50 protein-coding genes (1 of these 50 cut by a window edge) are annotated in these 57,439 nt (G+C 74.3%); 36 read left to right on the top strand and 14 right to left on the bottom strand.

What is annotated here, in order from left to right; genetic code table 11:
* Nucleotides 1–248 carry the start of a tyrosine-protein phosphatase gene (locus AB0L40_RS02835; RefSeq protein WP_364348844.1) on the bottom strand. The gene continues 502 nt to the left of window position 1, outside the view, so the window shows 248 of its 750 coding nt (coding positions 1–248); its start codon is at nucleotides 246–248; the stop codon falls past the left edge of the window.
* A 146-nt stretch (nucleotides 249–394) separates the two neighbouring features.
* Entirely contained in the window at nucleotides 395–664 is a 270-nt protein-coding gene (rpsT, locus tag AB0L40_RS02830; protein ID WP_364348841.1) for a 30S ribosomal protein S20, read from the bottom strand.
* A 190-nt stretch (nucleotides 665–854) separates the two neighbouring features.
* Here rpsT and murJ point away from each other — a divergent pair, with 190 nt between their 5' ends.
* Nucleotides 855–3,350: a murein biosynthesis integral membrane protein MurJ gene (gene murJ / locus AB0L40_RS02825; RefSeq protein WP_364348838.1), complete on the top strand. Its 2,496-nt coding sequence runs from the start codon at nucleotides 855–857 to the stop codon at nucleotides 3,348–3,350.
* Nucleotides 3,351–3,630: 280 nt separating this feature from the next.
* Nucleotides 3,631–3,891, top strand: a complete 261-nt coding sequence (locus tag AB0L40_RS02820) for a hypothetical protein (protein WP_364348835.1) — start codon at nucleotides 3,631–3,633, stop codon at nucleotides 3,889–3,891.
* 20 nt (nucleotides 3,892–3,911) lie between these two features.
* On the opposite strand, the gene AB0L40_RS02815 is transcribed toward AB0L40_RS02820, so the two are convergent.
* Together AB0L40_RS02815 and AB0L40_RS02810 are read right to left on the bottom strand one after the other, a co-directional pair.
* Entirely contained in the window at nucleotides 3,912–5,660 is a 1,749-nt protein-coding gene (locus AB0L40_RS02815; protein WP_364348832.1) for an AAA family ATPase, read from the bottom strand.
* Between the two features lie 125 nt (nucleotides 5,661–5,785).
* Nucleotides 5,786–7,249 carry a glutamate decarboxylase gene (locus tag AB0L40_RS02810; RefSeq protein ID WP_364348829.1) on the bottom strand — a complete coding sequence of 488 codons (1,464 nt, stop codon included), beginning with the start codon at nucleotides 7,247–7,249 and terminating at the stop codon, nucleotides 5,786–5,788.
* A gap of 379 nt (nucleotides 7,250–7,628) precedes the next feature.
* On the opposite strand from AB0L40_RS02810, the gene AB0L40_RS02805 reads away from it, so the two are divergent.
* The 5 genes from AB0L40_RS02805 (at nucleotide 7,629) to AB0L40_RS02785 (ending at nucleotide 12,218) form a co-directional block, all read left to right on the top strand.
* Nucleotides 7,629–8,084: an SRPBCC family protein gene (locus tag AB0L40_RS02805; protein WP_364348826.1), complete on the top strand. Its 456-nt coding sequence runs from the start codon at nucleotides 7,629–7,631 to the stop codon at nucleotides 8,082–8,084.
* Nucleotides 8,081–8,419, top strand: a complete 339-nt coding sequence (locus tag AB0L40_RS02800; protein WP_364348823.1) for a metalloregulator ArsR/SmtB family transcription factor — start codon at nucleotides 8,081–8,083, stop codon at nucleotides 8,417–8,419. The genes AB0L40_RS02805 and AB0L40_RS02800 overlap by 4 nt, the downstream gene beginning before the upstream one ends.
* A gap of 123 nt (nucleotides 8,420–8,542) precedes the next feature.
* Entirely contained in the window at nucleotides 8,543–10,375 is a 1,833-nt protein-coding gene (gene lepA / locus AB0L40_RS02795; RefSeq protein ID WP_364348820.1) for a translation elongation factor 4, read from the top strand.
* Between the two features lie 39 nt (nucleotides 10,376–10,414).
* Nucleotides 10,415–11,386, top strand: coding sequence for a type I pantothenate kinase (locus AB0L40_RS02790; protein ID WP_364348817.1), 972 nt, complete (start codon nucleotides 10,415–10,417; stop codon nucleotides 11,384–11,386).
* A 37-nt stretch (nucleotides 11,387–11,423) separates the two neighbouring features.
* Nucleotides 11,424–12,218, top strand: coding sequence for an SDR family oxidoreductase (locus AB0L40_RS02785; RefSeq protein WP_364348814.1), 795 nt, complete (start codon nucleotides 11,424–11,426; stop codon nucleotides 12,216–12,218).
* A 268-nt stretch (nucleotides 12,219–12,486) separates the two neighbouring features.
* On the opposite strand, the gene AB0L40_RS02780 is transcribed toward AB0L40_RS02785, so the two are convergent.
* Nucleotides 12,487–14,676 carry a hypothetical protein gene (locus tag AB0L40_RS02780; RefSeq protein ID WP_364348811.1) on the bottom strand — a complete coding sequence of 730 codons (2,190 nt, stop codon included), beginning with the start codon at nucleotides 14,674–14,676 and terminating at the stop codon, nucleotides 12,487–12,489.
* Between the two features lie 261 nt (nucleotides 14,677–14,937).
* On the opposite strand from AB0L40_RS02780, the gene AB0L40_RS02775 reads away from it, so the two are divergent.
* Together AB0L40_RS02775 and AB0L40_RS02770 are read left to right on the top strand one after the other, a co-directional pair.
* Nucleotides 14,938–15,390, top strand: a complete 453-nt coding sequence (locus AB0L40_RS02775) for a MaoC family dehydratase N-terminal domain-containing protein (protein WP_364348808.1) — start codon at nucleotides 14,938–14,940, stop codon at nucleotides 15,388–15,390.
* Nucleotides 15,387–15,833, top strand: coding sequence for a MaoC/PaaZ C-terminal domain-containing protein (locus AB0L40_RS02770; protein WP_364348805.1), 447 nt, complete (start codon nucleotides 15,387–15,389; stop codon nucleotides 15,831–15,833). The genes AB0L40_RS02775 and AB0L40_RS02770 overlap by 4 nt, the downstream gene beginning before the upstream one ends.
* A 1-nt stretch (nucleotide 15,834) precedes the next feature.
* Here the strand turns inward: AB0L40_RS02770 and AB0L40_RS02765 are convergent, their stop codons facing one another.
* On the bottom strand, nucleotides 15,835–17,106 hold the full coding sequence (locus AB0L40_RS02765) for a YihY/virulence factor BrkB family protein (protein ID WP_364348802.1): 1,272 nt from the start codon (nucleotides 17,104–17,106) through the stop codon (nucleotides 15,835–15,837).
* A 221-nt stretch (nucleotides 17,107–17,327) separates the two neighbouring features.
* Nucleotides 17,328–18,035, bottom strand: a complete 708-nt coding sequence (locus AB0L40_RS02760; protein ID WP_364348800.1) for a hypothetical protein — start codon at nucleotides 18,033–18,035, stop codon at nucleotides 17,328–17,330.
* 56 nt (nucleotides 18,036–18,091) lie between these two features.
* Here AB0L40_RS02760 and hrcA point away from each other — a divergent pair, with 56 nt between their 5' ends.
* From hrcA to AB0L40_RS02715, 9 genes are all read left to right on the top strand, one after another.
* Complete coding sequence (hrcA, locus tag AB0L40_RS02755) at nucleotides 18,092–19,114, top strand: heat-inducible transcriptional repressor HrcA (protein WP_364348797.1); 1,023 nt, start codon at nucleotides 18,092–18,094, stop codon at nucleotides 19,112–19,114.
* Between the two features lie 8 nt (nucleotides 19,115–19,122).
* A complete protein-coding gene (dnaJ, locus tag AB0L40_RS02750; protein ID WP_364348794.1) occupies nucleotides 19,123–20,262 on the top strand; it encodes a molecular chaperone DnaJ in 1,140 nt (379 codons plus the stop codon).
* Between the two features lie 103 nt (nucleotides 20,263–20,365).
* On the top strand, nucleotides 20,366–21,343 hold the full coding sequence (locus AB0L40_RS02745; RefSeq protein ID WP_364348791.1) for a 50S ribosomal protein L11 methyltransferase: 978 nt from the start codon (nucleotides 20,366–20,368) through the stop codon (nucleotides 21,341–21,343).
* Between the two features lie 628 nt (nucleotides 21,344–21,971).
* Nucleotides 21,972–22,952: a PhoH family protein gene (locus AB0L40_RS02740; RefSeq protein WP_364348788.1), complete on the top strand. Its 981-nt coding sequence runs from the start codon at nucleotides 21,972–21,974 to the stop codon at nucleotides 22,950–22,952.
* Nucleotides 22,949–23,542, top strand: coding sequence for an rRNA maturation RNase YbeY (gene ybeY / locus AB0L40_RS02735; RefSeq protein WP_364348785.1), 594 nt, complete (start codon nucleotides 22,949–22,951; stop codon nucleotides 23,540–23,542). The genes AB0L40_RS02740 and ybeY overlap by 4 nt, the downstream gene beginning before the upstream one ends.
* Nucleotides 23,543–23,637: 95 nt before the next feature.
* Nucleotides 23,638–24,531, top strand: a complete 894-nt coding sequence (era, locus tag AB0L40_RS02730; RefSeq protein WP_364348859.1) for a GTPase Era — start codon at nucleotides 23,638–23,640, stop codon at nucleotides 24,529–24,531.
* A 34-nt stretch (nucleotides 24,532–24,565) separates the two neighbouring features.
* Nucleotides 24,566–24,787, top strand: a complete 222-nt coding sequence (locus AB0L40_RS02725) for a ribbon-helix-helix protein, CopG family (RefSeq protein WP_364348783.1) — start codon at nucleotides 24,566–24,568, stop codon at nucleotides 24,785–24,787.
* On the top strand, nucleotides 24,784–25,206 hold the full coding sequence (locus AB0L40_RS02720; protein WP_364348856.1) for a PIN domain nuclease: 423 nt from the start codon (nucleotides 24,784–24,786) through the stop codon (nucleotides 25,204–25,206). The genes AB0L40_RS02725 and AB0L40_RS02720 overlap by 4 nt, the downstream gene beginning before the upstream one ends.
* 467 nt (nucleotides 25,207–25,673) lie before the next feature.
* A complete protein-coding gene (locus AB0L40_RS02715; protein ID WP_364348780.1) occupies nucleotides 25,674–26,588 on the top strand; it encodes a hypothetical protein in 915 nt (304 codons plus the stop codon).
* 281 nt (nucleotides 26,589–26,869) lie between these two features.
* Here the strand turns inward: AB0L40_RS02715 and AB0L40_RS02710 are convergent, their stop codons facing one another.
* On the bottom strand, nucleotides 26,870–28,999 hold the full coding sequence (locus AB0L40_RS02710) for a hypothetical protein (protein ID WP_364348777.1): 2,130 nt from the start codon (nucleotides 28,997–28,999) through the stop codon (nucleotides 26,870–26,872).
* 86 nt (nucleotides 29,000–29,085) lie between these two features.
* Between AB0L40_RS02710 and hisIE the strand changes: the two genes are divergently transcribed.
* From hisIE to AB0L40_RS02655, 11 genes are all read left to right on the top strand, one after another.
* Nucleotides 29,086–29,757 (top strand): bifunctional phosphoribosyl-AMP cyclohydrolase/phosphoribosyl-ATP diphosphatase HisIE, encoded by a 672-nt coding sequence (gene hisIE / locus AB0L40_RS02705; protein WP_364348774.1) that lies wholly within the window; start codon nucleotides 29,086–29,088, stop codon nucleotides 29,755–29,757.
* A 52-nt stretch (nucleotides 29,758–29,809) separates the two neighbouring features.
* Nucleotides 29,810–31,312, top strand: coding sequence for a chorismate-binding protein (locus AB0L40_RS02700; protein ID WP_364348853.1), 1,503 nt, complete (start codon nucleotides 29,810–29,812; stop codon nucleotides 31,310–31,312).
* Nucleotide 31,313: 1 nt separating this feature from the next.
* Nucleotides 31,314–31,892, top strand: a complete 579-nt coding sequence (locus tag AB0L40_RS02695) for an aminodeoxychorismate/anthranilate synthase component II (RefSeq protein WP_364348771.1) — start codon at nucleotides 31,314–31,316, stop codon at nucleotides 31,890–31,892.
* A 45-nt stretch (nucleotides 31,893–31,937) separates the two neighbouring features.
* Complete coding sequence (locus AB0L40_RS02690; RefSeq protein WP_364348768.1) at nucleotides 31,938–33,125, top strand: M20 family metallopeptidase; 1,188 nt, start codon at nucleotides 31,938–31,940, stop codon at nucleotides 33,123–33,125.
* Nucleotides 33,126–33,170: 45 nt separating this feature from the next.
* The gene (gene trpD, locus AB0L40_RS02685; protein WP_364348765.1) at nucleotides 33,171–34,223 is read left to right on the top strand and encodes an anthranilate phosphoribosyltransferase; all 1,053 of its coding nucleotides are present in this window, start codon (nucleotides 33,171–33,173) and stop codon (nucleotides 34,221–34,223) included.
* On the top strand, nucleotides 34,220–35,008 hold the full coding sequence (gene trpC, locus AB0L40_RS02680; RefSeq protein WP_364348762.1) for an indole-3-glycerol phosphate synthase TrpC: 789 nt from the start codon (nucleotides 34,220–34,222) through the stop codon (nucleotides 35,006–35,008). Before trpD ends, trpC begins: the two co-directional genes overlap by 4 nt.
* 332 nt (nucleotides 35,009–35,340) lie before the next feature.
* A complete protein-coding gene (locus AB0L40_RS02675; RefSeq protein ID WP_364348759.1) occupies nucleotides 35,341–36,282 on the top strand; it encodes a phosphoribosylanthranilate isomerase in 942 nt (313 codons plus the stop codon).
* The gene (trpB, locus tag AB0L40_RS02670) at nucleotides 36,282–37,637 is read left to right on the top strand and encodes a tryptophan synthase subunit beta (protein ID WP_364348756.1); all 1,356 of its coding nucleotides are present in this window, start codon (nucleotides 36,282–36,284) and stop codon (nucleotides 37,635–37,637) included. The genes AB0L40_RS02675 and trpB overlap by 1 nt, the downstream gene beginning before the upstream one ends.
* Nucleotides 37,634–38,482, top strand: coding sequence for a tryptophan synthase subunit alpha (gene trpA / locus AB0L40_RS02665; RefSeq protein WP_364348753.1), 849 nt, complete (start codon nucleotides 37,634–37,636; stop codon nucleotides 38,480–38,482). The genes trpB and trpA overlap by 4 nt, the downstream gene beginning before the upstream one ends.
* Before the next feature lie 177 nt (nucleotides 38,483–38,659).
* Nucleotides 38,660–38,848, top strand: coding sequence for a hypothetical protein (locus AB0L40_RS02660; protein ID WP_364348750.1), 189 nt, complete (start codon nucleotides 38,660–38,662; stop codon nucleotides 38,846–38,848).
* 12 nt (nucleotides 38,849–38,860) lie between these two features.
* Complete coding sequence (locus AB0L40_RS02655) at nucleotides 38,861–40,042, top strand: hypothetical protein (RefSeq protein WP_364348748.1); 1,182 nt, start codon at nucleotides 38,861–38,863, stop codon at nucleotides 40,040–40,042.
* Nucleotides 40,043–40,132: 90 nt separating this feature from the next.
* On the opposite strand, the gene AB0L40_RS02650 is transcribed toward AB0L40_RS02655, so the two are convergent.
* Both AB0L40_RS02650 and AB0L40_RS02645 read right to left on the bottom strand, forming a co-directional pair.
* Nucleotides 40,133–41,059, bottom strand: a complete 927-nt coding sequence (locus AB0L40_RS02650; protein ID WP_364348746.1) for a TIGR01777 family oxidoreductase — start codon at nucleotides 41,057–41,059, stop codon at nucleotides 40,133–40,135.
* 283 nt (nucleotides 41,060–41,342) lie between these two features.
* Nucleotides 41,343–42,755 (bottom strand): NAD-dependent malic enzyme, encoded by a 1,413-nt coding sequence (locus AB0L40_RS02645; RefSeq protein WP_364348744.1) that lies wholly within the window; start codon nucleotides 42,753–42,755, stop codon nucleotides 41,343–41,345.
* Nucleotides 42,756–42,951: 196 nt separating this feature from the next.
* On the opposite strand from AB0L40_RS02645, the gene polA reads away from it, so the two are divergent.
* A complete protein-coding gene (gene polA, locus AB0L40_RS02640) occupies nucleotides 42,952–45,738 on the top strand; it encodes a DNA polymerase I (protein WP_364348741.1) in 2,787 nt (928 codons plus the stop codon).
* Nucleotides 45,739–45,958: 220 nt separating this feature from the next.
* Here the strand turns inward: polA and AB0L40_RS02635 are convergent, their stop codons facing one another.
* Nucleotides 45,959–47,038 (bottom strand): AbrB family transcriptional regulator, encoded by a 1,080-nt coding sequence (locus AB0L40_RS02635; RefSeq protein ID WP_364348738.1) that lies wholly within the window; start codon nucleotides 47,036–47,038, stop codon nucleotides 45,959–45,961.
* Between the two features lie 64 nt (nucleotides 47,039–47,102).
* Between AB0L40_RS02635 and AB0L40_RS02630 the strand changes: the two genes are divergently transcribed.
* The 5 genes from AB0L40_RS02630 to AB0L40_RS02610 all read left to right on the top strand — a co-directional run bounded on the left by AB0L40_RS02630 (nucleotide 47,103) and on the right by AB0L40_RS02610 (nucleotide 52,107).
* On the top strand, nucleotides 47,103–47,930 hold the full coding sequence (locus AB0L40_RS02630; RefSeq protein ID WP_364348735.1) for a siderophore-interacting protein: 828 nt from the start codon (nucleotides 47,103–47,105) through the stop codon (nucleotides 47,928–47,930).
* 5 nt (nucleotides 47,931–47,935) lie between these two features.
* On the top strand, nucleotides 47,936–48,991 hold the full coding sequence (locus tag AB0L40_RS02625; protein ID WP_364348732.1) for an iron-siderophore ABC transporter substrate-binding protein: 1,056 nt from the start codon (nucleotides 47,936–47,938) through the stop codon (nucleotides 48,989–48,991).
* Nucleotides 48,992–49,109: 118 nt separating this feature from the next.
* Nucleotides 49,110–50,171, top strand: a complete 1,062-nt coding sequence (locus tag AB0L40_RS02620; RefSeq protein ID WP_364348729.1) for an iron chelate uptake ABC transporter family permease subunit — start codon at nucleotides 49,110–49,112, stop codon at nucleotides 50,169–50,171.
* Entirely contained in the window at nucleotides 50,168–51,265 is a 1,098-nt protein-coding gene (locus tag AB0L40_RS02615; protein WP_364348726.1) for an iron chelate uptake ABC transporter family permease subunit, read from the top strand. The genes AB0L40_RS02620 and AB0L40_RS02615 overlap by 4 nt, the downstream gene beginning before the upstream one ends.
* Nucleotides 51,262–52,107 carry an ABC transporter ATP-binding protein gene (locus AB0L40_RS02610; protein ID WP_364348723.1) on the top strand — a complete coding sequence of 282 codons (846 nt, stop codon included), beginning with the start codon at nucleotides 51,262–51,264 and terminating at the stop codon, nucleotides 52,105–52,107. The genes AB0L40_RS02615 and AB0L40_RS02610 overlap by 4 nt, the downstream gene beginning before the upstream one ends.
* A gap of 273 nt (nucleotides 52,108–52,380) precedes the next feature.
* Here the strand turns inward: AB0L40_RS02610 and AB0L40_RS02605 are convergent, their stop codons facing one another.
* From AB0L40_RS02605 to AB0L40_RS02595, 3 genes are all read right to left on the bottom strand, one after another.
* Complete coding sequence (locus tag AB0L40_RS02605) at nucleotides 52,381–52,689, bottom strand: glutathione S-transferase C-terminal domain-containing protein (RefSeq protein ID WP_364348721.1); 309 nt, start codon at nucleotides 52,687–52,689, stop codon at nucleotides 52,381–52,383.
* 67 nt (nucleotides 52,690–52,756) lie between these two features.
* On the bottom strand, nucleotides 52,757–54,415 hold the full coding sequence (locus AB0L40_RS02600; protein WP_364348718.1) for an alpha-amylase family glycosyl hydrolase: 1,659 nt from the start codon (nucleotides 54,413–54,415) through the stop codon (nucleotides 52,757–52,759).
* A 114-nt stretch (nucleotides 54,416–54,529) separates the two neighbouring features.
* A complete protein-coding gene (locus AB0L40_RS02595; RefSeq protein WP_364348715.1) occupies nucleotides 54,530–56,083 on the bottom strand; it encodes a DHA2 family efflux MFS transporter permease subunit in 1,554 nt (517 codons plus the stop codon).
* Nucleotides 56,084–56,320: 237 nt separating this feature from the next.
* Here AB0L40_RS02595 and AB0L40_RS02590 point away from each other — a divergent pair, with 237 nt between their 5' ends.
* Entirely contained in the window at nucleotides 56,321–57,370 is a 1,050-nt protein-coding gene (locus AB0L40_RS02590) for a patatin-like phospholipase family protein (protein WP_364348712.1), read from the top strand.
* The last annotated feature ends 69 nt before the right edge of the window (nucleotides 57,371–57,439 follow it).

Raw genomic sequence — 57,439 nt, 5'->3', positions numbered from 1 at the left:
CCGACGTCGTCGGGGTGCTGCTCGCGCTCGATGCGCTGGCGCAGGTCGACGATCGTCCGGATGCCCAGGACGCTCAGCGCGTCGCGACCCTCGGGGCCCAGGTCGGACAGCCCGTCGGAGCGCCAGATGACGCCCGCGCGCACCTGGTCGACCGGGCCGATCGAGCGGAAGTTGACCGTGCCGGGGACGGCGGCGAGGCCGGTGCCGTCGACGAGGTCGGGGAGGACGGACGCGCAGTCGGGGAACACCGGTCGGACGATGACCGATCCCTGCGGCGATCGCGAGACCGTTCGGTGACGACGTGGGGGACCCCGACAACGACGAAACGGCCCGTCGTCGACGAGCCGTCAGGCGTCCTTCGGTACCGCGCGCGGGCCGTGCGGCCCGCGGGGGATCAGGCGGCGGTGCCGGCCTTGACCAGGCGGGAGGCGCGCGCGATCTTGCGCGAGCCCGTGTTGCGGTGCAGGGCACCGGACTTGACAGCCTTGCCGACCAGGCTGGTGTACTTGCGCTTGGCGGTCTCGACCTCCGCCGCGTCGCCGGCCTTCACGGCGGCCTCCAGGGTGCGGAGCTGCGTCTTGAGGGCCGACGTGTAACGCCGGTTCTCGAGGCGCTCGCGCTCGGTACGGAGGATGCGCTTCTTCTGCGATGCGATGTTTGCCATAAGCCGACCCGGGATAGTAGCGCCGCCCCCCTGGTTCGTGCGTGCCGGGGGTCGGGCGGCCGCGGCCCGGCGGCGACGTCCCGTGCCCGCGCGCGGCGGACCGTCGGCCGGCACGACGCGGCGGGGCCGCGGCGCACGCCGGGCGACAGGGGTGCCGAGCGGCCGGTCCGGGGCATAGGATGCCGCACCGGTGTCCCCGTCCCGTCAACGACCCCACGCCGCGGTCCCGGGCGATCCGGACCCCGAGGGGGGCGGCGCGGAGGGCGTGATCCCGGAGGGCACCGGGAGCGCCGAGGGTCGCGCGCGCAACACGATCATCTTCTCGGTCGCGACCGGGCTCTCGCGCGTCGCGGGCCTGATCCGCGAGATCTTCTCCAACGCGCTGTACGGCGCGGGCGGCGCGGCGTCGGCGTTCACGATCGCCTTCGCGGTCCCGAACCTGCTGCGCGCGCTGTTCGCGGACATGGCCCTGTCGGCCGCGTTCGTGCCGGTCTTCACCGAGCTCTTGGAGAAGAAGAGGAAACGCGAGGCGCTGCTGCTCCTCTCGACGCTCTTCTGGGTGCTGCTGGCGGGCCTGACGCTGCTGGTGGGCGTCGCGATGCTGACGGCGCCGCTCTACATGCCGCTGTTCGTCGGCGACGAGGTCACGCGGGACCTGGGGTCGGGCGGCAACGGCCTGACCGTCGGCCTGTCGCAGGTGATGCTGCCGACGGTGCTCCTGCTGGGCCTCAACGGCCTGTTCGTCGGCGCGCTGAACGCGTACGACCACTTCACGATCCCGGCGCTCTCGCCGCTGGTCTGGAACTTCGTGATCATCGTCGTGAACCTGGCGCTGCTGCCGGCGTTCGGCGGGACGGGGTCCCCGCACGGGATCTACGCGCAGGCGGTCGGCATCCTCGTCGGCACCGTCGCGCAGCTGCTGATGGCGGTCCCCGTGCTGCGTCGATACGGCATCCGATTGGTGCCGAAGGTCGACATCCACGATCCCCGGCTGCGCCAGGTCCTGGTCCTGATGATCCCGGTCGCGATCAGCCTCGGCCTCATCAACTTCAGCGCCCTGATCGACTCGATCCTGGCGTCGCACGTCTCCGACGACGGGCCGCGCGCGATCGAGGCCGCGTTCCGCCTCTACATGCTGCCGCAGGGCATCTTCAGCGTCGCGATCGTGACCGTGCTGTTCCCGGTCCTCAGCCGCGCGGTGGCGCGCGGCGACGACGCCCAGCTCCGCGGGCTCCTGGGCAGCGGGATGGCGCAGATCCTCGTGCTGCTCGTCCCGGTCGGCCTGCTGTTCGCGAGCCCGGTCGTCTCCCACGACATCATCGAGACGCTCTTCCAGCGCGGCAAGTGGACGGACGAGAACACCGACACCGCGACCACCGCGCTGGTCTGGCTCGGCATCAGCCTGGCGCTCAACGGCGTCAGCCTGTTGCTGTCGCGCACGTTCTTCGCCCTGCAGCGCCCGTGGGCGAACACCGGCCTGGCGATGGGCAGCCTCGTCGCCAACGTCGCGGTCTCCGTCGCGCTCTACCGGCCGCTGGGGATCGCCGGCATCGTCATCGGCACGTTCGTCGGCAACGTCGTGCTCGTCGGCCTGCAGATCCGTCTGCTGCGCAAGGAGACGGGCGGCCCGCTCGGCCTGCTCCCCGTCCTGCGCTCGCTGCTGCAGGTGCTGGTCGCCTCCTTGCTGGCCGTGCTCGCGGCCACCGGCGTCGTCCTGATCGGCCAGATCGCCACGGACGCGCTCTCCGACGGCGCGGCCTCGTCGATCGTGACGATGGGCTACCTCGGGATCGCGATCCTCGCCGGCGGCGTCGTCTACGTCGGGCTCGCCCGCGACCTCGGGCTGCGCGAGCTCGAGACGGCCGGCGCCCGCTTCGTCCGCCTCGGGGCCCGCCTGCGCGGCCCGCTGCTGCGGCTCCCGGGCGTGCGGTCGCTCGTGTCGGCCGGCTCCGGCCGCGGCGCTCGGCGGCTGGGCGGCGTCCTGGAGGGCATCCTGACCGTGCTGGCGTGGCCCCTGCGCCTGCCGACGGCCCTGGCGATCGGCCTGTCGCGGCTGCTCGTCGGGATGGTGCCGGCGGGTCCCGCGGTCGCGGTGGCGGTACCCGGCGTCGCGGGTCCGGCGGGTCCGGTGCGCCGAGGTGCCGGGGCCAGCACGCGGCGCGGCGGCGGCCCGGGCGCGGGGGCCGCGCCGCGTGGCTCCGGCGTGGGGTCGGCTCCGCGCGGGTCCGGCGCGGCGTCGCGGGGCGCGACGACCGACGGCCTGACGACGCGCGACGGGACGACCCGGACCGGGGCCACCCGCGACGGGACCACCCGTGGACCGGCGCCGGACCCGACCGGCCCGGGTCTCTACGACGCGGCCGAGGACTGGCCGACGATCGGCCAGCGCGGCGGCGAGACCCTCGACGTGCCGTGGCCGGGCGTCGAGCACGCCGACGAGGCCGACCCGTACTCCGCCCAGTCGTGGGACGAGCAGGTCGGCCGCTCGCGCCTGGAGGCCTACGGGGTCGACCGCGCCGAGGGCGGCCTGACGCCGGCGCAGCAGGCCCGCGCGGCGCAGCGCGCCGAGGCGCGCCAGATGATCGAGGCTCGCGAGGCCGCGCTGGAACGGATCGCCGAGCGCGAGCGCCGTCGCCGCGAGGGCGGCCCGGCGCCGAAGCGCGGGCGGCGCAAGCGGCGCGACTGAGGACCGGGCGGGCGGTCGCGGGGTGCGGAGGCGCGTTGGTCGGCCGGACGGCGGGGACTGCCGCAGGAACGTGCCGCCCGTCGGGACGAATCCGCGTCGGTCGCCCCGGCTGCCGGGAGTGCCGCAGGAACGTCCGGCCCCACGGCACCGATCCACATCGGTCGGCCGGACCGCTGGGACTGCCGCAGGAACATCCCGCCCCACGGCACCGATCCGCATCGTTCGACGGACGGGCCCGCGACGCGGGTTCGGTCGCTCGCCCGCCGGGTAGCCGCCGGCGATGACCGCCGACAGCATCCCCGCGGACCCCGTCGAACCCGACGCGCGCCCCGAGGTCCCCACGCCCGACACCGGACGCGAGGTGCCGCTGCCCAACCGCCACACGGGGGAGACCTCCGAGCGGCCCGGGCACCACGACGACGCCGGCACCCGCACGACGCCGGACCCGCCGAAGGGCGACGCCGACGAGGACCCCGACACGACCACGCCCCCGACGCCCGTGGCCGACCCCGGGCCGGACGACCCGTCCGTCTCGGCCTGAACGCGCCGCGGGCCCGGCGCCTACCCGTGGGCCCCGCCGGCCCTGCCGGCGCCCCGCAGCAGCGCCCGCGTCCGCACCACCGGCCCGGCCTCGTCGTAGGACACCGGCGCCACGCCCGAGCGGTCGCAGCGCAGGATCGTGGCGTGCGGGTAGGCGAGCAGCAGCGGCGAGTGGGTCGCGATCACCAGCTGGCCGCCCTCCAGGACGAGGTCGTGGATCCGCCGCAGGAGCGCGAGCTCGCTCTGCGGCGAGAGCGCGGCCTCCGGCTCGTCGAGCACGAAGAAGCCGTTCGGGCCCAGGCGGTGCATCACGAGGGCGAGGAACGACTCGCCGTGCGACTGCTCGTGGAGCGAGACGTCGCCGTAGGGCTCGAGGCCGCCCTCGGGGACGTTCAGGCCCTGCTCGATCGCCGTGGCGAGGGTGAAGACGCTCTCGGCGCGCAGGAAGAACCGGTTCAGCGGCGGGTCGCGACGGCCGCGGACGACGAGCATCTTGGCGCCGAGGGAGCTGTGCGAGGACCGCGTCCGGAACCACCAGTCCGAGCCGCCGCCCTCCGGGTTGATCTTCATCGCGAGAGCGATCCCCTCGGCCAGCGTGGACTTGCCCGAGCCGTTCTCGCCGACGAGGAACGTCACCGCCCGGTGCAGCGCGACCCCCGCCTTCACCGCCTCCTCGATCCATGGCGCGTGGACCTCGTCGCGGATCCGCGCCCCCGTGCCGCCCGGGGCCATGCAGAGCTCCCGCACGAAGCCCCCGCCGGGGCCCGAGGGGGCGGCGGACGGGCCGGTCGCGTCGTCCCCGACCGCACCGGTCGTCGCCCCCTCCCCGGCCGTCGTCCCGCCGCCGGATGGCGCCTCCGCCGGGGGCGACGTGCCGTCGTCCGTTCGACCGCCCGCCTCTGCGACTGTGCCGTCGCCCGCCTCTGCCGCCCCGCCATCGTCCACCGCCTCCTCCGCCAGCAGCGGCCGCAGGTACGCCTTCGGGTCCGCCAGGAACCGCCGCGTCAGCACGACCGCCGGGGCCTCGTCCGCCGTGATCGTGTGCAGGCCGTCGGCGTCGCAGCGCACGACCCGTGCGTCCGGGACGGCCGGCAGCAGCAGCGGCGAGTGGGTGGCGATCACGAACTGGGCCCCGTCGGCGGCCAGCGCGACGATCCGCTCGGCGAGGACCAGGACGTTCGCCGGCGACAGCGCCGACTCCGGCTCGTCCAGCAGGTACAGCCCGTCGGGCCCGAAGCGGTGCTCCAGGAGCGCGACGAACGACTCGCCGTGGGAGCGCTCGTGGAGCGACCGGCCGCCGTAGGGCGCCAGGATCCGGTCGGCCTGGTCGGGCTGCTCCTCCGCCATCTCGTCCAGCGCCGTGGCGACGGTGAAGAGGCTCTCGGCGCGCAGGAAGAAGTCGTCGCGCGGGATCCGTGCGCCGCGGCTGACCCGCAGGTGGCCGCCCAGCGGCGAGTGCGACTCCCGCGTGGCGTGGCGCAGGTGGCGGCCGCCGCCCTCGGCGTTCATCCCGCAGGCGACGGCGATCGCCTCCAGCACCGTCGACTTGCCGGCGCCGTTCTCCCCGACGAGGAACGTCACCTTCGGGTGCAGCGCCAGCCCGTCGCGCAGCGCCCGCGCCGCCGGCACGTCCGCGGCGTGGCCGAGGTCCTCGTCGGGCACGTCGTCGGGGAGCCGGACCTCGCGCAGGAACGCCTGGGACGCGCCGTCGCGGCGCAGGCGGATCTCGCGCATGATCGCCTCCCGCTCGCGGCGGCTGTGCAGCCCCATCGGCGGAGGATCGCAGGGCGGGATCCGGGACGGAACGGATGGTCGGCCGCCGGCTTCGACCGTCGGGTGCGGCGCGCCACGGATGCCGAGGGCGTGGCCGTCCTCCCGGCGGACCGACCACGCCCTCAGTCCGTTCGCACCCCGCGCTTCGGCGTACCGTGCGAGAAGTCCGCGTGCTCGACCCCGCGCAGCGGCGCCGACTGCTTGCCCAGGCGGTGCAGCGCTCGGTCGACGTCCGCCAGCAGCAGGTCGCCGAGGTCGTCGCTGAAGCCGTTGCGGACGACGACGCGCAGGACGTGGAGGTCGTCGCGAGCCTCGACGAACGGGTAGGCCGGGACGAGCCAGCCGCGCTCGCGCAGGGTCGCGGACACGTCGTAGACGGAGAACTGGTCGACGTCGTCGGCGAGCGTGACCGCGAAGACCGGCAGCTCGTCGCCGCGGGTCAGCGCCCGGAAGGCGCCCGTGGCCTCGAGCCCGTCCGCCAGCCGCATCGCGGTGTCGCGCGAGCCCTGCTGGACGCGCCGGTAGCCGTCCATCCCCAGGCGCAGGAACTGGAAGTACTGCGCGACGACCTGCGCGCCCGGCCGCGAGAAGTTCAGCGCGAACGTCGGCATGTCGCCGCCGAGGTAGCTGACGTGGAAGACGAGCTCCTCGGGCAGCGCCTCCTCGTCGCGCCAGAGCGCCCAGCCGACGCCGGGGTAGACGAGCCCGAACTTGTGGCCCGACGCGTTGATCGACGCGACGCGGGGGAGCCGGAAGTCCCAGACCAGGTCCTCGTCGAGGAACGGCGCGATGAACCCGCCCGACGCGGCGTCGACGTGGAGCGGGACGTCGAGGCCGGTCCGCTCCTGGAGGTCGTCGAGCGCGGCGGCGATGTCGGCGATCGGCTCGTAGGAGCCGTCGAACGTCGAGCCGAGGATCCCGACGACGCCGATCGTCCGCTCGTCGCACTGCGCGACCGCCGTCGGCGCGTCCAGGTGGAAGCGCTCGCCCTCCATCGGCACCAGGCGCGGCTCGACGTCCCAGTAGCGCGCGAACTTGTCCCAGCAGACCTGGACGTTGGCGCCCATGACGATGTTCGGCCGGTCGGTCGGCTCGCCGGCGGCGCGGCGCTTCGCCTCCCAGCGGCGCTTCAGGGCCAGGCCGGCGAGCATCGCCGCCTCGCTGGAGCCCGTCGTCGAGCAGCCGACCGCCGTGGTCGCGCCGGCCGTCCTCTCGGCGTCGCCGGTCGAGCCGCCGTCCTTGCGCGGCGCGTGCCACAAACCGCCGAGCATCGCGACGCAGCGGGCCTCGAGCTCCGCGGTCTGCGGGTACTCGTCCTTGTCGATCATGTTCTTGTCGAAGACCGACGCCATCAGCGCCTCGGCCTCCGGCTCCATCCACGTCGTCACGAACGTCGCGAGGTTCAGCCGGGCGTTGCCGTCGAGCAGCAGCTCGTCCAGGACGATCCGCTGGGCGGCCCGCGGATCCATCGACCCCGACGGCAGCGCGTCGCGGGGGACGGGTGCCGCGCCCGGCCGGTGCAGCGGGTTCGGGGCGAGCGTCGGCCGGCGGGAGGAGCCGCTGCGGCTGGGCTGGTGGAGGGCCATGTGCCGACCCTATGCCCGCGGTGGCCCGGTTCCGACCAAGTTGGCGCGTGGGCGGCGACGGGGTGGTCGTCGTTCGGGCGGTGGGGACGAACGAATGGCGACCGGGCGGCGGGCGGTGGCGGGGTGGTCGTCGTTCGGGCGGTGGAGAGGAGCGAATGGCGACCAGGCGGCGGGCGGCGACGGGGTGGTCGCCATTGGGGTGGTGGGAACGAACGAATGGCGACCAGGGGCCCCTGCGCCCTCCGCGGCCCGCCTCACTCCCGGCCCGCCGTGCGAAACGCGTAACTCCAAGGTTGCGCATTCCTCCAGAACGTGCAACCCTACGGTGACACATGGGGGCGGCATCACCCGCCTCGTCACCCGAAGAGAGGACAGCACCATGGTCGCCGACGTCATCGAGCGCGAGCTCGTCATCGAGGCCCCCGCCGAGCGCGTCTGGGCGCTCATCACCGAGTCCGAGCACGTCGGCACGTGGTTCGGCGACGTGGGCGCCGAGATCGAGCTGCGCCCGGGCGGGCTCTACCGCCTCACGTGGAAGGAGCACGGCACGTCGATCGGGCGCATCGTCACGGTCGAGCCCCACACCCGCTTCTCGTACCGCTGGAACGCGTACGGGCCGAAGTGGCGCGAGGAGCCCGAGGACGGCTACTCCACGCTCGTCGAGTTCACGCTGGAGCCGCGGGGCTCGGCGACGCTCCTGCGACTGGTCGAGAGCGGCTTCGCGAGCCTCGTGACCGACGACGACATCCGCACGACGGCGTTCGACGGCAACGTCCGCGGCTGGGCCGCCGAGCTCGGCGAGCTGCAGGAGTACGCCACGCGCGTCGCCGCATGAGCCCCGCGCTCGCCGAGGGGCCGCCCGCCGACGTGCTCGCCGCTCTCGCCGACCCGACCCGCTGGGAGGTCCTCCGGCTGCTCGGCGAGGCGGGAGAGGGCACGGCGACGACGCTCGCCGCGTCGCTGCCCGTCAGCCGCGTGGCGGTGACCAAGCACCTCGGCGTCCTCGACCGAGCGGGCCTCGTGGGTGCCCGCAAGGTCGGCCGCGAGGTCCGCTACCGGGTGGACCCGCGGCCGCTGCGGGACGCCGGCCGCCGGCTCGACGCGCTCGCCGAGGCCTGGGACGCCCGGCTCGGCCGCCTCAAGGCGCTGGCCGAGGCCGCGGAAGGCTGATTCGGGGGCCGGACGGCCGCGCGCTGGTGGTGCCCGCGGGGCGCCACCGGCCGCCGTGGCGGACCACGTCGCGGGGCCACGGCGGGCCCTGCGCCCCGACACCCGTACCCTGTGTCGTTCCTGATGGCCGACCAGTCCAAGATCCGCAACTTCTCGATCATCGCCCACATCGACCACGGCAAGTCGACGCTGGCGGACCGCATCCTCGAGCTGACCGACACCGTCGCCGACCGCGACATGCAGGACCAGCTCCTGGACTCCATGGAGCTGGAGCGCGAGCGGGGCATCACGATCAAGTCGCAGGCGGTGCGCGTGTACTTCGACGCCGACGACGGCGAGACGTACATGTTCCACCTGATCGACACCCCCGGGCACGTCGATTTCACGTACGAGGTCTCCCGCTCGCTGCAGGCGTGCGAGGGCGCGCTGCTCGTCGTCGACGCGTCGCAGGGCGTCGAGGCGCAGACGCTCGCCAACACGTACCTCGCCGTCGAGGCGGGGCTCGAGATCATCCCCTGCCTCAACAAGATCGACCTGCCGGGCGCCGAGCCCGAGCGCGTCGGCGCGGAGGTCGCGGAGCTGCTCGGCGACGACGCCGACTCGATCCTGCGGATCTCCGGCAAGACCGGCGAGGGCGTCGACGCGGTGCTCAACCGCCTCGTCCAGACCGTCCCGGCGCCGGGCGGCGACCGCGACGCGCCGGCCCGCGCGCTGATCTTCGACTCCGAGTTCGACCAGTACCGCGGCGTCGTCGCCTACATCCGGGTGGTCGACGGCGTGTTCAAGAAGGGCGACAAGATCACCGCGATGGCGGCCGAGACCGAGGCCGACGTCGACGAGCTCGGCATCTTCTCGCCGCAGATGGTGCCGATCAACGAGCTCGGCCCCGGCGAGGTCGGCTACGTCATCACGGGCATCAAGGACGTCATGCTGCTGCGGGTCGGCGACACGCTGACCCACCGGCCGGGCGTGCGTGGCGCGGGCGAGAAGCTCGTCCCCGCCGAGGAGGCGCTCCCGGGCTACCGCGAGATCCTGCCGATGGTCTTCTGCGGCCTCTTCCCGACGGACAACGCGCAGTACCCGGACATGCGCGATGCGCTGGAGAAGCTGTCGCTCAACGACGCCGCGCTGGCGTGGGAGCCCGAGACGTCCGACGCGCTGGGCTTCGGCTTCCGCATCGGCTTCCTCGGTCTGCTGCACATGGACATCGTCCGCGAGCGCCTCGAGCGCGAGTACGACCTCGACCTCATCGCGACGATGCCCTCGGTGGGCTTCGAGCTGCACCTCCAGGACGGCACGATCCAGGAGATCCACAGCCCGTCGGCGTACCCGGACCCGACCTTCATCAAGGAGGTCCGCGAGCCGTTCGTCAAGCTCAACGTCCTCACGCCGACCGAGTACGTCGGCACGACGATGGAGCTGTGCCAGGAGAAGCGCGGCGAGCACCAGGGGATGCAGTACATCTCCGCCGACCGCGTGCAGCTGACCTACGACGTCCCGCTCGTCGAGATCGTCCTGGACTTCTTCGACCAGTTGAAGTCGCGCACCCGCGGCTACGCGTCGTTCGACTACGAGCCGATCGGCCTGCGCGTCAGCGACCTCGTCAAGCTCGACATCCTGCTCTCCGGCGAGCCCGTCGACGCCCTCTCGCTGCTCGTGCACCGCACGAAGGCGCAGGAGATGGGCAAGAAGTTCACGGAGAAGCTCAAGGAGAAGATCCCGCGTCAGCAGTACGACGTGCCGATCCAGGCCGCCATCGGCGCTCGCGTCGTCTCCCGCGAGACCGTCAAGGCGTACCGCAAGGACGTCACCGAGAAGCTCTACGGCGGCGACATCTCGCGCAAGAAGAAGCTGCTGCAGAAGCAGAAGGTCGGCAAGAAGCGGATGAAGCAGGTCGGCAACGTCGAGGTGCCGCAGGAGGCCTTCCTCGCGGTGCTGGAGCTCGGCGACGCCTGAGCCGCGACGCCCTCGGGGGGAGCCGCTAGCGTGGCGGCCGTGTCCCCCGACGACCAGCCCTTCGTCGCCGTCGACCGTGAGCGGTGGGCCCGGCTGGCCGCCGCCGGCGACGGCAGAGCCCCCGGGGCCGTCCCGCCAGCGGGAGCGGCCGCGACGGAGGCCCCGGCCGATCCCGCGAGCTGGGCGGGCGACGGGGAGGTCGACGCGCGGGAGCGGGTCGAGGTCCTCGCCCCGCTGGCCGCCCTCGCCGCGCGCCGCCGCGAGCAGGACCTCGACGGCCGGGCGGGCCTCGGCGCGCTGGACGACGCGCTCGTCCGCGGCGGCGCGTCCGCCCGCGGCTGGGTGGTGGCCGTCGCCGGCGGCGTGGCGGCCGGCAAGAGCACCGTGGCCCGTGCGCTCGTCGCCGAGCTGCGCGCCCGGGGAATCGGACCCGTCGAGCACGTCAGCACGGACGGCTACCTCCACAGCAACGCGGAACTGGAGCGCCGCGGGCTGACCGCGCGCAAGGGCTTCCCGGAGAGCTACGACGTCCCGGCGCTGCGGGCCCTGCTGCAGGCCGTCCGGGCGGGCGACGGGACGCTCGAGGTGCCCGTCTACTCGCACCGGCTGCAGGACCGCGAGCCCGAGCCGCGGACCATCGACCGGCCGGCGGTCCTGGTCCTCGAGGGCCTGCGGGCGCTCGCGGGACCCGGCCCCGACGGCGATCCCGGCGTGCGCGACCTGGTGGACCTCGGGGTCTACGTCGACGCCACCGAGGACGCCGCGCGCGCCTGGTACCTCGACCGCTTCCACGCCTGGCGGGTGGCGGCCGCCGACGACCCCGGAGCGCTCCTGCACCAGATCGCCGACATGCCGGACGCCGACGCCGACGCCCTGGCGCTCCGGGTGTGGGCGGAGACCAACGCCCCGAACGTCCGCGACCACGTCCTGCCGACGCGCGCCCACGCCGACGTGATCCTGGAGAAGGACGCGGACCACCGCGTCGCCCGGGTGCTGGTGCGGCCGGTCTGACCGTCGCGCCGACGTCCCCGCTTGGGACGATGCGCCCATGGACCTCGGACTGACCGGCCACGCGATCGTCGTCACCGGCGCCACCAGCGGGATCGGTCGCGCGGTCGCGGGGCAGCTCGCCGCCGAGGGCGCCCGGCTGCTGCTGGTCGCGCGCGGCGAAGAGGGGCTCGCGCGGACGCTCGCGGAGCTCCCCGGCGGGCCGCACGCCACGCTGTCGGCGGACGCGGGGGACCCGCAGGCCGGCGCGACGATCGCGGCCGCCTGCCGCGACGCCCACGGCCGCCTCGACGCCCTCGTCCTGGCCGCGGGCACCAGCCGCGACGCGCCGCCCGAGGAGCTGACGCCCGAGGACTGGGACCTCCAGTGGCGCATCAACGTCCTCGGTCCCAACGCGCTCCTGCTCGCGGCCCAGGACGACCTGGCCACGGCCCCCGGCGGCGGCCGCGCCGTCCTGGTCTCGTCGTCGTCGGGCAAGCGCCCGTCGGCGAGCAACATGGCCTACTCGGTGGGCAAGGCCGCGCAGCTCTCGCTCTCCCGTGCCTGGGCCCAGCAGCTGGCGCCCCGCGGGGTTCGGGTGAACGCCATCGCCCCCGGCCCGATCGACAGCGAGCTGTGGCTCGCGCCCGGCGGCCTGGCCGAGCAGGCGGCCGCCCGTCGCGGCACGACGAAGGAGGAGGCGCTGGCCGGCTCGCGCGCCCGCGTCCCGCTCGGCCGCTTCGGCACGCCGGACGAGATCGCCGATGTCGTGACCCTCCTGGCCTCGCCCCGGGCCGGCTTCGTCACGGGCGCCGCGTGGTCGACGGACGGCGGCTCGGTCGCGACGATCGTCTGACGCCGGCCGACGCGCGCCCGGATCGCATCGACCTCGGTACCTCTGCGGTCCAGAACCCGAGGCGACCCTGGTGGGTCGGCCGGCGCGCCCTGGTCGCATCGACTTGGGAACCCCCACGGTCCAGAACCCGAGCCGACCTCGGCGGGCCGCCGCGCGCCGCCCCGGACCCATCGACTTCGGGACCTCCACGGTCCAGAATCCGACGCGGCGACCCAGCGCCGCGCCGCGCCGCCTCCCCGCGCCGCCTCGCCGTGCCCCGCGCGCCCCGTCAGCCCGCGTACGGCACGACGAGCAGCCGCTCGATCGTGGTCGTCTTCTTCGCCGGCAGGGTCACCTTCACGACGAGCTCCGGGCCCGGGGTCGGGTTGCCGGGCTGCGACGGCACCGCTACGACGGTGCCCTGGGCCCGCGCCGGCAGGCCGGAGAAGCGCAGCTGGAAGCGGCCACCGGACGGGGCCCGCACGGTCATCAGGCGCTGCAGGGCGGCCGGGCCGATCCGCTGGCCGACGTGCAGCGAGCCGGTGTCGCCGACGCCGTAGGTCGGGACCCGCAGCTCGGCGACGACGGACGTCTTGCGGGTGTTCCGGACGACGTAGGTCGTGCGGATGTTCGACGCCGACACGCGGTGGCGGACGGTCACGTCGAGGCCCTGGGACCTCTCGCCCCCGCTGACGCCCAGCGGGGCGGTCAGCGTGCGCGCGACGTCCCGCTGGGACTTGCGCGGCTGGGCGACGCTCTGGGTGCTCTTGTAGACGCCGCGCTGCGTCTCGATGAGCGTGCGGCCGCCGCTGAGCAGCCGCAGGCCGAGCGCGCCGGCGTTGCTGCCGCCGATCCCGGTCAGCGCGCGGCCCCGCGAGTCCACCAGTCGCGCGGGCTCGAGGCCTCCGGCCTTCAGCGGCGCCCACGGCCGCAGGAACGCCGTGGCGAACCGCGACGTCGTCACCGCGGTGCGGCCGATGTCGGCGTCGTTGGTGAACGCGTCGGGCAGCGGCTCGTCGTCGGCGCCGGAGTCCTCGGGGCTCGCGAGCCCGCGGTCGGCCATCTCCGCCAGGGTCGACGCGAAGCGCGCCGTGCCCGTCAGGCCGTCGAACGTCGGGGTCACCAGCGGTCCGCCGGACAGCCCGAACGCGGTCGCGGGCAGCACCACGGAGTTCGCCGCGGCGGCGCGCTCCTGGTAGGTGGCCACCGCGCGGCGGACGAGCCAGCGGGTCGTCGCCTGCTGCGCGGGCAGGTACGCCTGCGCGGTCGATCCCTCGGTGCCGGCGGCGAAGCCCCGTAGCGCGAGCAGCCAGTACTGCGTCAGGTGCAGTCGCGAGACGCCCTTGCCGGAGTCCCAGTTCAGGTAGCCGCTGGCGGTCCAGTCGCCCCAGGCGGTGCGCCGGACCCACGCGCGCAGCAGGTCCCGGGTGCGCTTGGGCAGCTGTCCCATCCCGGCCTTGCGGGCCTGGTCGAGGTAGGCCAGGGCGCCGAGCGTGATGTTCGCGTACTCGGTGGTGTCGGACCGGTTGGTCGCGTTGCTCGCGGCGCGCTGCGGCAGGTAGTGGAAGGCCAGGCCGGAGCCGAGGTTCGGCGAGCCCCCGGGGTACGCCGCCTTCTCGGCGTGGTCGGCGAACCAGATCAGCTGGTCGCGGTAGTCGCGGCGCAGCAGCGTCGGGTCGCCGGTGACCGTCGCGTCGGCGGCGTAGAGGTCGGCGCTCCAGTTGATCTGGTTCAGCAGCCGGGCCGGCGAGCGCCAGAACGGCGAGCGGGCGACGGAGCGCACCCGGTCGACGATGAGGTCCCGGGACTCCTGGGACAGCCCGACGATGTCGCGGGCCCGCCACGCGGTGGCGAGCGCGCGGGCGGCGACGGCGTCGAGCGCCTGGTGCATCGACGTCAGGCCGCCGACGGGGTCGGCGAAGCCCGGCGCGTGGATCGTGACGCTGTGGCCGGGCGCCGGGGCCGGGGCGACCTTGCCGTCGAGCGTCGGCACGTACATCGGGCCGGTCAGCAGCCGGACGAGCGCCTCGACGCGCTCCGGGTGGGCGTCGGGCCCGGTCCGACCCGCCAGCGCGGCGTAGGAGTGGACGAGCAGCATCTCCGCGTTCAGGCGGGCCCGGGCGACGCCCGCGACGACGTAGGCGCCCTGGTCGGCGTTCCAGAGCCCGTCGATCGGGGTGGTCGCGGCGTCGGCGACGGCCCAGAGGTCTCCCGGGTCCGCGGCCTGCAGGCGCTGCTCACCGGTCGCCAGCGCGTTCGGGTCGGCCGTCCCCGGCGCGCTCGGCTCGGTCGGGTCGATCTCCGAGCGCGTCGACGCGGCGCCACCGGCGGCGGGCGGGGCGTCGAGCTCCGCGGCGGCCCCGGCCGGTGACGGGTCGCCCGTGGTCCCCGCGGCGCCGGCCACGGACGGTGCGCCGGCGAGGAGGACCGTCACGACCAGCGGGAGCAGGGCGCGGCGGGCGGGGGAAGGCGCGGGCACGACCGCGCATGGTGTCGCATCGACCCGACGGCGTGCGTCACCGGGGCGTGCGGTCGTGGTCGGCGGGCGCGCGGGGGATCGCAGCATCCCGCGGGATCCTGGGGCCCCGCGGGGCCCGGCCGCATCGGGGAGGTCCCGGGACGGACCCGACGGGTGCGGGATGGGCAGCCCGCCGGCGCATGGATACGATCGCCCGGTCGTCCGTCGGCCGTGCCCTGGCGGGCCCGCCGGCGGGGAACCGAAGCCGGAGACGAGCCCGACGTGCCAGAGACCATCGCCCCCGTGGGCAAGCAGTACGCACCCGTCGACTACGTGCTCGGACGGGAGAAGATCCGCGAGTACGCCCGCGCGGTGGGGGAGACCAACCCCCTGCACCACGACGTCGCCGCGGCCCGCGCCGCCGGCTTCGAGGACGTCGTCGCGCCCCCGATGTTCGTGGTCGTCTACTCCGCCGAGGCGATCGGCACCGCGATGTTCGACCCCGAGGTCGGCATCGACATGGACCGCCTCGTGCACGGCGCCCAGGAGTTCTCGTGGGAGCGCGTCCTGGTGGCCGGCGAGGAGGTCTCGACGGTGATGAGCCTCGACGAGGTCCGGCACGTCGAGACGGCCGACCTCACCTACTACGTCTTCGGGGCGACGACGACCGACGCGGCCGGCGAGGTCGTCTCCACCGGGGTCTGGACCAACATCGTGCGAGGAGCGGGCGAGTGAGCGACGAGACGACCACCCCGGAGTCCGCGGCCGACGTCGTCTGGGAGGACGGCGCCGCCCTGCCGACCCTGACGGTCCTGCCCGACAAGTACCTGACGGTCCGCTACGCGGGCGCCTCGGGCGATTTCAACCCGATCCACGTCGACGAGGAGTTCGCCCAGCAGGTCGGGCTCCCCGGCCGGATCCTGCACGGCCTGTGGACGATGGCCCAGGTCGCGCGCGCCGCCACCGAGGCGGTCGGCGGCGACGAGGCCCCGGGCTCCCTGCGCCGGCTCGAGGTCGCCTTCCGCGGCATGGCGGTCCCCGAGGAGGAGGTCGTCGTCACGGCCGACGTCAAGGCGGTGGAGGACGGCCTGGCGACGGTCTCGTTGACCGCCCGCCAGGGCCGCGCGCGGGTCGTGCGCAACGGCCGCGCGGTCGTGCGGGTGCCCGACCGGGGCTGACCTACGGCTCGCGGCGGCGGCCGGGCTTGTGGACGGCCGTCGGCTCCTGGGCCGGGTCGTCCGCGCCGGCCGGCCGGTCGCCGGCCGGCCGGTCGACGGACCCGCGGACGACGGTCGGCTCGCCGTCGGGATCGTCGGACGGCGTCGGATCGGTCGTCCGTCCGTGGTCGTCCGGCGCGAGCGGCGCGTCGGCCCCGGGCTCCGGCGCGAGCGGCTCCTCGACGGGCATGCGCGGCCCGGCCGCGCCCTGGTCCCCCTCGGACCCGTGCCCGGAGGCGTCGGCGGCCCGCAGCGCCTCGTCCTCGGCCTCCTCGGCGGCCAGCTGCAGCCGCTCGCGCTCCTCGCGCCGACGCCGGCGCGCGCTGCGCAGGATGCCGCCGCCGACGGAGTCCTCGGCCTCGGCCGGCGGCGCGACCAGCAGGGCGCCCTCGTCGGAGTCGATGGCCCGCTGGCGGGTGATCGCGGCGTTCAGCTCGGCGCCGAGCAGCAGCGAGCAGCTGGAGAACCAGAGCCAGAGGACGACCACGATCGCCCCGGTGAACGCGCCGTAGAGCGCGCCGATGTTGACGACGTTGGAGATGTACTCCGACAGGCCGTACGAGACCAGCAGCCACGCGGCGACGCCCAGGGCGGCTCCCGGCGTGACCAGGTGGTACGCCCGGTGGCGCAGGTCGGGCGTGACGTAGTAGACGAACGAGAAGCCCAGCAGGGCGCTGGCGACCGCGGCGGGCCAGCGCAGCAGCCCCCAGATCTGGGCGGCGTTCTCGTCGGCGCCGACGAGGCGCAGGATGTCCTCCGCCAGCCCCTTGCCGACGACCACGAAGACGAGCGTCGACAGGACGAGCGCCAGCAGCGCGAACGTCGAGAGCACGTCGACGGCCTTGCGGCGGAGGAAGCTCCGGCCGTTCTCGACGACGAAGACGACGTTCAGCGCCCGGCGGATCGACTCCAAGACGCCGGTGGTGCCGAAGAACGCCAGGAAGATCGACAGGAACAGGCCCGTGGTGGCGGTGCTCTTGTTGCGGAACGCGTCCCGCAGCGACTCGTCGATCGGGCGGACGACCGACGGCGGCGCCACGTCGTTGAGGTACCGCACGATCGCGTCGTACGTCCGCGGATACTCGCCGACGAGGCCGAGGATCGACAGCGCCAGCAGGATCGCCGGGAACAGCGACATCAGGCTGTAGTACGTGATCGCAGCGGCGTGCTGCGTCATCTGGTCGTCGTAGAAGGCGACGACCGTGCGTTTGGTGATGGCCCAGGACCGACGCATCCGACGCGCGAGAGCTTGACGGTCCTGGCCCGCAGGAGCGCCGCGACCCCCGGCGCGCCCGTGCCGGGACCTCGCCGCATCGCCCTCCGGCGCCCGTCCGGTGACGTCGCCCGGCTGCGCCGGATCGTCCTCGGACGCCCGTCGCCCGGAGGGCTCGTCCGGCGGCGCCGCGCCGCCGGTCCCGGGGGAGCCCCCGGGCGCCGGCGTCGTGTTCTTCGCGCTCACCGGCGGACGACCACCCCGCCGACGAGCGCCACAACGGCCGGTGCCGCGAGCAGCTCGGCGAGGAACGTCGCCGGGGCGGCGGCGTCGGTCAGCAGCCGGTGGCCGTCGCCGGCGTCGATGCCGCCACGCCACAGGAGCCACAGGCCGGCCGCGACCGCGAGCACGAGGAGCGCCTTCGGCAGGTCCTGGTGGTCGACCTTCGAGGGCAGCAGGCCGATGCTCGCCGAGAGCGCGACCAGCGCCCAGACGACGGCGCCGACCCCGACCGGCCGCTCGGCGAGCGCGCGCAGTAGCTCGCGGGGCGCGTCGCCGACCGCCACGCCCGGCACGAGCGCGCAGCCGGCGCCGTAGACCACGGCGGGCACGACGATCAGGGGCGCGAGGCCGACGACCGCCCGGCCGACCGGCCCGCCGAGGACCGGCAGCCGCGACGGCCGCCAGCGCACCTCGCCGAGCAGGACTCCGCCGTCGGGCGTGGGCCGCGGCGCGAACGGCACGAACGACGTGACCCGCCCCAGCAGCGCGGTCGCCGCCAGCGCGTGGGACGCCTCGTGCAGCGCGACCCCGGGCGCCAGCAGCGCCCACGTCACCCAGCGGCGCGGCCGCCCGCCCCGCGCCGCGCCGCCGACCAGCCCGTCGAGCAGCCGCCGCCCGAGGACGTAGACGCAGAGGAGCTCCAGTGCGATGAGGGCGAGCGCGACCATCGCGACCGACGATGGCAGGCGATCCTGAGGATCGGCCCGGTACCCTGGGGAGGGAGATGCTCACTCCCCGCCAGGAGCTGGTGCTCGGCAAGGTCGTGGCCCGCTTCCGCGAGACCGGCATGCCGGTCGGCAGCAAGCTCCTCTCCGCCGACGAGGACGTCACGTTCGGCCCGTCGACGATCCGCTCCGAGCTCTCGCAGCTCGAGGAGCTCGGCCTGCTCGACCACCCGCACACGTCCGCGGGCCGGGTGCCCACGGACCAGGGGCACCGGTACTTCGTCGACCACCTGCTGCCGTCGACGGTCGGCGGCCCGTCGGTGGAGCTGCAGCTCGCCCGCGAGGTCGACGAGGCGATGCGCGTCACGAGCGAGACGCTCTCCGCCGTCACCGACCTGCTCGCGGTGGTCACCGCGCCGCCGGTCTCGACCGCGACGGTTCGCCACGTCGAGGTCCTCCTGCTCCAGCCGCAGGCGGTGATGGTCGTCGTCATCACGTCCGCGGGCGAGGTCGCCAAGCGCGTCGTCGCGTTCCCCTCCGCCGTGGACCCGGGGCTCGCGGGCTGGGCGAAGGAGTACCTCAACGAGCGCCTGGCCGGCATCGGCCTCGGCGCGCGGATGCTCAAGGCGCGCCTGGAGGACCCGGGCCTCGGCCCGACCGAGCTGCGCTTCCTCGACGCGCTGCGGCCGGCCTTCGAGGGCCTCGGGGCGACCGACGGCGGTCCGGGTGGCGGCATCTACGTGTCGGGCGCCGCCCGGCTCATGCAGAGCTCCCGCTCGTCCGAGGTCGCGCACCTCGACGCGCTGGTCGAGGAGCTCGAGCGGCGGGCGACGCTGCTGGGCATCCTGCGCCACGCGCTGGGGGGCCCGGACGTCGTCGTGCGCATCGGCGCGGAGAACGCGATCCCGGCTCTGCGATCATTGACGGTCGTCGCGGCGGGGTACGGACCCCCGCAGCGCAAGTTGGGCAGCGTGTCGGTGATCGGCCCCGTCCGGATGGACTACCCGCAGGCCATCCGCGCGGTGCGGGACGTCGCCTTCCAGCTGTCGCGTTATGTCGAGGAGCTGTACGAGAACGTATGAGTCAGACCGTGCCACGTGACCCCTACGAGGTGCTGGGCGTCTCCCGTGATGCGGACGAGGCCCAGATCAAGAAGGCCTTCCGCAAGCAGGCCCGGACGCTGCATCCGGACGTCAACCCGGACGACCCGGACGCGCAGGAGCGCTTCCGCGAGGTCGCCGAGGCCTACGAGATCCTCTCCGACGCCGAGCGCCGCGCGACGTTCGACCGCTACGGCCACGACGGGCTCAAGCAGCGCGGTATGGGCGGCTCCGGCGGTCAGGGCTTCGAGGGCTTCGGCTCGATGCAGGACCTCTTCGGCGCGGTCTTCGGCCAGGCGTTCGGTGGCGGCGGGGGAGCGGGACCGGGCGGCCCGCGGCCCGGCGGCGACCTCGCGGTCGAGACCGAGCTGACCCTGAAGCAGGCCCTGACGGGCGCCCGCGTGTCCGTCGAGTACCAGGTCGTCGCGCGCTGCGAGACCTGCACCGGCAGCGGCGCGAAGCCCGGCACGAGCACGAAGACCTGCGCCCAGTGCGGCGGTCACGGCGTCGTCGACCGCATCAGCCGGACCCCGTTCGGCGAGATGGTCCGCCGCGTGGAGTGCGACGCCTGCCAGGGCCGCGGCCGCGTGCCCGAGGAGCCGTGCGGCGACTGCCGCGGCCAGGGGCTGAAGCCCACGGCGCGCACGCTCGAGGTCGACATCCCCGCCGGCATCGCCGACGGCCAGCGGATCCGCCTGAGCGGCCGCGGCCACCAGGGCGAGCCCGGCGCGCCGGACGGCGACCTCTACGTCGTCGTCACGGTCATGCCCGACGCGCGCTTCGTGCGCGAGGGCGACGACCTGATCACCGTCGTCCCCGTCGCGGCGCCCCGCGCGGCGCTCGGCGAGACGATCACGGTCGAGGCGCTCGACGAGCCGATCGAGGTCGAGATCCCCGCCGGCACCCAGCCGGGCAAGACGATCACCCTGCGCGGCCGCGGCATGCCGCGCATCGGCGGCGGCCGCCGCGGCGACCTGCACGTCGTCGTCGACGTCGCCATCCCGCGGCGCCTGAACGAGCGCCAGCGCGAGCTCCTCCGCGAGCTCGCCGACTCGCTGGACGACGGTCAGCTGGACGACGCGGACGAGTCGGTCGTCGGCCGCCTGCGCCGCCTCTGGCGCAAGTCGTGACGCGGCGGGTCACCGGCCGGCCGGGCACCCGCACGGGCGTGCGGCGCGCGCCGGCCACCGCGGCCCCGGGCGGCCGCACGGGCGCACGAACCGGGACCGTCAGGTGATCCGCCTCGCCTTCCGCGTCCGCCCGGCGGACGCGGAGGTCGTGCTGGCCGAGCTCATGGAGCTCGCGCCGACGGGCGTCGAGGAGACCGACCTCGGCGACACGATCGAGTACGCGGTCTACGGCGCCGAGGGCGAGCTGCCGGCGCTGCCGGCCGTCCGGGCCCTGGTCGGCGACGCGCTGGTCGAGGTCGTCTCGACGGAGGTCGCCGACGACTGGGCCGACCGCTGGCGCGCCTTCCACGAGCCGATCCTGATCAAGGACCGCCTCTACGTGCGCCCGCCGTGGTGCCCGCCGTACGCGGAGGTCGTCGCGGGCGCGTCCGTGGGGACGGGACCGGCGGACGGCGGCGTCGGCGGGCCATCGGCGGCCGCGGGATCGCCGGACGCCGGCGTCGACGGGCCGACGGGGCCCGCAGCCTCCGTGACCGACCTGGTCGTCGATCCGGGGCAGGCCTTCGGCACGGGCGCCCATGCGACGACGCGTCTCTGCCTCGAGCTGCTGGTCGAGCTGACGGACCGCCGCCGGGAGGCGGGGGAGGACCTCGGCCCGGTCCTCGACCTCGGCTCGGGCTCGGGCGTCCTGGCCGTCGCCGCCGCCCAGCTGGGCTGGAGCCCGGTCCACGGGGTCGACCACGAGGCCGCCTCGGTCGCCGCGACGCTGGAGAACGCCGCGGTCAACCACGTGACGGTCACGGCCGACCGCTTCGACCTGCTGCGCGACGGCGCCACGGCGATGCCCGACGCGGGAGAGACGGCCGCCGCTCCGCTCGTCCTGGCCAACCTCCTGCGCCCGCTCCTGCTGCGCGTCGCCGCCGACGGCTTCCTCGGCACCCCGCCGCACCACCTGATCGCCTCGGGCCTCCTGATCCACGAGTGCGACGGCATCGCGGCGGCGTTCGCCCGCATCGGCCTGGTCGAGGCCGAGCGTCGCACGCACGGCGACTGGGCCGCGCTGCTCCTGCGCCGGGCATAGCCGGTCCGGACGGGGTCCTCGCGGCCGACGGGCCGGCGGTGCGGGGCGACGGCGGCGATCACCGCGCCGGCGCTCGACTCGGTGGGCACGAACAGGTGGTGAGCGGGCCGGTCGGCGGCCGGCAGGGCCCGGGGGGGGACTCCCGCACCAGGGCCGGGGGGGGACTCCCGCACCAGGGCCCGGGGGCGCTCCCGCACGTCTCGCGTCCCGGCGCGTCATGTTCCTGGTGAAGAGGACCAGTCACCAGGAAGATGACGCCGCGATGAGCACACGTCTTCGCCGCGGTGCCCGCCCCCGGTCCCTTTCCCTTTCCCGGGCGGTATGCCCGCGATGCATGGATATGCACCCCGGGCATACCGCGGCGAGAAGCGTGTGTCGCGGCCGTCGGTCGGTGCGGGCGGCGAACGGGATGACGCCGCTCTCCGGGCCCGGCCGCGGCGGACTCGAACCGCTCGGGGCCCGCCGGACCGTGAGAACCGCTCGATCCGTCCGGGGGTGAGGCGTATGATCAGTCGCGCATGAACTGCACCGCGGAGAGGCTTCCGAGCCCTCGCACCCTCGATCGTGTCGGTGGTGCGCGCCGCGGCCCAACGATCCCAGGGAGAACGTTCTGAGGCGACGGCTCGAAGTGCCGTATGAGGTCGCCGTTCAGCTCAGCGATGCCGGCGAAGCCGGTCTCCGCGCACTGGGGGAGCACGTCGACTGCGACGTCTTCCTGCGCGGCAATCTGCTGACGCTCGACGGTGAGGCGGAGGCGGTCCAGCAGGCCGCCACCGTGGTCCGGGAACTCATCACGCTGTCCTCGCGGGGGCACACGCTGGACGCCGGGACCATCCCGGCCGTCGGTTCCGCGCTGGGCGCCGACCAGAAACCGGCCGAGGTCCTCACGGACGTCGTCTGGCAGAACCCGTCGCGCGACGTCCGCGTGGCGCCGAAGACGGCGCTGCAGAAGCGCTACGTCGACGCGATCCGCAACAACACGGTCACGTTCGGCATCGGTCCTGCCGGCACCGGCAAGACGTTCCTGGCGGTCGCCGCGGCCGCTGACGCCCTGGCGCGCCACGAGATCAAGCGGATCATCCTCACGCGCCCGGCCGTCGAGGCGGGGGAGCAGCTGGGCTTCCTGCCCGGCGACCTGATGCAGAAGATCGATCCGTACCTGCGGCCGCTCTTCGACGCCCTGCACGACATGCTGGACCCCGAGCGGGTGACCGCGTACATGGAGAACGGCGTGATCGAGGTCGCGCCGCTCGCCTTCATGCGCGGGCGCACCCTCAACGACGCGTTCATCATCCTGGACGAGGCGCAGAACACGACGCCCGAGCAGATGAAGATGTTCCTGACGCGCCTGGGCTACCGGTCGAAGATGGTCATCACGGGCGACATCACCCAGGTCGACCTGCCGCGCGAGCAGCGGTCCGGCCTGGTCGCGGTGGCGGAGGTCCTGGAAGAGGTCGAGAAGGTCGAGTTCGTGCGCTTCCAGCGCGGCGACGTCGTCCGCAACGACCTGGTCCAGAAGATCGTCGCCGCGTACGAGAACCACGCGGAGAGCCAGGCTCCCGAGCTGCGACCGGCCGACGGCCGCCGCAAGGAGCGCCGCCCGGCGTGAGCGGCCCCGACTCCGCGGCCGTCGGGGGTCCGGACCCCGGGGTCTCGGGGTCGGGATCCGCCGTCGGCGGTCCGTCTTCCGACGGGGCCCTCCGCCCGGGATCGCCCGACGACCTCGGGCTCGCGCCGGGTGCCGATCACGACGCCCTCGAGATCGAGCTCGAGGTCGACCACGAGGGCTTCGTCGAGGACGAGCTCCCGGACGGGATGCCGTCCGGCCAGGACCTCCGCGAGCTCGTCGAGACCGCCGCGGCGTCCGCCGGGGTGACCGACGGGCACGTCGCGATCACGATCCTCGAGCCCGAGGCGATCCACGAGCTGAACCTCGAGCACCGGGGCAAGGACCAGCCGACGGACGTGCTCTCGTTCCCCATCGACGGGGCCGGTCCGGTGGCCGGTCCGCGCGAGATCGGGGACGTCGTCATCTGCCCCGAGCACACGGTCAGCATGCGGGAGGCGGTGGTACACGGCATCCTCCATCTCGTGGGCTTCGATCACGAGACCGATTCCGGCGAGATGCTCGCCGTGCAGGGACAGATCCTGTCCTGGCTGCCGGCACCCGCCGGCCCGACCCCGGGCGAGGACGCGTGAGCGGCGACGGACCTGAGGTCTTCGGCCCCGACGACGGTGTCGAGCTGCCCGTCCCGGTCTTCGACCCGGACGAGAAGCCGCTGACGGACCCCGACCTGGATCCCGACGCCAAGCGCTCCGGTTTCGTCGCCTTCGCCGGCCGCCCGAACGCCGGCAAGTCGACGCTGACCAACGCCCTGGTCGGCGCGAAGGTCGCGATCACCTCCGACAAGCCGCAGACGACCCGCCGGGCGATCCGCGGGGTGCTGACCCGCGAGGACGCCCAGATCGTGCTCGTCGACCTGCCGGGCGTCCAGCGGCCGAAGGACTCGCTCACCGGCCGCATGCAGCGGCGCGTGGACTCCGAGATCCGCGAGGCCGACGTCACGCTGATGGTCCTCAACGGCGAGGAGGGCGTCGGACCCGGCGACCGCTACATCGCCTCGCAGCTGCGCGACCTGCGCGCCCCGACCGTGATCGCGGTCAACAAGGTCGACCGCCTGAGCCGCGGCGAGACGATGGCCGTCCTGGTCGCCGCCGCCGAGCTCGAGATCGGCGAGGACGTCTTCCCGATCTCCGCGAAGACCGGCGTCGGCGTCCAGCCGCTGCTCGAGCACCTCGTGGGCCTGCTGCCGAAGGGGCCGTTCTACTTCCCCGTCGACGAGAGCTCCGACCAGCCGCAGCACGTCCTGCTGGCCGAGCTCGTCCGCGAGCAGATCCTCCGCCGGACCTTCCAGGAGGTCCCGCACGCCGTCGAGGTCCAGATCGAGGAGGTCGAGCGCCCCGGCGACGACCTCCACGTCATCGTCGCCAACGCCTGGGTCGAGTCGCCGTCCCAGAAGGGCATCCTGATCGGCGCCGGCGGCAAGATGGTCCGCACCATCGGCACCGCCGCCCGCAAGGAGCTCGAGCGCGAGCTCGGCACCCGCGTGCACCTCGACCTCCAGGTCAAGGTCCGCCGCAACTGGCGCTCCGACGACACGTTGCTGGACCGGCTCGAGATCGACTGACCCGGCGCGGGATATCGACTGATATCATCTGCGTGTGCCTGACGTTCTGATCCGCGATCTCCCTGCCGAGGACCTCGCGCGTCTGGACGCCCACGCCGCGCGTCAGGGCCTGTCGCGCACGGAGTACCTGCGTCGACGCCTGCATGAGGCGGCTGCCCGCCTCGACGCTCCGGTGACGGCCGGGGACCTGGAGCGGTTCGCGGCGCGCTTCGGCGACCTGGCCGATCCGGAGGTCATGCGGCAGGCGTGGTCGTGACCGATGTCGCCGCGGGACCCGGCTGGCTGATCGACAAGTCGGCGCTGGTCCGGCTGGGGGCCGACTCCGAGGCCCCGGCGTGGGCGGAGCGGATCGAGCGTGGCCTGGTGCGGATCGCGACGGTGACGCTGCTGGAGGTCGGCTACTCGGCGCGAAACGCGGAGGACCTGCACGCCGGGCTGCGGCAGCCGCCGGTCGCCTCGATGCCGGTGGAGTACGCGACGCCGACGGCGGAGGACCGCGCGGTGGAAGTGCTGACGCTGCTCGCCGGCCGGGGGCACCACCGCGCTCCGTCGGTGCCGGACCTGCTGATCGCTGCGACCGCGGAGATCGCCGGGCTGATCGTGCTGCACCACGACAAGGACTTCGACCTCATCGCGGCGGTCACCGGGCAACCGCTGCAACGCCTCGCCGACTGAGATCCGGCCACACGTGCTCCGGCTCCGCGGTGGCGCCGAGTTGCCGTCTGGCGCGTACGCAGTAGCTTCGCGTCCATGTCCCCCACGTGCGTGTGGTCCGGCTCTCTGGGAGTCGTGCGTCGGCGATCGGTGATGTGCAGTGTGCTCGGTGCCGTAGCGCTCGGGGTCGCCGTGACCCCGGGGACCGCTGCGGCGTTCACCGCGCAGCCATCAGGCGGCGCGATCGTGGCAAGGCGATCGGTTCGGGTGAGAACTACGATGGAAAGGGCAAGTGGGTGCAGAAGTGTCATCCGCTGCGCGTCGTCTGTCTCCGCGCATATCCGATTGCGAAGCGGGCGAGCTATACCGAGGGCCCGACGCCTGCGGGTTGGGGCGCGTATGCCCAGGAGTGGGGCGGGTCTGGAGCGTCGCCGAAGGGCCCAGGGTTTGGCGCGAACGAGGGTCCGTTCCGTCGACCGTTCACGACGTTGCTCGACGACGTGATCCGGCCGCGTGCCGCTGGCGGCGAACCGGGTCAGCCCATGACGGGGCGGGCGGCGACAGATCCCGTTGGTCCCTGTGGGTCGTGGTTCGGGGTGGGCGTCACGGTGCTCGTGTGTGGTACCGGTGAGCCGCCTTCTGACGCCCAGCTTGTCGTCCGGCGACGTGAAGGGAACGAGACCTGGCTCCCCGGTGATGCCCGCTTCGGGCCGGGGTGGGCGATTCAGCGGCTCGGGGCCGTGCCGAGCGCGGGGGACCGCATCGAGTTGCAGTTGCCGTCCCGAGACGATCAGCAGGTGCTCGTCCGGCTCGCCGGAGCAGACGGGCAACCGTACGTGACACGGATCTATGGAACGTCGGCTTCGGGGAGTTCGTCGTTCGAGGTACGGGACGTCGAAGGCGTGCCGCGCCTGGTGGATTCGGCAGGGAAGCCTGTCGGAAGCATCGTTGCGGGCGTTGAGGCCCAGTCCACGATGATGGCGTCGCTCCGAGTCCGGGGGCGCACGGCGACATTGCGGATCGCGAACGGGCCGCCGCTCCGGCGGCTTCGTTTGCGCGCACAAGCGCGTCGAGGCACTCTGCCGGAAGCGTCGCGGATCGTTCGCGCCGGTGTGATCGTCTCGGTCTTCTCCGCGCTCGTGCTCGTCGGCGTCTCTCCGGCGCTCACCGAGTGTTCCTCTGCGAGCTTCCCGAGCGTCGTCGCCGGGATCGGCCTACTCGGGTGCATCGGAGGCAATGGTGTCGGGGGCGTCGCTGGGCTCGTGCTTCTCGTGCGCGGGCGCGGCGGGCATCGCGTGTCGCGACAGCAGCGGCGGATCGTGTGCGTGCTCCCGGTCGGATGGCTTGCTCTGGTGGTCTCGTACGCGGCCCTCACGTTCGCCTGCATCGATTCGATCGGCTGACCGCCTCGATCGAGCGTCGTCCCTCCGGCTCGGAAGCCGACGTCGCGGCCGGGGCGCCTGTTCAAGCCCGGGCGCGGCCGGCTCGTGCCTTCTGGGTACCGGCTCTACCGGTTCTCGGTGCCGAGCGGAACGCACTGGCTCGTCGGGCGCGGCAGGGGAGGACGTCGCGGCTTCGAGGTCGAGGCGAACGTGCCCGTGCGGGCGCACCTCTGATCCTGTTCGGTACCTACGTCGCTGGACTGTGAGGCAGCCGGGGTCCTGAGACGCTGCCCGCGGGCCCGTCAGTCCGCGTCCGGCCGGATGACCCGCGTGATCTGGGTCCGGTGGTTCACGCGGATCCGGATCGTCGCCTGGCTGCCCGGGCGGGGGAGGGTCGACCGGACGGCCGGGCGCGTGCGGGTGATGACGCCGCCGGGGGTCAGGCCGATCAGGCCGACGTGCATCGAGGCGCCGCCGGCGGAGCGCACGACGTAGTCCTGTCCGCGCGCGCAGCCGGGGAGGCGGCCTCGGGGCGGCAGGCCGAGCACGCCGGCGCCGCAGCGCACGGTGCCGGAGCGGCCGGCGCTGGGGAGCCGGATCTGGACCTCGACGTCGCGGCGCGGGTCCACCAGGTACGTCGTGACGATGCGGTCGGGCAGGAAGCGGTGCGTGACGCGGACGACCGTGTCGCCCAGCGCGGCGCGGCCGGTGTAGGCGTTGGGGTCCTTCTTCGCCTGGCGCAGCGCGAGGGTGCCGACCTGCGTCGGGCCGGGCTGCGTGTCCAGGAGGACCTTGCCGTCGCCGACCAGGCGCATCCCGAGCGAGCCCTGGCCGCCGCCGCCGAGGGCGATCAGGCTGTCGGCGTTGGCGTCCAGCAGCCAGGCGGGCTCGAGGCCTCCGCCCGTCGGGATCGCGGTCGGCGACAGCGCCGTCGAGTAGCGCGGGCCGTTGACGGTCAGGCGCTTGAACTCGGGGTCGAACCGGGTCAGCAGCGGGGCCTTCGCACCCGCGGGCGGCACGAGACGGCCCTTCGTCCCCGAGCTCGCCGCCCACTCGGCGATCGTCGCCGCCAGCCGGACGCTCGCGGTCGTGCGGTTGTTGCGGACGCTCTCGAACCGCGACGGGTAGTTGAACGACGTCGCCGGCAGCAGCACGCTGCCGGCCCCGGCGGACCAGCGGCGGAAGAGCTCCTCGCCGCGGCTGATGATCCGGTTGCCCTCCTGCGGGTCGCGGCCCGTCAGGCCGACGCTGCCGCGGAGCCCGTCGGCGACGCCGTCCAGCGCGAGCGCCCAGTACTGGCGCAGGTGCAGCCGGCTGCCGGCCTTGCCGGTCTCCCAGTTCAGGTAGCCCGATGCGGTCCAGTCCGCCTCGAACGTGTGGGACGCCCAGGCGGCGAGCGTCTTGCGGTCGTCGTCGCTGAGCGGCTTCATGCCCGACCGCACGGCGTCGTCGTAGTAGCGCAGGGCGCCGAGGACGATGCTCGCGTACTCGACGGTGTCGCTCTTGTTCAGCGTCGTCTGCGCGTCGGCCTCGGGCTGGTAGAAGAACCCGTTGCCGGTGCTGAGGTTCGGGCGCCCGCCCTCGACCGTGGGCTCGTGGGCGTGGTCGACGAACCACTGCAGCTGCGCCCGGTAGTCGTCCTTCAGGAGCGTGTCGTCGTTGCTGACGGTCGCTGCGGCGGCGTAGAGGTCCGCGTTCCAGTTGATCTGGTTCAGCAGCCGCTGCGGCGCCCGGAAGGCGGGGGAGGACGCGACGGCGACGACCTCGCGGCGGATGTCGTCGCGGGCGGCGCCGCTGAGCTTCGTCTGCTCGCGGGCGAGCCACGCGGCGCGCAGGCCGCGGGCGACGGTCGCGTCGATGCTGGGGTGCTGGTTGACGACCTCGGCCGAGGACTGGCGCCAGCCCGGGACGTGGATCGAGTTGTGGCGCGAGCTGCCGAACCGCTCGCCGTCGGTCGTCCCGATGTAGGCGGGACCCGTCAGGTACCGGACGATCCGCCGGACGCGCCCGTCCTGGCGGGCCGGCCCGTGGTGCCCGGCCAGCGCCGCGGCGGCGTGCAGGCGCAGCAGCTCGGCGTTCAGGCGCGTGCTGATCCGGCCGCCGGGCGAGACGTACGCGCCGCGCTTCTCGTCCCACAGGCGGTCCAGCGGCATCGTGACGGCGTCGGGGACGGCCCACGCGTCGTCGTCGTCGGAGACGGAGAGCTCGCGCTCGGCCTTCCGGCCGGCGGCGTCGAACACCGGGTCGGTCGGGACCTCGTCGGCGTCGCCGCCGCGGTCGGTGTCCTCGGACGCGGGATCGGCGACCGTGGTGGCCGGGGGATGGGACGATCCGCCGTCGCCGCCGAACGCGACGAACGCGATCAGGGCGGCCAGGAGCGCGGCGAGCGCCACGGCGGCGATTCGCCGCCGGACGTTCGGCGCGGCCTTCATCGCGAGGCATGGTAGGCGGGACCCCGTCCGCGGCGCGCCGCCCCCTCGGCGGGCGCCCGCCCCCGGTCGCTGTCAGAATCGCCGGCGTGCCCGTGCTGCCGGACCTGACCGACACCGTGCGCTTCGACGACGCCGGCCTCGTGCCGGTGGTGATCCAGGACTGGAGCACCGGCGAGGTGCTCACCCTGGCCTACGCCAACGACGAGGCGCTGCGCCTGACCCGCGAGACCGGGGAGCTGCACCTGTGGTCGCGCTCCCGGAACGAGCTCTGGCACAAGGGCGCGACGTCCGGCAACGTGCAGCGGGTTCGAGCCCTCCGCATCGACTGCGACCAGGACGCCGTGCTCGCGCTCGTCGAGCCCGCCGGCCCCGCCTGCCACACCGGCGCGCGCACCTGCTTCCACCCCGCCGGCGCCCCCGAGGGCCCCGCGGCGGACGACTGGGCGCCCGAGGGCGAGGGCGTCGGCGCGCTGCTGGCCCCGCACGAGGTCCTGCCCGACCTCGTCCGCGTCCTCGCCGCCCGCCGCGAGAGCGCCCCCGAGGGCTCTTACACCGCGCAGCTCCTCAACGACCGCGCCTTCGCCGGCGCCAAGGTCGAGGAGGAGGCCGAGGAGGTCTTCCGCGCCGCGCGCGAGGAGACCGACGACCGCGTCGACAACGAGGCCGCCGACGTCCTCTACCACCTGCTGGCCCTGATCCAGGGCCGCGACCGCACCCTGGGCGACGTGCTCGAGGTCCTGCGTGCCCGCCGCGCCTGAGCCCGCGACGCCGCGCCTGGCCGCCTCGCTGGCCCGGGCCGAGGCGCTCGGCCTGCGCCTGCGGCCGTCGTTCGACGAGACCCTCGCGCTCGCCGCGGACCACGACGTCGTCCCGGTGCTCGCCCAGACGGTCGACGACGTCGAGACGCCCGTCTCCGCGTACCTGAAGCTCCGCGCCGCGCACCCCGGCGAGCCGTCGTTCCTGCTGGAGAGCGCCGAGCAGGGCCGCGTCGGCCGCTACTCCTTCCTCGGCGTCCGCCCCGCGCGGACGATCGAGTGGTCGCTCGGCGACCCGGGCGACCCCTACGCGCTGGCCCGCGACGCGATCGGCCGCCGCCGCGTGGCCGACGTCCCCGGCCTGCCGCCGTTCGTCGGCGGCGCCGTGGGCGTCTTCGCCTACGACCTCGTCCGCACCGTCGAGCCGCTCGCGGAGCCGAACCCCGACGAGCTCGGCACGCCTGACCTCGCGCTGCAGGTCACCGACGCGATGGTCGTCTTCGACGGGCTGCAGCACACGATCACGACGCTGGCTCCGCTGCACGTGGGCGCCGATCCGGACGTCGCCGGCGGCGAGCGGGCGTCCGAGGACGTGCTCGCGGAGCGCTACGCCGCCGCGGCCGACCGGATCGTCGAGCTGCGCGGGGCGCTGCTGCGCCCGACGCCCCCGGGCCGGACCGCGGCGGAGCCCGCGCCGCTCCCCGTCCGCGAGGCGCCGGAGTGGGTCTCCAACCACACCCGCGAGGCGTTCGAGGCGATGGTCGCGCGGATCATCGAGTACGTCCGCGCCGGCGACGCCTTCCAGGTCGTCCCCTCGCAGCGCTGGTCCGCCGAGCTGGGCATCGACCCGTTCTCGGTCTACCGCGGGCTGCGGGTCGTCAACCCGTCGCCGTACATGTACTACCTCGACTTCGGGGACTGGCAGGTCGTCGGCGCGAGCCCCGAGCCGCTCGTCACCGTCCGCGGCGACCGGATCTCGATGCGCCCGATCGCAGGCACGCGCCCCCGCGGCGCCACGCCCGCCGAGGACGCCGAGCTCGCCGCCGGGATGCTCGCCGACGAGAAGGAGCGCGCCGAGCACGTGATGCTCGTCGACCTCTCACGCAACGACCTGGGCCGCGTCTGCGAGTACGGCACGGTCACCGTGGACGAGCTGATGGTCGTCGAGACCTACTCGCACGTCCTGCACATCGTCTCCGCCGTCTCCGGCACGCTGCGGCCCGAGGTCGCGGCGACCGACGCGCTGCGCTCCGTCCTGCCCGCCGGCACGCTCTCGGGTGCCCCGAAGGTCCGGGCGATGCAGATCATCGACGAGCTCGAGCCCGTCAAGCGCGGGGGCTACGGCGGCGCCGTGGGCTACCTCTCGTGGTCCGGCGACCTCGACTCCTGCATCCACATCCGCACCGCGGTCTTCAAGGACGGCACCGCGCACGTGCAGGCCGGCGGCGGCACGGTCGCCGACGCGCTGCCGGCGTACGAGTACGAGGAGTCCGTCAACAAGTCGCGCGCGATCCGCCGCGCCGTCGAGGTCGCCCTCGAGCAACCGGATTGGGCCTGACATGACCTCCGTCCTCGTCATCGACAACTACGACTCCTTCACCTACAACCTGGTGCAGGAGCTCGGCGAGCTGGGCGCGGAGATCGACGTCGTCCGCCACGACCAGGCGACCGTCGACGAGCTGCTGGCCCGCTCACCCGACCGGGTCGTGGTCTCGCCCGGCCCCTGCACGCCCGACGACGCCGGCATCTCGCTGGAGGCCGTCCGCCGCTTCCCGGAGGCCGGGATCCCGCTGCTCGGCGTCTGCCTCGGCCACCAGGCGCTCGGCCAGGCCTTCGGCGGCACCGTCGTCCGCCACGAGCCCGTGCACGGCAAGACGTGCCTGATCACGCATGACGGCCGCTCGATCTACACCGGCCTGGCCGACGAGGTCGAGGTCGGCCGGTACCACTCGCTCGTCCTCGACGAGGCCGTGCTGCCCGACTGCTTCGAGGTCACCGCGCGCGGCGGCGGGGTCATCCAGGGCGTGCGCCACAAGGAGCTGCCCGCGGAGGGCGTCCAGTTCCACCCCGAGTCGGTCCTCACCCCGCTGGGGATGGGCATGCTCGAGCGGTTCCTGAACAACGGCGTCGCCCGGTAGCGCCGCTCCCGGGCCGGGCGGCCCGGATCGTGGGACGATCGCTCCGTGGCCGCCACCGACACCGCCCAGGACGAGCTCGTCGCGCTGCGCCGCCGGCTGCACCGGATCCCCGAGGTCGGGCTCGACCTGCCGCGGACGCAGGCGGCGATCCTCGCGGCGCTGGACGGCCTGCCGCTGGAGCTGCACCTCGGCACCGGGCTGAGCTCCGTCGTCGGCGTCCTGCGCGGCACCGCGCCCGGGGCGGAGGACGGCCCGGTCGTCCTGCTGCGGGCCGACATGGACGCGCTACCGCTGCGCGAGGAGACCGGCCTCGAGTACGCGGCCGACGGCGACGCGATGCACGCCTGCGGGCACGACCTCCACAGCACGATCCTCGTCGGCGCCGCCCGCACGCTCTGCGCCCGCCGGGACGAGCTCGCCGGCACGGTCCTGCTGGTCTTCCAGCCCGGCGAGGAGGGGCACGACGGCGCCGCCCGCATGCTCGACGAGGGCCTGCTGGACCTCGCCGGCCGGCGCCCGGCCGCGGCCTACGCCCTGCACGTCGAGTCGCGGCGGGACCGCGGGACCGTCGCGACCCGCCCCGGCCCGTTCTTCGCCGCCTCTGCGGTCCTGACCGCCACGGTTCGTGGACGGGGTGGCCACGCGGCGATGCCACACCTCTCGAGGGACCCCGTCGCGGCCGCCGCGGCGCTCGTCGCCGCGCTGCCGGGCTGGGTCGCCCGCACGTTCGACGCGTTCGACCCCGTGGTGGCGACCGTCACCGGCGTGCGCGCCTGGGGCGCCGAGAACGTGATCCCCGACGAGGCGACCGTCCGCGCGGCGGTCCGCAGCTTCTCGGCGGCCTCGGCGGCGACGCTGGCGGCGGGCGTGCCGGAGCTCTGCCGCGACGTCGCGGCCGTCCACGGGTGCGAGGTCGACGTCGACTGGGACGTCCGCTACCCGGTGCTGCACAACGACCCGGCCGAGACGGCGTTCGCGAGCGACGTCGCCCGCGGACTCGTCGGCGACGGATTCTCGACGATGGACGCCCCGCTGAGCGCGTCGGAGGACTTCGCGCGCGTCCTCCAGGAGGTCCCCGGGTGCTACCTGCTGCTCGGCGCCCGGCCGCCCGGCCTGGCCGTGGGGGACGCGGCGCACCACCACTCGCCGCGGGTGGTCTTCGACGACGCGGTGCTCGCGGACGGGGCGGAGCTGCTGGCGACCCTGGCCCTCCGCCGGGCCGCCGCGGCCTGACCGCCGGGTCGGACGCGTCGCAATCCATTAACCTCCGCTGACCCTATGCCGCACCCGGTGCTCACGCCCGCGATCGAACGGGTCGCGTCCGGAGAGGATCTCGATCTCGAGGAGGCCCAACGGGTCCTCGAGGAGATCATGGCCGGCAACGCCTCGCACGTCGAGATCGCCGGCTTCCTCATCGCCCTCCGCACGAAGGGGGAGACGGCCGACGAGATCGCCGGTCTCGCCGCCGCGATGCGCTCCCGGGCGCTGATGGTCACGACGTCCCGCGAGGATCTCGTCGACATCGTCGGCACCGGCGGGGGCGCGCTGACGTTCAACGTCTCGACCACCGCGGCGTTCGTGATCGCCGGCGCCGGCTGCGCGGTCGCCAAGCACGGCAACCGCTCCGCCACGTCGAAGTCCGGCGCCGCCGACCTGCTCGAGGCCCTGGGCGCGTCGATCGAGCTCTCACCCGAGCAGGCCGGCGCCGTGATCGACGAGCTCGGCTTCGGGTTCCTCTTCGCGCCGCGCCACCACGCGGCGACCCGGTTCGTGATCCCGGTGCGCAAGGAGCTCGCGGTCCGCACGGTCTTCAACGTCCTCGGGCCGCTGACGAGCCCCGCCGGCGCCAAGCGCCAGGTGATCGGCGTCGGCTACCCCGACGTGATCGACCGGATGGCCGACGCGGTCCACCGCCTCGGCACCGAGCGCTCGCTGCTCGTGCGGTCGGAGGACGGGCTCGACGAGATCTCGATCGCCGCCCCGACGCTCGTCTACGAGGTCACGCCCGACGGCGTCCGCTCGTTCACGATCACGCCCGAGGAGCTCGGCGTCCGCACGCACGCGCTGGACGAAGTCATCGGCGCCAGCCCGGCCGAGAACGCGCAGGTCACCCGCCGCGTGCTGTCCGGCGACGTCGCCGACGGCACCTCCGCCGCGCTCGAGCTCGTCGTCGCCAACGCGGGCGCGGGCATCCTGGTCGGCGGCGGCGCCGACACCCTGGCCGACGGAGTGGAGCGTGCCCGGGAGGCGATCGCCTCCGGTGCGGCCCACTCCGTCATGGAGCACTACGTGAAGCGCACCACCGAACTGGTCGAGGGCTCCCCAGCATGAGCATCATCGACGACATCGTCGACCGGACGAAGGAGGAGGTGAAGCGCCGCCGCAAGGAGCTCCCCGAGAAGGAGCTCCGCAAGCGCCTCGTGGACCGCGAGGACGGCCGCCCCTTCGCCGAGGCGCTCGCCTCGCAGCCCGGCGTCTCCGTCATCGCCGAGCACAAGCGCCGCGCGCCCTCGGCGTCCGAGCCGCTGCGCGAGGGCGGCGTCCTGGAGGACATCGTCGGCGCCTACGAGCGCGCCGGCGCCACGGCCCTCTCGGTCCTGACCGACGGCCCGTTCTTCGGCGGCGCGCTCGAGGACCTGCACTCCGCCCGCGCCGCGAGCCGCCTGCCGATCCTGCGCAAGGACTTCATCGTCCACCCGTACCAGGTGGTCGAGACCGCGGTCTCCGGCGCCGACGCGATGCTGCTGATCGTCGCCGCGCTCAGCGACGACAAGCTCGCCAAGCTCTACCGCGAGGCCCACGAGCTGGACCTCGACGTCCTGGTCGAGGTCCACGACGAGGAGGAGCTCGAGCGCGCGCTCGAGGTCGTCGACGCCGATCTGATCGGCATCAACAACCGCAACCTCAAGGACCTGACGGTCGACCTCGACACCACGTTCGAGCTGCTCAGCCAGATCCCGGCGGGCAAGGTCGTCGTCTCCGAGTCGGGCATCTCGCACCGCGACCAGCTCGAGGAGCTCGAGCGGGTCGGCGTCGACGCGGTCCTCGTCGGCTCGCACCTGATGCGCCAGCCGGACGTCGAGGTCGGCGTGCGGGAGCTGCTCGGAACGGACTGACGGGCGGCGCGCCGGCCGGCCCGTTCGACCTCTCGCCCGCCACCGCCGGGTCGCGGGCCGTCGGGTTGCGTCCCCCCGAGGTACCGAACTCGATGCCATGCGCGGGCCGGCCGGCGACCCGGGTCCGGCCGTCGACTTGCGTACCGGTGAGGTACCGAACTCGATGCGATCCGCGGGCCGGCCGGCGACCCGGGTCCGGTCGTCGACTTGCGTACCGGTGAGGTACCGAACTCGATGCGATCGCGGCCCGCGCGCCGACCCCGCCCGCCCGTCTCGACGGTCGGCACCGGGCGCGCAGGGCGGCCGGAACGGGAGCCGCCTACGATGGACGGGTGCAGGACGACCAGCAGGCACCCTCCGCGACGCCGCCGACGGCGCGCCCGCGACCCGTCCGGGCCGCGCCCGTCGCGCCCCGGGACACCGTCGCCTCCGCCCCCGAGGCCCCGGGGCCGAAGGCCGTGGTGCGGACCCGCATCAAGATCTGCGGGATCACGAACCTCGAGGACGCCGAGTTCGCCGTCGAGGCCGGCGCCTGGGCGGTCGGCCTGATCCTCTGGCGCAAGTCCAAGCGCCGCTGCCGCATCGAGGAGGCCCAGCGGATCGGGGCCGCGGTCAAGCGCCGCGTCGAGGTCGCCGGCGTCTTCGTCAACGCCACGATCGACGAGATCGCCCTCGCGGTCGACCAGTGCCAGCTGACGATCGTGCAGCTGCACGGCGACGAGGGACCGTCCTACTGTGCCGAGGTCGCCCGTCGCACGGGCGCCAAGGTCATCAAGGCCGCCCGCGTGCGCACCGGCGCCGACGTCACCGCGCTGCGGCCCTTCCATACGGACTTCCACCTATTGGACACGCACGTGCCCGGCGTCCAGGGCGGCACCGGCGAGACGTTCGACTGGAAGCTCGCGCGCACCCGCCGCGCGCCGACGGGCGAGAAGCAGCCGCCCCTGATCCTCTCCGGCGGCCTGCGCCCCGACAACGTCGCCGAGGCCGTCCGCGAGGTCCGGCCCTACGCGGTCGACGTCGCCAGCGGCACCGAGCGGGCGCCCGGCAAGAAGGACCAGGCGCTGATCACCGACTTCGTCCGCGAGGTCCGCGGCGCGTTCCGCGACGCCGAGCAGCCCGGTGACGCCGCTGCGACCCCGGACGCTGCCGTGGCCCCGGCCGCGGACCAGGACGCCGGCGCCGAGCGCCCGACCGCCGCGAGCCCCGCGGCGGCCCAGCAGGCGGCCGGCGCCGAGGCGGGCGCCGGCATCAACACGACGACGGAGTCCTGATGAGCGCCGGTTCCGAGCAGCGCTTCGACGCGGTCGTCGGCCCCGGCCGAGGCGCGCCCCGGCCCGAGGTGGGCAGCGAGCGGCGCTTCGGCCCCTACGGCGGCCGCTACGTCCCCGAGTCGCTCCTGCCCGCCCTCGACGAGCTCGAGGCGGTGTGGTCGCAGCTGCGCGACGACGCCGACTTCCAGAGCGAGTTCCGCGGACTGCTGCGCGACTACGTCGGCCGCCCGTCGCCGCTGTATCTGGCCCGCCGCCTGAGCGAGAAGGCCGGTCGCGAGATCTGGCTCAAGCGCGAGGACCTCAACCACACCGGCGCGCACAAGATCAACAACGCGCTCGGCCAGTGCCTGATCGCCAAGCGGATGGGCAAGCCGCGCGTCATCGCCGAGACCGGCGCCGGACAGCACGGCGTCGCCACCGCGACCGCCGCCGCGCTGCTCGACCTCGAGTGCGTCATCTACATGGGCGTCGAGGACATCCGCCGCCAGATGCCCAACGTCCAGCGCATGCGCCTGCTCGGCACGACGGTCCAGCCCGTCGAGTCCGGAGCCCGCACGCTGAAGGAGGCCGTCTCCCAGGCCTTCCGCGACTGGGTCGCGAGCGTCGGCAACACCCACTACGTGATGGGCACCGCGGCCGGCGCGGCGCCGTTCCCGGCGATCGTCCGCGACCTGCAGCGGATCATCGGCGACGAGGCCCGCGAGCAGATCCTCGCGCAGGCCGGCCGCCTGCCGGACCGCGTCGTCGCCTGCGTCGGCGGCGGCTCCAACGCGATCGGCATCTTCACAGCGTTCCTCGACGACCCGGACGTCGCGCTCGTCGGCGTCGAGGCCGGCGGTCACGGGATCGCCTCCGGCTCCCACGGCGCCGTCCTCGCGAGCGGGGTCGACGCGGGCGTCCTGCACGGCTCCTACGGGCCCGTGATGCAGGACGCGCAGGGCCAGATCCTCGAGGCCCACTCGGTCTCCGCCGGCCTGGACTACCCGGGCGTCGGCCCGCAACACGCGTGGCTCCGCGACAGCGGCCGCGCGACCTACGTCCCGGTCGAGGACGACGACGCCGTCCGCGCCTTCCGCGAGGTCGCCCGTCTGGAGGGCATCATCCCGGCGCTCGAGTCCAGCCATGCGCTGCACCACGTGCTCCACGTCCCCGCGCCCGAGGTCGAGGTCGACCTCGTCTGCCTGTCGGGCCGCGGCGACAAGGACCTCGCCGAGGCGCTGGCCAAGCTCGAGGAGATCGACGGCGCCGACGCGCTGAAGATCGACGGCGAACGCTCGATCGCCCCGGCGCTCGGCAGCGATCCCGCCGCGGACGAGGATGGGAACGGCCCGCAGGGCGGGGAGGAGGTCCGATGAGCACCGATCCGACCACGAGGTCGACGCTGCGCGGCGGCGCGGGGGAGGAGCGGCTCGCCGCGGCCTTCCGCGACCACGAGGGCGCCGCGGCCCTGATGCCCTACATCATGGGCGGCTACCCGGACCTGGCGACGTCGCGTGAGATCGCGAAGGCCTACGTCGACGGCGGCGCCGACCTCGTCGAGCTCGGCGTCCCCTACAGCGACCCGCTGGCCGACGGCCCCGTCGTCCACGCCGCCGGCACCGCGGCCTTGAACGCGGGCGTCACCGTCGACGACGTCTTCGCGCTGGGCGAGCAGCTCGCCGCCGACGTCCCCGTCGTCCTCATGACCTACGCGAACATCGTGCTGCGCCCCGGCATCGAGACGTTCGCCGGGCGCCTGCGCGACGCCGGCTTCTCGGGCCTGATCGTCCCGGACCTGCCGATCGGCGAGGACTCCGGCGACGTCGTCGCCGCCTGCGACGCCGCGGGGATCGCCTTCGTCCCGCTCGTGGCCCCGGCGACCAGCGAGGCCCGCGTCGCCGAGGTCCGCGCCGCGGCCCGCGGGTTTCTCTACGCGGTGTCCGTCACCGGCACCACCGGCGAGCGCGCGTCGCTGTCGGACCAGTTCGAGGACGTCGTCCGCCGGGCGAAGACCGCCGGGGTCCCGGCCGGCCAGGGCGCCGAGGTGCCCGTCGGGCTGGGCTTCGGCATCGCCAACGGCGAGCACGCGGCGCAGGCCGCGGCCGCGGGCGCCGACGGCGTGATCGTCGGCAGCCGCCTCGTGCGCGCGGCCGGCGAGGACGACCCGGTCGCCGCCGTGACCGCCGTCATGAACGACCTCGCGGCGGGCCTCGGGCGCTGAGCCCGGGGGCGCATCGCCAGGCCTCCGCGCGGCGCCCGTGCGCCCGTCCCCGGACCTCGTGGCCCGCCGGTGCGATGCCCGCGGCGCCACGTCCCGGGCCGCGCCGGACCGGCCGCCGGCGGGCGACCCGCACGCCTGCCGTCGGCCGTCGGCCGTTCGCGGTAGATTCCCCGGTCCATGGGTCTCATCTACTCGATCACCGCTGCGGTACTCGTCTGGATCGTTCTCTGGGCGCTTGGCTTCAAGTCGTTCGACGCGATCCTCATCGCCTCCGGCCTGATGGTCCTCTCCACCGCCGTGTGGAAGGTCCTCTCCTACTTCCCGGGTCGCGGCACCGAGACGTCCGTCCCGGACACCAACTCCTGAGGGCCTGAGCCGGTGCCCTCCGCGGCGCACCGCGCCGCGCTCGCACTGGCGCTCGTCGCCACCGGCGTCGGCGTCCTCGGCTGCGGGGACGACCCGACGGGTGAGAAGGCCGGCGCCAGCAAGTTCGCCGTCTACCTCGGCGTCCCGACGCGCGGCCCCTGGGGTCCGCAGGGCCTCGCGATCTCCGCCGGCGCCGAGCTCGGGCTCGCCGACTCCGGCGGCGGGGCCGGCGCCTTCAGCCTCCGCCTGTCGGAGCGCGACGTCACCGACGACGACGGAATCGCCGTCGGGGTCGCCGGTGCCGCCCGCGAGGCCGGCGTGGTCCTGCGCGACGCCGGCGCGATCGGCGCGATCTCCGGTCTGTCCGCCGTCTCGGTCCGCGAGTTCGGCCTGCTGGCCGCGCAGACGGGCGTGTCGTTCGTCGACGCGAGCGGCGACGACGTCCGCGAGTCACAGGCGGACCTCCAGCCCCGCGGCCGGCGCTCGTACATCGACCTCAGCCCGACCGACGCGGCCGTCCAGCGCGGCCTCGCCGACCGTGCCGAGGCCGCGGGCTGCCGGCGCACCGTGGTCGCCGACGCCCGCTCCGCGGCGGCGGGCCCGGCCTACGACCTCTCGGCCCTGCGGCCGGTGGCGAGCGCCCACGCTACCTCGTGGACGGACGCCGGCCTGCGCAAGCGGGTCGCCGGCGCGTTGACGGGTCGCACCGACTGCCTGGTGCTGAGCGGTGACCCCTCCGGGGGCGAGCCCGCCGGGCTGCTGCGCTCCCTCGGCACGCGGCTGAAGGGCCGCACGGTGCTGCTCTCGCGCGGTGCGGCCTCCCAGGCCACCGCCCGGCTCGTCCGCGAGGAGGGCCTGAAGGCCGAGGCCGTCGTCGACGACGTCGTCCCGGACGCCACGCCCGAGGGTCGGCGGATCGACGCGCTCTACCTGCGGAAGCACCACACCCCCGCCCCGGTCGGCGTGATCAGCGGCTGGCGGAGCGTCAAGCTCGTGCTCCGCGGCCTCGGCGCCGCGGGGGCGAAGGGCAACCGCCGCGACGGCGTGGTCGCGGCCTTCGTGAAGGTCCCGGTCCCCGGACCGCCCGCCCAGGGCCGGCAGAACGCCGACGGCACGATCACGACGCCGGCGCTGAGCGTCGCCCGCGCCGAGTCGTACGGCTGGCGCGCCGTCCGCGCCATCGACTCGCGCTGACGCCGGCGGGGTCGTCCCGACGGCGGCCTCCGCCCGGGGGGGACGTGTCCGGCCGCGTCGCCCGGACGGCGTCGTCCGGGCCGAGGCGGCTCAGCCCCCCAGCAGGTCGTCCAGCGCCCCGGCCAGCCCGGGGTGGTCGAAGCGGTAGCCGAGCTCCTCGGCGCGGCCCGGGCGCATCCGGGAGCTGTCGAGCACCAGCGCCGACATCTCGCCCAGGACGGTCCGCAGGACGAAGGCCGGGGCGGGGAAGAGCACCGGACGGTGCAGCGCCTGGCCGACGGCCTTGGAGAAGCGCTTGTTCGTCGCCTCCTCCGGCGCCGCGGCGTTGACCGCGCCGCTGAACGTCGGGTGGTCGAGCGCGGCCAGCAGCAGGCCGACCTCGTCGTCGACGTGGATCCACGGCACGTACTGCCTGCCGTTGCCGAACCAGCCACCGAGGCCGAGTCGGAAGGGCTTCGCCATCACCGGCAGCGCCCCGCCGTCGGCGGCGAGGACGAGTCCCGTGCGGACCACCGCGACGCGCAGGCCGTGCGCCTCCGCCCCGCGGGCCGCGGCCTCCCAGCCGGACGCGAGGTCGGCGAGGAAGTCGTCGGCGGGCGGGTGCTCCTCGGTGATCTCGGCATCGCCCGTGTCGCCGTAGTAGCCCGACGCGGAGCCGTTGACCAGGGCCTTCGGCCGCTCGGTCGTCGCGCCGATCGCGGCGACCAGCTGCTTGGTCGTGTCCACCCGCGACGCGCGGATACGCGGCTTCGACGACGCGGTCCAGCGCTGGAAGACCGGCTCGCCCGCGAGGTTGACCACCGCGTCGCGGCCCTCCACGGCGGCGACGAGCGACGGGTCCGGGGTGGAGCCGGCGTCGCGGCCCGGGGCCCAGCAGACGGCCTCGACGTCGCCGAGCGCCTCGCGGGCCCGGTCGGAGTCCCGCGACAATACGGTGACGCGGTCGCCGCGCTCCTGCAGCCGCGCGACGAGTCGCGAGCCGACGAGTCCGGTCGCTCCGGTGACGGTGACGTGCATCGTGGTCCTCCTGGGTTCGGGGCTGCGGACCCGGTCAAGGGTACGCGTGCCCGGCCCGTACCCGGGGAACGGGCCCGCCTCCCGTGGACGGCGGGAGGGCGGACGCGGGGCGGGTCGGTGGTCGCATCGAGTTCGGTACCCGGGCGGTACGGAAGTCGATGGCCGGCCGGCGCGCCGTTCAGCAGTCGGCGGTCGCGTCGAGTTCGGTACCTCAGGAGTACAGAAGTCGATCGGCGCCGCGACGGACGGGCCGCCGACCCGCCCGGCCGCACCGCCCGGCCCCTCAGACGCCGGCGGCGGCCAGCGCCTCGGCCTTCACCGCGGCGGCCACGGCCGGCGCCACGTCACGGTCGAAGACGGAGGGGATGATGTGGTCCTCGCGCAGGTCCTCCTCGGCGACGAGGTCCGCGATCGCGTGGGCGGCGGCGATCTTCATGCCCTCGGTGATCTGCTGCGCGCGGGCGTCGAGCGCGCCGCGGAAGATGCCGGGGAACGCCAGGACGTTGTTGATCTGGTTCGGGTAGTCCGAGCGGCCCGTGGCGATGATCCGCGCGTACGGGGCGGCCTCTTCCGGGGAGACTTCGGGGTTCGGGTTGGCCATCGCGAAGACCATCGCGTCGGGGTTCATCACCGCGAGCTTCTCGGCCGGGAAGATCCTCGCGCCCGACAGGCCGATGAAGAGGTCGCGCCCGGCGAGGTGGTCGCCCGGGTGCCCGGTCAGGCCGTCGGGGTTGCTCATCTCGGCGTACCAGCGCTTGACGCTGTTCATCGAACCGTCGACGTAGTCGGCGCGCTTGGTCGAGACGAGGCCCTTGGAGTCCGCGCCGATGACGTCGGTCACGCCGGCGGACAGGAGGATCTTGGTGACCGCGATGCCGGCGGCGCCCAGGCCGGTGACGAGGACCTTGACGTCTTCGAGCCGGCGGCCGGTGATCTTGCAGGCGTTGATCAGCGCGGCGAGCGTGACGATCGCGGTGCCGTGCTGGTCGTCGTGGAAGACCGGGATGTCGAGCTCGGCCTTCAGGCGCTCCTCGATCTCGAAGCAGCGCGGGGCCGAGATGTCCTCGAGGTTGATGCCGCCGAAGGTCGGGGCGACCGCCTTGCAGATCGCGATGATCTCGTCGGTGTCCTTGGTGTCCAGGGCGAGCGGGAACGCGTCGACGTCCCCGAACTCCTTGAACAGCACGCACTTGCCCTCCATCACGGGCAGCGACGCCTCGGGGCCGATGTCGCCGAGGCCCAGGACGGCCGTGCCGTCGGTGATGACCGCGACGGTGTTCTTGCGGATCGTCAGGTCGTGGGAGAGCGAGACGTCGTCGGCGATCGCGTTGCAGACCCGCGCCACGCCCGGCGTGTAGGCCATCGCGAGGTCGTCGCGGGTCTTCAGCGGGTGCTTCGGCGTCGTCTCGAGCTTGCCGCCCTCGTGCACCTGGAACGTGCGGTCCGTGATCGCCAGGACGCGCGCGCCGGCCCGATCCGTGATCGCGGCGGAGATCGTGTCCCACGCGCTCTGGCCGTCGGCGGAGACGGTGATGTCGCGGACGAGCGTGTCGCCCGTGACCGATACGAGCGCGACGTCGCCGATGACGCCTCCCGCGTGTCCGATGGCCGATGCGACCTCGCCGAGGGCTCCCGGCTTGTGGTCGATCTCCACCCGGATGACGATCGAGTACTGCGCTGACGGCGTTCCGCTCACGAGGCCAACACTAGTACGCGCCAAGCACCGGGTCGGGTGCGGCCTAGTATGCAAGTTCGCCCTCCACGACGAGGATCGCGGCCCTTTCGCGTGCCCGGCGCGAATCCGGCGGACGCCGTCCCGACGGTCGGGCGGGGCCCGTTCGGCGGGGCTTGGCACGGCCGACGTCGTCGCCCGTGATCCGTAGGCTGGGGCGGTGGCCCCCAAGACCCCCGACCTCCTCCTGATCGACGGCAACTCGCTGGCCTACCGGGCGTTCTTCGCGCTGCCCGAGTCGATCGCGACGTCGACGGGCGAGCCGACCAACGCGATCTTCGGCTTCGCGTCGATGCTCGTGAAGCTCTACCAGGACCTCGGGCCCGTCCCGACCGCCGTCGTCTGGGACGCCGGGATGTCGGGCCGCAAGGAGGTCTACCCCGAGTACAAGGCCCAGCGCGCCCGCAAGCCGGACCTCCTGCGCCAGCAGTGGCCGTTCCTCGCCGAGATCTCGGCCGGCTTCGGCTACGCCAACGTCTCCTCCGAGGGGTGGGAGGCCGACGACGTCATCGGCACGCTGTCGGTCCACGCGCGGGAGCGCGGCCTGCGCACCGTCATCGTCACCGGCGACCGCGACCAGTTCCAGCTGATCGACGAGGGCGACCTCGTCGGGGTGATGGCGACCGCGCGCGGGATCACCGAGGTCAAGGTCTACGACCACCAGGCCGTGATCGACCGCTACGGCCTGCCGCCGGCGCTGATCCCCGACTTCTACGGGCTCAAGGGCGACACGTCGGACAACATCCCGGGCGTCCCGGGCATCGGCGACAAGACCGCCGCGCAGCTGCTGCAGCAGTTCGGTGACCTCGAGACCGTCCTCGCGTCCGTCGACCAGATCTCCGGCGCCAAGCGCAAGGAGAACCTGACCAACCACGCCGAGAACGCCCGCATCTCCCGCGAGCTGGCGCGCATCCACACGGACGTGGAGGTCGACTACGACCTCGACGCGCTGCTGGTCGCCAAGCCCGACGCCGCCGCGCTGCGCGAGTCGTTCATGCGCTTCGAGCTGCGCGACCCCTGGCGCCGGCTGGAGCCGCTGCTCGACTCCGACGGCCGCCCGACGGCCGCGAAGGGCGCGAAGCCCGACGCCTCGACCGTCGATGCGCCCGTGCGCGAGGTCGCGCTGGACGACCTGGCCGCGGCCCTCGCCGAGCACGACCCGGCGGACGGCGACCCCGCGGCCGTCGCGGTCGCCGTCGTCGAGCCCGTCGCGGCGGAGCAGGAGGAGTCCGGCCAGCTCTTCGACCCCGACGCCACCGAGGAGACCCCGGCCGAGGGCGACGCGCCCGCGGCCGACCCGCACCCGCTGCGCTTCGCCGTCGCGCGGCTGCACGACTCCCGACCCGTCGAGTTCTTGGTCGGGGGCTGCGACACGCCCGCGGACGTCCTCGTCGCCCTCGAGGACCGGCCGCTCGTCGTGCACGACGGCAAGGCGCTGGCCGAGGGCGGCGGCGCGCGCCCGGACGACGACGGCGCGGGGGAGGCCGGCGCGACCGACGGCGGTGCCCACGGGTACAAGGCGCCGCGCCTCGCGCACGACACCCTGCTCGCGCAGTACGTCCTGGAGCCGCAGCGCCGCGGCTACCCGCTCGACGAGCTCGCCGACGAGGCGGGCGTCGCGGTCGCCGACGGCGTGCAGGACCTCGCCGCGGCGGCCGCCGGCCGCGTGGCGCTGCTGGCGATCCACCAGCGCAAGCTGCTGCACGACGCCGGCCTGAGCGACCTCGTGCGCGACGTCGAGCTGCCGCTCGTCGACGTGCTGCGCGAGATCGAGCGGGAGGGCGTCCGCCTGTCGGTCCCGCGCCTGGACGCGGTCGGCACCGAGGTCCGCACCGAGATCGGCGAGCTGCAGACGAAGATCCACGCGCTCGCCGGCCGCGAGTTCACGATCGGGTCGCCCAAGCAGCTCGGCGAGATCCTCTTCGACGAGCTCGGCCTGACGACCAAGCGCCGCGGCAAGACCGGCTTCTCGACCGACGCCCGCGTGCTCCAGCAGATCCGCGACGAGCACGAGATCGTCCCGCTGATCGAGCGCTGGCGCGAGCTCTCGACGCTGACGAAGACGTACCTCGACGTGCTGCCGAAGCTCGCCTCGGCGGACCCGCAGAGCCGGATCCACACGACGTTCCAGCAGACCGTCGCGCAGACCGGGCGGCTGTCGTCGACCGACCCGAACCTGCAGAACGTCCCGGTCCGGACGGCCCTCGGCCGCCGGATCCGCGGCTGCTTCGAGGCGGCGGAGGACATGGTCCTGCTGTCCTGCGACTACTCCCAGGTCGAGCTGCGGATCCTCGCCTACTACGCCGAGGAGGAGACGCTCCGCGACGCCTTCCGCGAGGACCGCGACGTCCACACCGCCACCGCGATGCGCGTGTTCGGCGTGGGGGAGGACGAGCTCGACGCCGGCCTGCGGTCGAAGGCCAAGATGGTCAACTACGGCATCGCGTACGGGCTGACGGACTTCGGCCTGGCCGAGCGCCTGAACATCCCCCGCGGCGAGGCCGCCGACGTCATCGACCGCTACTTCGCCGAGTTCACGGGCGTGAAGACGTTCATCGACTCCACGATCGAGCAGGCCAAGGAGGCCGGCGAGGTCCGCACGATGTTCGGCCGCCGCCGCCTGATCCCCGAGTTGCGCGCCCGCAACCCGCAGATGCGCTCCCTCGGCGAGCGCCTGGCCGTCAACACGATCATCCAGGGCACCGCCGCCGACATCATGAAGCTGGCGATGATCGGGGTCCGCAAGGCCCTGGACGACGCCGGTGTCCGCTCGCGGATGGTCCTGACGATCCACGACGAACTGCTCGTGGAGGGCCCGGCGTCCGAGATGGACGGCCCGGACGGCGTCAAGGCCCTGGTCGAGCGCGAGATGATCGCTCCGTGGGTCCAGGACCCGCCGCTGAAGGTCGAGGGCGGCGTGGGCAAGACCTGGATCGACGCCAAGTAGGAGGCGGTCGCGGGGTTCAGGTAGCGGCTCTCCGGTTGCAGGCCCCGGCGGGCCCGCGCCCGCGTCCGATGCATCGAGTTGTGGACCGTGGGGGTCCCGAACTCGCCGGCCACCGCCCGCCGGGCGACCCCGCGCCCCCTCGCATCGACTTGTGGACCGTGGGGGTCCCGAACTCGTCCCGGCGCGACCGAACCCGCCGGGACCGGCCTCCGGCCCCCGGTCAGAGGCGGGCCGTCGCCGCCCGCTCCCGCCCCGCCAGCCAGCGGGCCAGCAACGGCGCGGCCAGGAGCATCGCGAAGAGGCGGAGGACCTGGACCGCGAGCACGAACGTCGCGTCGACGTCGCTCGTCGAGGCCGCGGCCAGGACCGCGTAGAGGCCGCCCGGCGTCGTCGCCAGGTACGCGTCCAGCGCGCCCACGTGGGCCAGGGGGACGAGCAGCATCCCGAGCCCCGCGGTCACGAGGATCAGCGCGGCGATCATGCCGAGCGTGGCCGGCAGGATCCGTGCCGCGTGGCGCAGGCTGGCGACCGTGAAGCGCAGGCCGACCGACAGGCCGATCACCACGTAGGCGACCTGCAGCACCGCCGGCGGCACCGGCGCGACCAGTGACACGCCGCCCAGCGACAGCCCGGCCGCGACGATCAGCGGCCCGAGCAGCGAGCCCGCGGGCAGGCGGGTCATGCGGGCCAGGAGCGTCCCCGCACCCAGGCAGAGCACGAGCATCGCCACGCCCTCGAGCCACGGGCCCGACGGTCCGCCGGGCCCGGCGGATCCGCCCCCGCCGCCGCCCGCGATCCCGGCCACCAGCGGCGTCAGGACGACGATCACGAGGACCCGCAGGTACTGCATGACGGCGACGAGGCGCTCGTCGGCACCGAGCTCGCGGCTGATCGCGACGATGCCGGACGCGCCTCCCGCGACCATCCCGAAGGACGCCGTCGGGCGGTCCAGCCCGGTCAGGCGGCTCATCGCCAGCCCGGCCAGGACGGTCGCGACGAGCGTCGCCAGCGTCACACCGAGGATCGGCGCCGCGTTGCCCCCGATCTCCGTCAGCGTCGAGCTCTGCACGAGGATGCCGAGCGACACGCCGAGGACGCCCTGCGCGCCCCGGGCGCCGAGGTCCGGCACGTCGAGCCCCCAGGTGGTCCGCAGCGCGAACGCGAGGCCGACCAGCAGGCCGGCGAAGAGCGCGGGAGAGGGCACGCCGAGGGCCGCCGCGCCGAAGCCGCCCGCCGCGGACGCCGCCGCCACGACGGCCCAGCGCCGGATCGCGGGGTCCGTGAGGGCGGGACGCGGCACGAGCCCCGAGTCTGGCACCTCGGTCCCGACGCCCACCGGCCCCGTCCTTGTTAGGGTGACCTACATGTCTGCATCGCTGTCCCCCGCCGCGCTCCGGGCCAAGGAGCGCCCGTCACCGCTCACGACGGGACACATCACCGTCGCGGGGATCGAACGGGTGACCCCCGGCGTCCAGCGGATCACGTTCGCCGGTGAGGACCTCGCCCGGCTGCCGGACGAGGAGCCGGGCGAGATCATCACGCTGATCTGGCCCGAGGACGGAGCGGACCGGCCGGAGCTCCCGGTCAACGGCTGGCGCTTCGCGCCCGACGCCCCGGACCAGCACTGGCGCAACTACACCGTCCGGGACTACGTGGCGGACGGCCCCGACGGCCCGCTGCTGACGGTCGACTTCGTTCTCCACGGCGACCACGGCCGCTGCTCCCGCTGGGCGACGGGCGCGCAGCCGGGGGAGGTCCTCGGCTTTGCGGGTCCGCGGATCCACTTCTACGGCGAGCCCACCGCCGACTGGACCCTCCTGGTCGGCGACGAGACCGGCCTGCCGTCGATCGCCGCGACGCTGGACCGCCTGCCGCCCGGCCATCCGACGCTCGTGTTCGTCGAGATCGCCGACGCCGGCGAGCGCCAGGAGATGGCGTCGGAGGCGGACCTCGTCCTCGAGTGGGTCACGCGCGACGGCGAGCCCGCGGGACGTTCCCGGCGGCTGGAGGAGGCGGTCCGCGCCGCATCGTTCCCGCGCGGCACGGCGAAGGTCTGGGTCGCGGGTGAGTCGCTCGCCGTGCGCGGCCTGCGCGAGCACCTGCGCGACGAGCGCGGCCTCGCGATCGGCCCCCAGCAGGCGATCGGCTATTGGAAGCACCGGGACACGCCCGACGACGTCGAGGAGGCGTGAAGGTCATGTCCGCGGTCCCCGCGCGGCCATGCCTGCCGCTCCGAGTCCTCCTCGCCCTGCTCGTCGCCGGCCTCCTCGCCCTGGCGCTTGCCGCGTGCGGGAGCGACTCCGACGACGCCGGGTCGGCCGCGCCTACCTCGTCGGCCGCGGGGGCGCCCGCCTCGGCGTTCCCCGTGACGATCGAGCACGCCCACGGCAGCACGACGATCGAGCGCGAGCCCAAGCGCGTGGTCGCGCTGGGCTGGAGCGACCAGGATCCGTTGCTCGCGCTGGGCGTCAAGCCCGTCGGCACGGTCGAGTGGTTCAACGAGGAGCCCGGCGCGATCTTCCCCTGGGCCGAGAAGGCAGCCGGCGGCAGCGTCCCCGAGATCGTCGCCCTGGCGGACGAGACGAACTACGAGAAGGTCGCCGCGCTCCGCCCCGACCTGATCCTCGCGCTCTACGAGGGCATCGACGAGACGAAGTACGACAAGCTCTCGAAGATCGCCCCGGTGGTCGCCAACGACCCGAAGTACGACGCGTTCGGCGCGCCGTGGGAGGACATGACGATCACGGCGGGGCGTGCGGTCGGCCGCGAGCCCCAGGCCCGGAAGCTCGTCGACGACCTGCACGCCCGCTTCGCGACGCTCCGCGGCGAGCACCCCGAGTGGAGCCGGCAGACGCTCGTGATGATGGCGGACCTCGTCGACGGCAACTTCAGCGTCTTCTCCCCGCAGGACGCCAAGACGCGCTTCTTCGCCGCGCTGGGCTTCAAGACCACCCCGAAGTTCCTCGACGGCCGCTTCAAGACGGGCGAGAACACCACGATCGTCAGCGCCGAGGAGGCCCGGCTCCTCGACGTCGACCGCCTCGCGTGGACGTCGGACCCGGTGCTCGTCGGGAAGCTGCGGAAGAACCGGCTCTACAACCGGCTGGACGTCGTCAAGGACGGCCGCGTGTCCTACCTCGACTACACGAAGGCCCCGTTCACCGGCGCGGCGGTCACGTTCAACAGCGTGTTGAGCATCCCCTACGCCCTGGACCGCGTGATCCCGCAGCTCGCTGCCCCGAAGACGCGCTGACCCGCACCGCCGGCGGCGCCCGCCCGGCGCCCCCGGCCGCGGCCCGCCGGTTCGCCGGCAGCGCGGCACCCCGCCGTGCGGCAAGGTCTCCCGATCCCCGTTAGGGTTCCCTTTGTACGTGAGCGTCAGCATCTCCACGAGCGCGCCGACGGCCGAGCCCGTCGCCCCGGCCGGCTCACGCCGCCGCAGCTCGCTCCTCGCCCTCGGGCTGCTCGCGGCGATCGTGGTCCTCGTGGCCGTGGTCGCCGCGAGCGTCAGCGTCGGCGCGCGCTCGATTCCGCTGGACCGCGTGTGGGACCTCGTGTTCCACCCCGACGGCTCCGACGAGGCGGTCGTCGTCCACGACCTGCGCATCCCGCGCACCCTGCTCGGGCTGCTCGTCGGCGCGGCGCTGGGCATGGCCGGCGCGCTGATGCAGGCCCTGACCCGCAACCCGCTCGCCGACCCCGGCATCCTCGGCGTCAACGCGGGCGCGGCGGCCTGCGTCGTCGGCGGCATCGCGATCTTCGGCTACGTCGACCCGAAGGTGCAGGTCTGGTTCGCGTTCCTGGGGGCGGGCCTCGCGACCGTGATCGTCTACGGCGTGGCGGCGCGCGGGGGAAGCGGCGCGACGCCGGTCCGCCTGGCGCTGGCCGGCATCGCCCTGACCTTCGCGCTCTACGCCGTCGTCCAGGGCATCACGACGCTCAAGCCGCGGGTCTTCGACCAGTACCGCTTCTGGCAGGTCGGGTCCCTGGCCGGACACGAGCAGGCGCTCGCCGGCCAGATCGCCCCGTTCATCGTGGTCGGGGTCCTCCTGGCGCTCGCCCTCGCCCGACCGCTGAACGCCCTGGCGCTCGGCGAGGACGTCAGCCGCGCGCTCGGTGCCAACGTCGCCCGCACCCGGGCGCTCGGAGCCCTCGGCGTGACGCTGTTGGCCGGCGCCGCCACCGCCGCGGCCGGGCCGATCTCGTTCGTCGGGCTGACCGTCCCGCACGTCGCACGGGCGATCACCGGGCCCGACCAGCGCTGGGTGCTGCCGTACTCGCTCGTGCTCGCCCCGATCCTGCTGCTCTCGGCCGACGTCATCGGGCGGATCGTCACGCGCCCCGGCGAGCTGCAGGTCTCCATCGTCACGGCGGTGATCGGCGCCCCGGTCTTCATCGCGATCGTCCGCCGCAAGCGGATCGCGCAGCTGTGAGCACGGCGACGGAGGTCCCGGTCGCGCACGCGACCACCGGCGCGGTCGCGGGGCTCGGCCGGGTGGTGCGGGTGCCCGTGGTCGGGCTCACGCTGCGGGTCCAGCCGCGGGTCGTCGGCGTCCTGGGCGTCCTCGCCGTGGTGCTCCTGGTCTTCTTGGTCCTGGCGGTCGGGACGGGGGAGTACCCGATCAGCCCCGGCCAGGTGATCTCGACGCTGCTCGGCGGGGGCGACCAGAGCACGTCGTTCATCGTCGAGACGATCCGGCTGCCGCGCGCGCTGACCGCGGTCCTCGTCGGCGCCGCCCTGGGTGCCGCCGGCGCGATCTTCCAGTCCGTCACGCGCAACCCGCTGGGCAGTCCCGACATCATCGGATTCACCGCGGGCGCGTCCGCCGGAGCGGTGCTCCAGATCGTCGTCTTCGACGGCGGGTCCGGCGCAGTGGCCCTCGGCGCGCTCGCCGGCGGCATCGGCACGGCGGTCGTCGTCTGGCTGCTCGCCTTCCGCGGAGGCGAGGGCGTCCAGGGCTACCGCCTGATCCTCGTCGGCATCGGCACCAGCTTCGTGCTGGTCGGCGTCACCGACTACCTGCTGACGCGCGCCCGGCTCGAGGACGCAGCCGCCGCGAACGTCTGGATCACCGGCAGCCTCAACGGCCGCGGCTGGGAGCACGTGGTGCCGGTCGCGGTCACCCTGGCGGTCGTGCTGCCGCTCGTCTTCCTCGCCGCGCGCGAGCTGCGGATGATGGAGATGGGCGACGACGCGGCCGTCGCGCTCGGCGTGCCGGTGGCGGCCGCGCGCAACGGGCTGCTCGTGCTGGCGGTCGCCCTCACCGCGGTCGCGACGTCGTCGACCGGGCCGGTCCTGTTCGTCGCGCTCGCGGCCCCGCAGATCGGGCGGCGGCTGACCCGGGCGACGGGTCCGGGGGTCGGCGTCGCGGCGATGACCGGCGCGGTCCTGCTGATCGCGAGCGACTTCGCCGCCCAGCGGCTCTTCCCCGACCAGCAGCTGCCGGTCGGCGTGGTCACCGGGGTCGCGGGCGGGGGCTATCTCATCTGGTTGCTGTGGAACGAATGGCGAGGCGGTCGAGCATGACGCAGGATCCGACGACGGACGGGGCGCGGCTCCGCGGCGAGGGGCTCGCCCTCGGCTACGACCAGCGGACGGTCTCCGAGGACCTCACGGTCGAGATCCCCGACGGGTCGTTCACGGTGATCGTGGGGCCCAACGCCTGCGGCAAGTCGACGCTGCTGCGCGCCCTGGCGCGCATGCTGAAGCCGTCGTCGGGCACCGTGGTCCTCGACGGCGGGCCGATCCAGAGCCTGCCGTCCAAGGAGGTCGCTCGGCGCCTGGGCCTCCTGCCGCAGAGCTCGATCGCGCCGGACGCCATCACCGTCGCCGACCTCGTCGCCCGCGGCCGCTACCCGCACCAGGGCCTGCTCCGTCAGTGGTCGCGCGAGGACGAGCGCGCGGTCGCGGCCGCGATGGCCTCCACCGACGTCACCGACCTCGCCACCCGCGCGGTCGACGAGCTCTCCGGCGGCCAGCGCCAGCGCGTGTGGCTGGCGATGGTGCTCGCCCAGGAGACCCCGATCGTCCTGCTCGACGAGCCGACGACCTTCCTGGACATCGCGCACCAGATCGAGGTCCTCGACCTCTGCGCGGACCTCCACGAGGAGCAGGGCCGCACGATGGTCGCGGTCCTTCACGACCTCAACCACGCCTGCCGCTACGCGACCCACCTGATCGCGATGCGCGACGGCGCGGTGGTCGCCGAGGGCGACCCGTCCACCGTCGTCGACGCCGAGCTCGTCGAGCGGGTCTTCGGCCTGCGCTGCCGGGTCATCCCGGACCCGGAGACCGGGACCCCGCTCGTCGTCCCGGCCGCCCGCCAGCGCGACCGTTCATCGCCGACGGCGACGGTCGCGACCGCCTGAGAGACCGCGCTCGCGCGGGCCGACGCCCGACGCCGTCCGTTCCCCGCCGCGGGCGGCGGGGGGCCGCGTCGTAGGTGCCGCCGGCGTCCTGGGCGTCGACGAAGCGCTGCAGCCGGAAGGGGTCCGCGGTCGGGCTCATGGAGGGCCGCTCTCCCGTGCGGTTCGGCCGGAAACGTCGACCCCTCCGGTTCGGCCGACCTGCTCGACCCGTTCGCCCGGCCGCCGGCCCGCGCCCGGGCCGTGGTCCCGTCCGGCCACGGGCCCGGGCGCCGATCAGCCGACTGCGGGCGCCCGCACCGCCTCGGCCCGCAGGTTCGCCGGCCGGGCGGCCGCGCGGTCGAGGTAGTCGCGCAGCGGGCCGTCCTCGTCGATCAGACCACGGCGGAACGCCGTGCCGAGCGGCCCGCTGCAGAGGACGTCCGCGACGGTGAAGCGGTCGCCGAGGAGCCAGGGGCCCTCGGTCAGCGCGTCGCGCAGGGCGTCGGCGACCGGGGTGAACCGCTCCGCCAGGGCCTCCAGGTCCTGGCCCGCGCGCTTGGCGCGCATCCACGGGAAGACGCGGGCTCGCGATCTGACCGGCACGACGGTACGTACCGGCCGGCCGTCGGTGCCGCGGCGGCGCGCCGGCCGGTCCGCGGCGACGACGTCCTCAGCCGCGCGCGACCACGGCGCCCTGCCACGGGGCGAGCCGCAGGCGCTCGGGCGCCGTCCCGTCGTCGCGACGCCGCGTGGCCAGCAGGACGCGCCCGCCCGGCAGCTCGACGTCGCGGCCCGACAGGTTGACGTGGCAGTCCAGCGGGCCGCGGCGCAGCGTGAGCACGCCGTCGGCCAGCTCCGGCAGCTCCATCGGGGCGCGGTGCAGGTCGGGGTGCGCGCCGCGCAGCGCGATCAGGTCGGTGGTGGTGCGCAGGTGGCTGTCGGGGTCGCGCTCCTGCGCCTCGACGCTCGTCCGGGCCGGGTCGTGGGCGGGCAACCAGGGCGTCGCGCTGCTGAACCCCGCGTGCGCGGAGCCGTCCCACGGCATCGGGGCCCGGTGGGGGTCGCGGCTCTCCTTGCCGGGCAGGCCGCCGTGCGCGAGCGGGTCGCGCGCGTCCTCCACCGGGATCGGCGGCGCGTCCTCCAGACCGAGCTCGTCGCCGTAGTAGAGCATCGCCGTCCCACGCAGGCAGAGCAGGAGCATCAGGGCGCCCCGGACGCGGTCCTGGTCGCCCTCCAGCCAGCGCGTGACGTAGCGCGAGCCGTCGTGGTTGGACAGCGTCCAGACCGGCTGGGCGTGGGCCGGGAGGACCCGCTCGGTCTCGGCGATGATCTCCCGCAGCGGCCCGGCCTCGTACGGCTGGCTCATGAAGCGGAAGTTGAACGCCATGTGCAGCTCGCTGCCGCCGCCGGCCCCGGTGTCGCCGTAGTAGCGCGACAGCGCCGCGAGGTCGTGCGTGTTCGTCTCGCCGAGCAGGATCGGGCGGCGCGGATGGCGGTCCAGCAGCCCGCGCCACTCGCGCAGCACGTCGTGGACCTCGGGCCGGTTCATCGAGTAGACGGGCCGCTGGCCGCGCAGGCGCACGTTCGTGCGGTCCTCGGCGGTGGCGGGCGGGTTGTCGCGCAGCTCGCGGTCCTTGACGATCGCCTGGCAGACGTCGACCCGGAAGCCGTCGACGCCGAGCCCCGTCCAGTGCCGCAGGATCGTCCGGAACGCCCGGCGGACGCGCGGGTCCCACCAGTTCAGGTCCGGCTGCTGCGGCGTGAAGTTGTGCAGGTAGTACTGGCCGGTCGGCTCGTGCCAGGCCCAGGCGGGCCCGCCGAACATCGAGACCCAGTTGTTCGGCGGGGAGCCGTCGGGCCGCGGGTCCGCCCAGACGAAGAAGCCCCGGAAGCGCGCGTCGCGCCCCGTGCACGCGTCGACGAACCACGGGTGCCGGTCGGAGGTGTGGTTGGGGACGATGTCGTGGATGACGCCGAGGCCCCGCTCGTGCGCGGCGTCGAAGAGCTCCCGCGCGTCGCCGGCAGTGCCGAAGTCCGGGTGCACGGCCAGGTAGTCGGAGACGTCGTACCCCCAGTCCGCGTTGGGGCTGTCGGTGATCGGCGTCATCCAGATCCCCGAGACGCCGAGCCGCTGCAGGTACGGCAGGCGGGCGGCCACGCCCGGCAGGTCGCCGTGCCCGTCGCCGTCGGTGTCGAGGAACGAGCGCGGGTAGACCTGGTAGAGGACGCCGTCGCGCCACCAGCCCGGGTGCAGGGGCGTGGGCGCCCAGCCCGGGTCCGGCTGGGTCGTGCGCGCGGGGGCTGGTGGCGGGGTGCGGACCGTCGACATCCACCGGGAACGGTGGCGGACAGGGCGGACGGGTGCGCCGCGCCCCGTCCGCGCGCCGCCTGACGCGCGCTCCGGTTCCGGGGGATCCGCGCGACGGACGCCCGGCCCGGCGGGCTACTCCGCCAGGACGACCGGCGGCGGGACGCGCTCGCCGCCCGGCCCGCCCGGCCCCGCGGGCGCGGGCTTCGTCTTCATCAGCGCCATCGCGAGCGCCGGCAGGAACGCGAGCGCCAGCAGCACCAGCGCCCATACGAACGTGCCGCCGAACGCGCTGGCCAGCGGCTCCGCCACGGCGTCGCGCTGGGCGCCGCTGAGGCCGTGGACGGCCTCGAAGCCGCCGCCGCCCCCGGCACGCGAGCCGAGCTCGTCCTTGATGTTCGACGCCAGGACGACCGACACGATCGCGGTGCCGATCGACGCGCCGGACTGCCGGATGATGTTCATCGCGGTGCTCGTCCGGGCGATGGCCTGCGGCGGGACCGACTGCATCGCGGCGGTCATCGTCGGCATCATCGAGAAGCCCATCCCGAGGCCGAGGACGAAGCCGAACGACGCCAGCAGCGTCAGCGACGTGTCCGCGTCGACGAACGCGAACGGCGACATCCCGATCACGAGCAGCGGGATGCCGAAGGCCGCGAGCCGGTTGGGGCCCATCCGGTCGGTCAGCCGGCCGGCGATCGGCATCGTGATCATCGCGCCGACGCCCTGCGGGATCAGCAGCAGGCCGGACCCGAGCGCGGACTCGCCGCGGACGGACTGGTAGTAGAGCGGCACGAGCAGCAGCGCGCCGAAGAACGAGATCGAGAACAGCAGGAAGACGCCCGCGGCCGCCCCGGCCCGGGTGCCGACGAAGGTGCGGATGTCGATCAGCGGGTCCGTCGCCGTCCAGCTGTGGCGCAGGAACGCGGCGACCAGGACGGCGCCGACGACGATCGGGGCCCACGACTTCGTCGCGCCGAAGCCGTCGCTGGAGGACTCGGCGAGGCCGAAGATCATCACCGTCAGGCCGGGGGAGAGCAGCAGCAGGCCGAGCCAGTCGAGCTTGTGCGTCGCCTGGGGCGCGTCGGTCTCGAGGACCCGGAGGGCGCCGAAGAAGCCGACGATGCCGATCGGCACGTTGATGTAGAAGATCCAGCGCCAGGAGACGTCGTCGACGAGCCAGCCGCCGAGGACCGGCCCGACGATCGGAGCGATCAGCATCGGCACGCCGAGCGCGCCCATCACGCGGCCCATTCGGTGGGGGCCCGCCTTCTTGGTCATGATCGTCATGACCGCGGGCATGATCATGCCGCCGCCGATGCCCTGGAGCACGCGGAAGAAGATCAGCGACTCGGCGCTCCACGCGAGGCCGGAGAGGATCGACCCCGCCATGAAGAGGACGAGCGACCAGAGGTAGATGCGCTTGGTGCCGAAGCGGTCCGACGCCCAGCCGGTGATCGGGATCACCGACGCGAGCGCCAGGGTGTAACCGGTCACGACCCACTGGATGGTCGTGATCGAGGAGTTGAAGTCGGACGCGAGGCGGTCGATCGCGACGTTGATGATCGTCGTGTCGAGGATCGACATGACCGCGCCGATCATCACGACACCGGCGACGAGCCAGGTCTCGCGATCGATCGGATCCGACGCGCCGGGCATGGCGCCCGACGCAGCAGGGGAGGAAGCCATGGTTGGGAATCCTACAGTGACTAGAAGATTCCGGCCACGGCATGGCGCGGAGGCGCGCGTCGGTCTTCCGCGGCCCCCGGCCTCGCGCGACGCGCCCGCGCGGATCCAGTGGGAGCGGGACCCGACCTGCGGGTAGGGGATGATGGAGTGATTCCCCTGTTCTCTGACAATCAACCTTCGGACGATCCTGTCCGACTGGACATGGATGAACCGCCGTTCCGTGACGATGATGTGAACGTGGACCACATCTCTCGCGTGCTGGAGCGTCGTCGCGCCGGGTACCCCGACCCGTACAAGCTCGCGCTGTGCATCGAGGGCGGCGGCATGCGGGGCGTCGTGTCGGCCGGGATGGTCGCCGCGCTGCAGGACCTCGACGGCGCTCGCCTGTTCGATCACGTCTACGGCTCGTCGGCCGGCGCCCTCAACGGCGCCTACTTCCTCGCAGGCCAGGCCCACGAGGGCCTGCCGATCTACTTCGAGGACCTCCCCGCACGGCGCTTCGTCAACTGGCGCCGGTACCTCAGCGGCGGCCCGCTGCTGCACCTCGACGACCTCATCGACGAGGTCATGACGCACGTCCGCCCGCTGGACTTCGAGGCGCTGCACCACAGCCGGCCGACGTTCCACGCGCTGGCCTACGACCTCGTCGAGCAGCACGTCGTCGCGATGCCCGACCCGCGCGACCGCGAGGGCCTCTTCGAGCGCCTCCGCGCGTCCTGCCGCGTCCCGGTCTTCGGCGGTCCGCCGGTCGTCCACGGCGAGCACGCATGGTGCGACCCGCTGCTGCACGAGCCGATCCCGTGCCGCACGCCGCTGGCGCTGGGCGCCACGCACCTCGTGGTGCTCTCCACGCGTCCGACGCCGGCCCACCCGCGCGCCGGCGTCGTGCAGCGCTCGTTCGAGGGCCGCCTCCTGTCGCGGTGGGACCCGCGCCTCGCGGCGTCGATGGTCTCCGACGGCACCACGCCGTACGACGACACGACGCTGCTCGCGGACCTCGTCGAGGCCGGCCGGGCGCTCGTGATCACCCCCGAGGGCCCGATCGTCGGCCGCCTGGAGACCGACCCCGACGCGCTGCGGGCCGGCGCCGAGCGCGGCCGCGCGGCCGTGATGGCGTACGACGCGCTGACCGGCGGGGACCGCCACCCGGCACGGGCCGAGCAGCCGGTCGCGATCCCCGTCCCGTCGACGGACGTCGTGCCGGCCGGCGTGACCGCGGCGGCGGTCGCCGAGGAGACCGTCGACGCCGAGACCGTGGACGCCGAGCCGACGTCGACGGCTCGGTGATGGCTTTCGGGCTGCGCGAGCTCGAGGATCCGTTCGCGCAGCGAGAGGAACCCGGGACAGCGGGCGACG

It is taken from the genome of Patulibacter sp. NPDC049589 (genome assembly GCF_040675535.1).
In the GTDB taxonomy this organism is placed as follows: Bacteria; Actinomycetota; Thermoleophilia; order Solirubrobacterales; family Solirubrobacteraceae; genus Patulibacter.
The sequence above is the reverse complement of the archived record's forward strand: the minus strand, read 5'-3'. Positions and strand labels throughout refer to the sequence as shown.

What these genes read in the sequence shown, in the direction of transcription:
- hrcA (WP_364348797.1), top strand. Translation starts at nt 18,092, where the DNA reads ATGCTCACTCCCCGCCAGGAGCTGGTGCTCGGCAAGGTCGTGGCCCGC.
- AB0L40_RS02600 (WP_364348718.1), bottom strand. Translation starts at nt 54,415, where the DNA reads ATGTCGACGGTCCGCACCCCGCCACCAGCCCCCGCGCGCACGACCCAG.
- rpsT (WP_364348841.1), bottom strand. Translation starts at nt 664, where the DNA reads ATGGCAAACATCGCATCGCAGAAGAAGCGCATCCTCCGTACCGAGCGC.
- AB0L40_RS02800 (WP_364348823.1), top strand. Translation starts at nt 8,081, where the DNA reads ATGAGCCCCGCGCTCGCCGAGGGGCCGCCCGCCGACGTGCTCGCCGCT.
- AB0L40_RS02625 (WP_364348732.1), top strand. Translation starts at nt 47,936, where the DNA reads ATGTCCGCGGTCCCCGCGCGGCCATGCCTGCCGCTCCGAGTCCTCCTC.
- AB0L40_RS02595 (WP_364348715.1), bottom strand. Translation starts at nt 56,083, where the DNA reads ATGGCTTCCTCCCCTGCTGCGTCGGGCGCCATGCCCGGCGCGTCGGAT.
- trpA (WP_364348753.1), top strand. Translation starts at nt 37,634, where the DNA reads ATGAGCACCGATCCGACCACGAGGTCGACGCTGCGCGGCGGCGCGGGG.
- AB0L40_RS02815 (WP_364348832.1), bottom strand. Translation starts at nt 5,660, where the DNA reads ATGGGGCTGCACAGCCGCCGCGAGCGGGAGGCGATCATGCGCGAGATC.
- AB0L40_RS02695 (WP_364348771.1), top strand. Translation starts at nt 31,314, where the DNA reads ATGACCTCCGTCCTCGTCATCGACAACTACGACTCCTTCACCTACAAC.
- trpC (WP_364348762.1), top strand. Translation starts at nt 34,220, where the DNA reads ATGAGCATCATCGACGACATCGTCGACCGGACGAAGGAGGAGGTGAAG.
- lepA (WP_364348820.1), top strand. Translation starts at nt 8,543, where the DNA reads ATGGCCGACCAGTCCAAGATCCGCAACTTCTCGATCATCGCCCACATC.
- AB0L40_RS02660 (WP_364348750.1), top strand. Translation starts at nt 38,660, where the DNA reads ATGGGTCTCATCTACTCGATCACCGCTGCGGTACTCGTCTGGATCGTT.
- AB0L40_RS02710 (WP_364348777.1), bottom strand. Translation starts at nt 28,999, where the DNA reads ATGAAGGCCGCGCCGAACGTCCGGCGGCGAATCGCCGCCGTGGCGCTC.
- trpB (WP_364348756.1), top strand. Translation starts at nt 36,282, where the DNA reads ATGAGCGCCGGTTCCGAGCAGCGCTTCGACGCGGTCGTCGGCCCCGGC.
- AB0L40_RS02810 (WP_364348829.1), bottom strand. Translation starts at nt 7,249, where the DNA reads ATGGCCCTCCACCAGCCCAGCCGCAGCGGCTCCTCCCGCCGGCCGACG.
- AB0L40_RS02765 (WP_364348802.1), bottom strand. Translation starts at nt 17,106, where the DNA reads ATGCGTCGGTCCTGGGCCATCACCAAACGCACGGTCGTCGCCTTCTAC.
- AB0L40_RS02820 (WP_364348835.1), top strand. Translation starts at nt 3,631, where the DNA reads ATGACCGCCGACAGCATCCCCGCGGACCCCGTCGAACCCGACGCGCGC.
- AB0L40_RS02785 (WP_364348814.1), top strand. Translation starts at nt 11,424, where the DNA reads ATGGACCTCGGACTGACCGGCCACGCGATCGTCGTCACCGGCGCCACC.
- AB0L40_RS02610 (WP_364348723.1), top strand. Translation starts at nt 51,262, where the DNA reads ATGACGCAGGATCCGACGACGGACGGGGCGCGGCTCCGCGGCGAGGGG.
- trpD (WP_364348765.1), top strand. Translation starts at nt 33,171, where the DNA reads ATGCCGCACCCGGTGCTCACGCCCGCGATCGAACGGGTCGCGTCCGGA.
- AB0L40_RS02760 (WP_364348800.1), bottom strand. Translation starts at nt 18,035, where the DNA reads ATGGTCGCGCTCGCCCTCATCGCACTGGAGCTCCTCTGCGTCTACGTC.
- AB0L40_RS02630 (WP_364348735.1), top strand. Translation starts at nt 47,103, where the DNA reads ATGTCTGCATCGCTGTCCCCCGCCGCGCTCCGGGCCAAGGAGCGCCCG.
- AB0L40_RS02650 (WP_364348746.1), bottom strand. Translation starts at nt 41,059, where the DNA reads ATGCACGTCACCGTCACCGGAGCGACCGGACTCGTCGGCTCGCGACTC.
- AB0L40_RS02805 (WP_364348826.1), top strand. Translation starts at nt 7,629, where the DNA reads ATGGTCGCCGACGTCATCGAGCGCGAGCTCGTCATCGAGGCCCCCGCC.